At 62.0% G+C, this 57,671-nt stretch carries 45 protein-coding genes and 1 pseudogene (2 of these 46 cut by a window edge); 13 read left to right on the top strand and 33 right to left on the bottom strand.

Annotated features, from left to right (window positions below; genetic code table 11):
• A protein-coding gene (locus ACYVL5_RS09950) for a L,D-transpeptidase (RefSeq protein WP_460595412.1) crosses the window boundary here: on the top strand, positions 1 to 441 show its 3' end. The gene continues 558 nt to the left of window position 1, outside the view; the window shows 441 of its 999 coding nt (coding positions 559-999); its start codon lies beyond the left edge, outside the window; its stop codon occupies positions 439 to 441.
• A 331-nt stretch (positions 442 to 772) separates the two neighbouring features.
• Positions 773 to 1,273, top strand: a complete 501-nt coding sequence (locus ACYVL5_RS09945; RefSeq protein WP_460595411.1) for an SH3 domain-containing protein — start codon at positions 773 to 775, stop codon at positions 1,271 to 1,273.
• An 84-nt stretch (positions 1,274 to 1,357) separates the two neighbouring features.
• On the opposite strand, the gene ACYVL5_RS09940 is transcribed toward ACYVL5_RS09945, so the two are convergent.
• Complete coding sequence (locus ACYVL5_RS09940; RefSeq protein ID WP_460595410.1) at positions 1,358 to 1,549, bottom strand: hypothetical protein; 192 nt, start codon at positions 1,547 to 1,549, stop codon at positions 1,358 to 1,360.
• 24 nt (positions 1,550 to 1,573) lie between these two features.
• On the bottom strand, positions 1,574 to 1,765 hold the full coding sequence (locus tag ACYVL5_RS09935; protein WP_460595409.1) for a ferredoxin: 192 nt from the start codon (positions 1,763 to 1,765) through the stop codon (positions 1,574 to 1,576).
• 160 nt (positions 1,766 to 1,925) lie between these two features.
• On the opposite strand from ACYVL5_RS09935, the gene ACYVL5_RS09930 reads away from it, so the two are divergent.
• Positions 1,926 to 5,081 (top strand): methylmalonyl-CoA mutase family protein, encoded by a 3,156-nt coding sequence (locus ACYVL5_RS09930; RefSeq protein WP_460595408.1) that lies wholly within the window; start codon positions 1,926 to 1,928, stop codon positions 5,079 to 5,081.
• Positions 5,082 to 5,283: 202 nt separating this feature from the next.
• The gene (gene glgC / locus ACYVL5_RS09925) at positions 5,284 to 6,528 is read left to right on the top strand and encodes a glucose-1-phosphate adenylyltransferase (RefSeq protein WP_460595407.1); all 1,245 of its coding nucleotides are present in this window, start codon (positions 5,284 to 5,286) and stop codon (positions 6,526 to 6,528) included.
• Between the two features lie 119 nt (positions 6,529 to 6,647).
• Here the strand turns inward: glgC and ACYVL5_RS09920 are convergent, their stop codons facing one another.
• The 6 genes from ACYVL5_RS09920 to ACYVL5_RS09895 are packed head-to-tail and all read right to left on the bottom strand — an operon-like array spanning position 6,648 to position 11,799.
• A complete protein-coding gene (locus tag ACYVL5_RS09920; protein WP_460595406.1) occupies positions 6,648 to 7,463 on the bottom strand; it encodes a protoheme IX farnesyltransferase in 816 nt (271 codons plus the stop codon).
• A gap of 27 nt (positions 7,464 to 7,490) precedes the next feature.
• Positions 7,491 to 8,405, bottom strand: a complete 915-nt coding sequence (coxB, locus tag ACYVL5_RS09915; protein ID WP_460595405.1) for a cytochrome c oxidase subunit II — start codon at positions 8,403 to 8,405, stop codon at positions 7,491 to 7,493.
• Between the two features lie 8 nt (positions 8,406 to 8,413).
• Complete coding sequence (locus ACYVL5_RS09910) at positions 8,414 to 8,716, bottom strand: cytochrome C oxidase subunit IV family protein (protein WP_460595404.1); 303 nt, start codon at positions 8,714 to 8,716, stop codon at positions 8,414 to 8,416.
• Between the two features lie 10 nt (positions 8,717 to 8,726).
• Positions 8,727 to 9,329, bottom strand: coding sequence for a cytochrome c oxidase subunit 3 family protein (locus tag ACYVL5_RS09905; protein WP_460595403.1), 603 nt, complete (start codon positions 9,327 to 9,329; stop codon positions 8,727 to 8,729).
• Complete coding sequence (ctaD, locus tag ACYVL5_RS09900; protein ID WP_460595402.1) at positions 9,326 to 10,951, bottom strand: cytochrome c oxidase subunit I; 1,626 nt, start codon at positions 10,949 to 10,951, stop codon at positions 9,326 to 9,328. The genes ACYVL5_RS09905 and ctaD overlap by 4 nt, the downstream gene beginning before the upstream one ends.
• The gene (locus ACYVL5_RS09895) at positions 10,948 to 11,799 is read right to left on the bottom strand and encodes an SCO family protein (RefSeq protein WP_460595401.1); all 852 of its coding nucleotides are present in this window, start codon (positions 11,797 to 11,799) and stop codon (positions 10,948 to 10,950) included. The genes ctaD and ACYVL5_RS09895 overlap by 4 nt, the downstream gene beginning before the upstream one ends.
• A 1,147-nt stretch (positions 11,800 to 12,946) precedes the next feature.
• Here ACYVL5_RS09895 and ACYVL5_RS09890 point away from each other — a divergent pair.
• The 3 genes from ACYVL5_RS09890 to ACYVL5_RS09880 all read left to right on the top strand — a co-directional run bounded on the left by ACYVL5_RS09890 (position 12,947) and on the right by ACYVL5_RS09880 (position 20,562).
• Complete coding sequence (locus ACYVL5_RS09890; RefSeq protein WP_460595400.1) at positions 12,947 to 17,512, top strand: NACHT domain-containing protein; 4,566 nt, start codon at positions 12,947 to 12,949, stop codon at positions 17,510 to 17,512.
• A gap of 203 nt (positions 17,513 to 17,715) precedes the next feature.
• Positions 17,716 to 18,729 (top strand): hypothetical protein, encoded by a 1,014-nt coding sequence (locus tag ACYVL5_RS09885; RefSeq protein ID WP_460595399.1) that lies wholly within the window; start codon positions 17,716 to 17,718, stop codon positions 18,727 to 18,729.
• Positions 18,730 to 18,879: 150 nt separating this feature from the next.
• Positions 18,880 to 20,562, top strand: a complete 1,683-nt coding sequence (locus ACYVL5_RS09880) for a GTP pyrophosphokinase (protein ID WP_460595398.1) — start codon at positions 18,880 to 18,882, stop codon at positions 20,560 to 20,562.
• A gap of 239 nt (positions 20,563 to 20,801) precedes the next feature.
• Here ACYVL5_RS09880 and ACYVL5_RS09875 read toward each other — a convergent pair whose 3' ends face one another.
• Positions 20,802 to 21,056, bottom strand: coding sequence for a type II toxin-antitoxin system YoeB family toxin (locus ACYVL5_RS09875; RefSeq protein WP_460595397.1), 255 nt, complete (start codon positions 21,054 to 21,056; stop codon positions 20,802 to 20,804).
• Positions 21,053 to 21,304: a type II toxin-antitoxin system Phd/YefM family antitoxin gene (locus ACYVL5_RS09870; RefSeq protein WP_460595396.1), complete on the bottom strand. Its 252-nt coding sequence runs from the start codon at positions 21,302 to 21,304 to the stop codon at positions 21,053 to 21,055. Before ACYVL5_RS09870 ends, ACYVL5_RS09875 begins: the two co-directional genes overlap by 4 nt.
• Before the next feature lie 336 nt (positions 21,305 to 21,640).
• On the opposite strand from ACYVL5_RS09870, the gene ACYVL5_RS09865 reads away from it, so the two are divergent.
• The gene (locus tag ACYVL5_RS09865; RefSeq protein ID WP_460595395.1) at positions 21,641 to 22,339 is read left to right on the top strand and encodes an aspartate/glutamate racemase family protein; all 699 of its coding nucleotides are present in this window, start codon (positions 21,641 to 21,643) and stop codon (positions 22,337 to 22,339) included.
• A gap of 159 nt (positions 22,340 to 22,498) precedes the next feature.
• Positions 22,499 to 22,753 (top strand): AbrB/MazE/SpoVT family DNA-binding domain-containing protein, encoded by a 255-nt coding sequence (locus tag ACYVL5_RS09860; RefSeq protein WP_460595394.1) that lies wholly within the window; start codon positions 22,499 to 22,501, stop codon positions 22,751 to 22,753.
• Here the strand turns inward: ACYVL5_RS09860 and ACYVL5_RS09855 are convergent, their stop codons facing one another.
• The 4 genes from ACYVL5_RS09855 to ACYVL5_RS09840 are packed head-to-tail and all read right to left on the bottom strand — an operon-like array spanning position 22,754 to position 24,920.
• Positions 22,754 to 23,194 carry a MarR family winged helix-turn-helix transcriptional regulator gene (locus ACYVL5_RS09855; RefSeq protein WP_460595393.1) on the bottom strand — a complete coding sequence of 147 codons (441 nt, stop codon included), beginning with the start codon at positions 23,192 to 23,194 and terminating at the stop codon, positions 22,754 to 22,756. It abuts the gene before it with no gap.
• Positions 23,195 to 23,206: 12 nt separating this feature from the next.
• Positions 23,207 to 24,007 carry an SDR family oxidoreductase gene (locus ACYVL5_RS09850; RefSeq protein ID WP_460595392.1) on the bottom strand — a complete coding sequence of 267 codons (801 nt, stop codon included), beginning with the start codon at positions 24,005 to 24,007 and terminating at the stop codon, positions 23,207 to 23,209.
• Positions 24,008 to 24,055: 48 nt separating this feature from the next.
• A complete protein-coding gene (locus ACYVL5_RS09845; RefSeq protein WP_460595391.1) occupies positions 24,056 to 24,403 on the bottom strand; it encodes a DUF1904 family protein in 348 nt (115 codons plus the stop codon).
• Positions 24,404 to 24,455: 52 nt separating this feature from the next.
• Positions 24,456 to 24,920: a MarR family winged helix-turn-helix transcriptional regulator gene (locus ACYVL5_RS09840; protein ID WP_460595390.1), complete on the bottom strand. Its 465-nt coding sequence runs from the start codon at positions 24,918 to 24,920 to the stop codon at positions 24,456 to 24,458.
• Positions 24,921 to 25,224: 304 nt separating this feature from the next.
• Between ACYVL5_RS09840 and ACYVL5_RS09835 the strand changes: the two genes are divergently transcribed.
• The gene (locus ACYVL5_RS09835) at positions 25,225 to 25,569 is read left to right on the top strand and encodes a cupin domain-containing protein (RefSeq protein WP_460595389.1); all 345 of its coding nucleotides are present in this window, start codon (positions 25,225 to 25,227) and stop codon (positions 25,567 to 25,569) included.
• Between the two features lie 70 nt (positions 25,570 to 25,639).
• Here the strand turns inward: ACYVL5_RS09835 and ACYVL5_RS09830 are convergent, their stop codons facing one another.
• From ACYVL5_RS09830 to ACYVL5_RS09800, 7 genes are all read right to left on the bottom strand, one after another.
• Positions 25,640 to 26,542, bottom strand: a complete 903-nt coding sequence (locus ACYVL5_RS09830; protein ID WP_460595388.1) for a sensor domain-containing diguanylate cyclase — start codon at positions 26,540 to 26,542, stop codon at positions 25,640 to 25,642.
• Between the two features lie 58 nt (positions 26,543 to 26,600).
• Positions 26,601 to 27,566, bottom strand: a complete 966-nt coding sequence (locus ACYVL5_RS09825) for a hypothetical protein (RefSeq protein WP_460595387.1) — start codon at positions 27,564 to 27,566, stop codon at positions 26,601 to 26,603.
• Between the two features lie 633 nt (positions 27,567 to 28,199).
• On the bottom strand, positions 28,200 to 31,301 hold the full coding sequence (locus ACYVL5_RS09820) for an efflux RND transporter permease subunit (protein WP_460595386.1): 3,102 nt from the start codon (positions 31,299 to 31,301) through the stop codon (positions 28,200 to 28,202).
• A 2-nt stretch (positions 31,302 to 31,303) separates the two neighbouring features.
• Positions 31,304 to 32,479 (bottom strand): efflux RND transporter periplasmic adaptor subunit, encoded by a 1,176-nt coding sequence (locus tag ACYVL5_RS09815; RefSeq protein WP_460595385.1) that lies wholly within the window; start codon positions 32,477 to 32,479, stop codon positions 31,304 to 31,306.
• A gap of 187 nt (positions 32,480 to 32,666) precedes the next feature.
• Positions 32,667 to 34,127 (bottom strand): outer membrane factor lipoprotein domain-containing protein, encoded by a 1,461-nt coding sequence (locus ACYVL5_RS09810; protein ID WP_460595384.1) that lies wholly within the window; start codon positions 34,125 to 34,127, stop codon positions 32,667 to 32,669.
• 274 nt (positions 34,128 to 34,401) lie between these two features.
• On the bottom strand, positions 34,402 to 35,757 hold the full coding sequence (locus ACYVL5_RS09805) for an MATE family efflux transporter (protein ID WP_460595383.1): 1,356 nt from the start codon (positions 35,755 to 35,757) through the stop codon (positions 34,402 to 34,404).
• Between the two features lie 88 nt (positions 35,758 to 35,845).
• Positions 35,846 to 37,279: a hypothetical protein gene (locus ACYVL5_RS09800; protein WP_460595382.1), complete on the bottom strand. Its 1,434-nt coding sequence runs from the start codon at positions 37,277 to 37,279 to the stop codon at positions 35,846 to 35,848.
• A gap of 191 nt (positions 37,280 to 37,470) precedes the next feature.
• On the opposite strand from ACYVL5_RS09800, the gene ACYVL5_RS09795 reads away from it, so the two are divergent.
• Positions 37,471 to 38,235: a hypothetical protein gene (locus ACYVL5_RS09795; protein WP_460595381.1), complete on the top strand. Its 765-nt coding sequence runs from the start codon at positions 37,471 to 37,473 to the stop codon at positions 38,233 to 38,235.
• A gap of 43 nt (positions 38,236 to 38,278) precedes the next feature.
• Here the strand turns inward: ACYVL5_RS09795 and ACYVL5_RS09790 are convergent, their stop codons facing one another.
• The 10 genes from ACYVL5_RS09790 to ACYVL5_RS09745 form a co-directional block, all read right to left on the bottom strand.
• Positions 38,279 to 40,219 carry a hybrid sensor histidine kinase/response regulator gene (locus ACYVL5_RS09790; RefSeq protein ID WP_460595380.1) on the bottom strand — a complete coding sequence of 647 codons (1,941 nt, stop codon included), beginning with the start codon at positions 40,217 to 40,219 and terminating at the stop codon, positions 38,279 to 38,281.
• A gap of 115 nt (positions 40,220 to 40,334) precedes the next feature.
• The gene (locus ACYVL5_RS09785) at positions 40,335 to 43,403 is read right to left on the bottom strand and encodes a PAS domain S-box protein (RefSeq protein WP_460595379.1); all 3,069 of its coding nucleotides are present in this window, start codon (positions 43,401 to 43,403) and stop codon (positions 40,335 to 40,337) included.
• Between the two features lie 298 nt (positions 43,404 to 43,701).
• Positions 43,702 to 44,319 (bottom strand): response regulator transcription factor, encoded by a 618-nt coding sequence (locus ACYVL5_RS09780; RefSeq protein WP_460595378.1) that lies wholly within the window; start codon positions 44,317 to 44,319, stop codon positions 43,702 to 43,704.
• Positions 44,310 to 46,253, bottom strand: a complete 1,944-nt coding sequence (locus ACYVL5_RS09775) for a sensor histidine kinase (RefSeq protein ID WP_460595377.1) — start codon at positions 46,251 to 46,253, stop codon at positions 44,310 to 44,312. Before ACYVL5_RS09775 ends, ACYVL5_RS09780 begins: the two co-directional genes overlap by 10 nt.
• A gap of 313 nt (positions 46,254 to 46,566) precedes the next feature.
• Complete coding sequence (locus ACYVL5_RS09770; protein WP_460595376.1) at positions 46,567 to 46,974, bottom strand: bacteriohemerythrin; 408 nt, start codon at positions 46,972 to 46,974, stop codon at positions 46,567 to 46,569.
• 288 nt (positions 46,975 to 47,262) lie between these two features.
• Positions 47,263 to 51,627: a beta strand repeat-containing protein gene (locus ACYVL5_RS09765; RefSeq protein WP_460595375.1), complete on the bottom strand. Its 4,365-nt coding sequence runs from the start codon at positions 51,625 to 51,627 to the stop codon at positions 47,263 to 47,265.
• Positions 51,628 to 52,017: 390 nt separating this feature from the next.
• Entirely contained in the window at positions 52,018 to 53,637 is a 1,620-nt protein-coding gene (locus ACYVL5_RS09760) for a methyl-accepting chemotaxis protein (protein WP_460595374.1), read from the bottom strand.
• 238 nt (positions 53,638 to 53,875) lie between these two features.
• A complete protein-coding gene (locus ACYVL5_RS09755; protein WP_460595373.1) occupies positions 53,876 to 54,232 on the bottom strand; it encodes a hypothetical protein in 357 nt (118 codons plus the stop codon).
• An 11-nt stretch (positions 54,233 to 54,243) separates the two neighbouring features.
• Positions 54,244 to 54,450, bottom strand: coding sequence for a type IV pilin protein (locus ACYVL5_RS09750; RefSeq protein ID WP_460595372.1), 207 nt, complete (start codon positions 54,448 to 54,450; stop codon positions 54,244 to 54,246).
• Between the two features lie 307 nt (positions 54,451 to 54,757).
• On the bottom strand, positions 54,758 to 55,837 hold the full coding sequence (locus ACYVL5_RS09745; RefSeq protein ID WP_460595371.1) for an exosortase/archaeosortase family protein: 1,080 nt from the start codon (positions 55,835 to 55,837) through the stop codon (positions 54,758 to 54,760).
• A 300-nt stretch (positions 55,838 to 56,137) separates the two neighbouring features.
• Here ACYVL5_RS09745 and ACYVL5_RS09740 point away from each other — a divergent pair.
• A pseudogene (locus ACYVL5_RS09740) lies at positions 56,138 to 56,290 on the top strand (PAS domain-containing protein); the annotation flags it as partial.
• On the top strand, positions 56,288 to 57,073 hold the full coding sequence (locus tag ACYVL5_RS09735) for a sensor histidine kinase (RefSeq protein WP_460595443.1): 786 nt from the start codon (positions 56,288 to 56,290) through the stop codon (positions 57,071 to 57,073). The pseudogene ACYVL5_RS09740 and the gene ACYVL5_RS09735, both read left to right, overlap by 3 nt.
• Here ACYVL5_RS09735 and ACYVL5_RS09730 read toward each other — a convergent pair.
• Both ACYVL5_RS09730 and ACYVL5_RS09725 read right to left on the bottom strand, forming a co-directional pair.
• Positions 57,052 to 57,609: a hypothetical protein gene (locus ACYVL5_RS09730; RefSeq protein ID WP_460595370.1), complete on the bottom strand. Its 558-nt coding sequence runs from the start codon at positions 57,607 to 57,609 to the stop codon at positions 57,052 to 57,054. The genes ACYVL5_RS09735 and ACYVL5_RS09730 overlap by 22 nt on opposite strands.
• Before the next feature lie 2 nt (positions 57,610 to 57,611).
• On the bottom strand, positions 57,612 to 57,671 hold the end of the coding sequence (locus tag ACYVL5_RS09725) for a fibronectin type III domain-containing protein (RefSeq protein ID WP_460595369.1). 5,439 nt of this gene lie beyond the right edge of the window; only the last 60 of its 5,499 coding nucleotides appear in the window; its start codon lies off the right edge, out of view — the gene reads right to left on this strand; it ends in the stop codon at positions 57,612 to 57,614.

Here is a 57,671-nt window from a genome sequence, read left to right as displayed (position 1 = left end):
AGCTGGCCCTCCTACTGGATCCACGGGCGCGACCTCCCCGGCTACCCCGCCTCCCACGGCTGCCTCGGCCTCTACGACGAGGAGATGCAGCGGGAGTACTACAGCGCCTACGACAAGAAGGTGAACAAGCAGTACTACCATCCGCTGACCGAGCCGTTTTTGCAGGACGCCAAGGTGCTCTACACCTGGGCGGTCAACCCCGCCACCGACCCGGGGAAATTCCACAAGATCAAAAACGGCCCCAAGGTGCTCATCATCGGGACTCCCCCCGGCCTGCAGAGGAGCTCCCCCCCGGCGCCTCCCCCGGCGACCGAAAAGGCCCCCGCTCCGGCTCCGGGGACGGAGAAGAGACCGGCACCGGCGACGGAGAATGGACCGGCCAAGGAGAAGGCCTTCGTACCGCCGATCTTCCCCTCCCGGTCCTCAACCTCGCACTCCTGACTGGCTCATCCGTGCACCTGCTTGGGGGAACTCTCATCCGCACCCAGCTGACGGGAGCCCCCTCGACCTCCCGATTTTGTCCCGCGCTCCTCGTCCGCGCATCCTGACGGGCTCTCCCGGAGCGTCCCACAGCTATCCGCCGCCGCAAAGCCATCCGCGCATCCTCGATGGGCTCTCGCACTCCTTCCCCACCCGCGCATCCGGCCGGCCCCCATCACATTCCCGAAAGCGGCAGAAATATCGGCATCACCATATAAATTATTCTTAACATACGATGGCTAATGTGATATCTATACCCCTCCGTCGGCAACTTCTGATGAGGAGGAGACTCATGAACCGCACCATCCATCGCGTCCTGCTGACCGTCACCGCCTTCACCGCCCTGGCCACCCCGGCGCTTGCCGAAACGGTCTGCCGGGTCACCGCCGCCGAGATCAACCTCAGAAAGACCGCCAGCATGAGGGGGCGGGTTCTCCAGGTCCTGAAAAAGGGGACCGAGGTGACGGCCGACAGCTGCAGCGGCGGCTGGGTCAAGGTCACTGCCGCCAAGGGAGGGGTCTCCGGGTACGTGGGGGGATGGGCACTCTCCGACAGCCGGACGGAGGCAAGCCCGGCTGCCCCGGCGGCGCATGGGGCGGCGGCCCCCGCCCTTTCCGTGCGCCAGGTCGCTACCGCCGAATCGCCCTCCCCGATCGTCACCGAGGAGATCCCCACCAACGAACAGCTGGCCATACAGATCACCGAGCTCCGCCTGAGCATCCTCGGCCTCGCCCGCGATCTCAAGTCGATCAAGAGGGACATCAGGCGGATGAAGGCGGCCAAGAGTTCCTGATCCGGCCTCCCCTTACCGGCTCCCACGAAAAAAGGCCGCCCCCACTTCCGGGGACGGCCTTTCGTCTTTCTACACCACCTTCCGTCACGGCTTCCTCTTGAAGGGGAGCCCGGCGATATTCCCCTTCAGCGCGGCCACCGCCTTCTCGAGCTCCTCGACCTCGGTCTGGAGTTCCTGCAGCTCCAATTCGGAATTCAGCCGCTCGGCGGCCTGCCTCACCTGGGTGATGCTCAGGTCCAGCGTTTCCTTAACGCGCGCAGTCTCGATGCGAGTCATGGCACCCTCCGCCTCTCGGGCCGGTCATCTCCAGTGGATGCAGGAGACCGGGCAGACGTCGATGGCGTTGTTCTGGATATCCTCCTCGGAGGCTCCTGCCGGGTCGTAGCACTCCGCCTTGCCGTTGTCGGCAAAACGGAACGCCTCGGGAATGTTGTCCACACAAAGCCCGCAGCTGATGCAGACGTCCTGGTCCACCCAAGCTTCTTTTGCCATGGTAGTTCCTCCTGCGATTTTGGTTTAGGGATGTAATGCGAGATGTGATGGGCGGGCCCGAGGACCTTGGCCAAAACATTGCCAAACTCTAACACCACCGCCACCCCAGTCAACCGCCCAATTTTAGACAAATCCCGGGGCCGCCCGTATACTTTCCATCATGGATCGCCGACCGATACGAATACTCACCGCGGTGGCCGCTTTCGACGGCCACGACGCCTCCGTGCTGGCACTCAACCGGGCACTTCTCTCAGCCGGCGCCCCGCTGGAGGTGATCTACCTCGGCTTCAACATGACCGGCGAGAAGATCGCCCAGGCGGCGCTCCAGGAGGGGGCCGACGCGGTGGCGGTCAGCTCGTACAACGGCGGGCATCTCCAGTTTTTCCCCCACCTGGCCCGCCGGCTTCGCGACCTCGGCCTCGCCGACACCCTCCTCTTCGGCGGCGGCGGGGGAACCATCCTTCCCGACGACGCCGCCACCCTGGAAAACGAGGGAGTGGAGAAGATCTACGGTCCGGGGTGGCCCCTCTCCGAGATCGCCCGCGACCTGATCGGCCGGGTTGCCACACGCCGCGAGGTCGGCGAGAAAGGGTTTGCGGAAGAAGGATTGGATCGGCTAGCCGGAGATCCGGTACTGTTGACCACCCTGCTGACCCAAGCGGAGAGTATGCCGCCGAATCAAGGCCCCCCTCCCCTTCAAGGGGAGGGACGGGGTGAGGATGGGGGTGAAGTAACACCGGGGAGCGGCAAGGTCCTCGCCATCTGCGGCGACGGCGGCAGCGGCAAGAGCACCCTGATCGACGAGCTGACCCGCAGCTTCCTGGCCACCTTCCCCGAGCTGCGGGTGGCCATCCTGGCCAACGACCCCTCCCTCCAGGTCGGCTCCGCCACCACCGCCTTCCTGGCCGACCGGGTCCGGATGAACGCCATCTACCACGAGCGGGTATGGCTTCGCTCCGTCGCCACCGGGAGCGCCTATGCACCCATCTCCCCCCGGCTCCCCGAGCTCACCTCCCTCTTGCGGGCGGCCGGCTTCGACCTCGTCATCATCGAAACCCCGGGGACCGGCCAGACCGGCCTCGATCTCTCCGGCCTCGACGCCGATCTCGTTCTCTACGTGAAGACCCGCGAGTACGGCAGCGCCTTTCAGCTGCAAAAGGACCAGCTCTTGAGGGACGCGGGGGCGGTGGTGCTCAACAAGGTCGACCTGGAGGGGGCCGAGGCGGGGTACGAGGAGCTCGCGGCGGTGCTCTCCGAGCTCGGCAAAACGGATCGCCTCTTCCCGACCACCTCCAAGGCGGTCAACGATCCCGGCACCGCCCGCCTCTTCGCCTGGCTCTGCGGGCGCCTCGGCTGGACTCCCCCGGCCATCCCTCCTGCCGACGACATCTTCCGCTACGCGAAGAAGAGCACCCTGGTCCCCCACCGCCGCCGCGCCTACCTCGCCGAGATCGCCGAGAAGGTGCGCGCCTACGACCGGATGGTGGCGGGCGAGCTCCGGGAGATCCGGACCGACCCGTCGGGAGAGGGGCTCGCCCCGGAGACGAGACGGCTTTTGGAGGAGTGGCCGTCGAGGTGGAACGAGCTTTCGCTGGCGGCCGCGGCCCGGATGGGGAGCGAGCCGTCGGTGAAGACCCCCAACGGCTTCCAGCTCATGAGGGTCGCCCTCCCCGACCCGGAGGACCGCGCCGAGGCGCTTCGCTTCCTCCTCGAGGAGGGGCTTCCCGGCGAGTTCCCGTTCGTCACCGGCATCTACCCCTACCGCACGCTCTCGGCGGGAGAGACCACCCGGCAGTTCGCCGGGCTGCGGGGGCCGGAGGAGACCAACCGGCGACTGCATTTCCTGGCCCGCGGGGTGGCCAAGCCCCGGCTCTCCATCGCCTTCGACGGCATCACCCTCTACGGCGGCGACAGCGACGACGACCCCGGCTCGGTGGGAAAGATCGGCGAAGGGGGAGTCGCCATCGACAGCTGGGAGGACATGAAGCTCGTCCTGGCGGGGTTCCGCATCCCCGAGATCAGCACCTCGATGACCATCAACGGCCCGGCCGCCATCGTGCTCGCCATGTACTTCGTGGCCGCCTGCGAGATCGAGCGGGAACGGGCCGAAGCGGAACGGGGGGGGGCTCCCCTTTCGGCCGCCGAGGCGGAAGAGTTGCGGCGGCAGACGGTGAAAAACCTCCGCGGCACCGTTCAGGCCGACGTCCTCAAGGAGATCCAGGCGCAAAACGAGAACATCTTCCAGCCCGACTTCGCCATCCGGCTTCTGGGCGACGTGCAGCAGTGGTTCATCGAGAACGGGGTCGACAAGTTCTATTCGCTCTCCATCTCCGGCTACCATATCGGCGAGGCGGGGGCGCGGCCGGTGCAGGAGATCGCCTTCACCCTCTCCAACGGCTTCACCTACGTGGAGAATTTCCTCGCCCGCGGCCTCCCCGTCGACAGCTTCGCCCCCAACCTCTCCTTCTTCTTCCGGGTCTCCCACGAGGCGGAGTGGCTCGCCTACGGGGCGGTCTGCCGGAAGATCTGGGCCATCGCCATGCGCGACGTCTACGGGGGGAACACCCGCTCCCAGCGCTTCAAGTTCCACACCCAGACCTCCGGGCGCGCGCTGCAGTCCGAGGAGTGGGACACCCTCAACCCCGTCCGCCAGACCGTCCACGCCTATCTCGGGCTTTTGAACAACACCAACTCGCTGCACGTCGATTCCGCCGACGAGCCGATGACCACCCCGGCCGAGAAGTGGGTCCGCCAGGCGACCATGATCCCCAACTACCTCCGGGAGGAGGCGGAGGCCTTCGTGATCCAGAACCTCCTCTCCGGCTCCTACGCCTTCCGCACCCTGCTTAGGGAGGTCCAGGCCCAGGTGCTGGAGGAATTCGACCGCCTCGACCAGCTGGGAGGGGTCGGTCCCGCCACCGAGCTCGGCTACCAGCGCCGGGCCATCGCCGAGCAGAGCGCCCGCTACGAGCAGCAGCGGCGCCGCCCCCGCCCGGAACAGCCGCAGCCCCCCCTCCGCCGGATCATCGGCTACAACGTCTTCGAGCTCCCCGAGGGGGACCCCGCCAAGTACCCCGCCGCCTCCGAGGTGGTCCGTCCCGGCCCCGAGGACTGGGAGCGGCAGCTGGCCCGGGTGAGAGGCTTCAAGGAGCGCCACCGGGACGAGGCGCCGCTCTACCTGGAGAGGCTGAAACGGGTGGCCCGGGAAGGGGGGAACGTCTTCGGCGAGCTCCTGGAGACGGTGCGCCACGCAACACTCGGACAGATCACCGCCGCGCTGACCGAGGTCGGTGGGGAATACCGCAAAATGGTTTAGGATTTTGTCTTAGAGATTTCAAATTGTCTTTGACATTACCCCTTCTCTCTATTAATCTTCTCCATGGGTTCTGCTGAAGGAAACAATTCCTCCCCGTTACTGGAATAGACTTGAGCTCCCCCCTTTAAAAACGATCCTGCTAGAGCAGCATGCCTCGAACATCTGGCGGCGGTTGCCGCTGCAATGAAACAAAGGAGTGCCCATGTATTCGAATGTCGGCAGAAACACAATTGCGATGGTGCTTGCCGGAGGCAAAGGCGAACGCCTGAGCCCCCTCACCCTGAGAAGAGCCAAACCGAGCGTCGCCTTCGGAGGCAAATACAAGATCATCGACTTCGTTCTCAGTAACCTCTTCAACTCCGGTATCAAGAAAGTCTACATCCTCACCCAGTACCGGGCCTATTCCCTCACCAAGCACATCCGCGAGTCGTGGGGCAAATGGACCGGGCTGGGAGAATTCTTCGTGGCCATCTCTCCGGAAACGAGCAGCGAGAGCGAGTCGTGGTTCAAGGGGACAGGCGACGCCATCCTCCAGTACCTGCGCTTCGTGGAATCCTCCGACGCCGACTACGTGGCGGTCTTCGGCGGCGACCACATCTACAAGATGGACATCAACCAGATGATCTCCTTCCACCGGATGAACCGCGCCGACCTGACCATCGCGGCCCTCGAGGTGCCGGTGGCGGAGGCCTCCCGCTTCGGGGTCTTCACGGTGGACGAAGACTCCCAGGTGACCGCCTTCACCGAGAAGCCGAAGCATCCGGAGCCGGTCCCCGGGCGCGACGTCTGCTTCGCCTCCATGGGGAACTACATCTTCCCGACCAAGAAGCTGATCGAGGTGCTGCAGGAAGGGAAGAAGATCTACGAGGACCTCGACTTCGGCAAGCACATCATCCCGATGATGCTGGAGAAGGGGGACCGCGTCTTCGCCTACAACTTCAACGACAACGTGATCCCCGGCATGAAGGCTGAGGAGCGCGGCTACTGGAAGGACGTGGGGACGCTCGACTCCTACTACGAGGCCAACATGGACCTCATCAACGTCTCCCCGCAGCTGAACCTCTACAACTACAAGTGGCCGATCCTCACCAACCAGGGGAACCTCCCCCCGGCCAAGACGGTCTTCGACGAGGACGACCGCCGCGGGGTCAACATCGACTCCTACGTCTGCGCGGGGTGCATCACGAGCGGGAGCACGGTGCGCGGCACCATCATGGGACCGCGCTGCCGGGTGAACAGCTACAGCCTGGTGGAGGATTCCATCCTCTTCGAGAACGTGAACGTGGGGAGGCACGTGAAGATCAAGCGGGCCATCATCGACAAGAACGTGGTGATCCCGGACGGGACGGTGATCGGCTACGACCACGAGGAGGACAGGCGGCGGGGATACACGATTACCGAGTCGGGGATCGTGGTGGTCCCCCAGGGCGGCCAGGCGAAGCGGTAGCCCGGGGAACCGGCAGCAGGAAGCTGGCAGGAAGCTGGCCGGAAGCTGGCTTGAAGCTGGCGGTAACGCGTAAAGGCGGGAGACGCGGCGAAGATGCGGCGCCGGAAGCGGCGGGGAGGTTATCTCCCCGCGAAGACCACCGCGGTCACCAGCAGCGGGAAGAGGGTCACCCCGGCGAAGGCCACCCGCTCCCGGGAGTTCCCCAGGGCCACCGCCAGCGGGATGAAGAAGAGGACCGACCACGCTTCGGCACGGCCGGAGACGATATCGAAGGCGGGGAGCATCATGGCCGCCGCGATCATGGCCAGGATCCAGAGGAGGCAGAGCACCCTCCCCCCCTGGTGAGACAGCGAATGGAAGACGGGGAATCCGGCCCGGCGGTAGTCGTCGGCGTAGCGCCGCTGCAAAAGCCAGAAGTGGGGAACCTGCCACAGGAAGAGGATGAGCGCCAGGAGCAGGATGGGGAAATCGAACGGAGCCCCGCCCGCCGCGCACCAGCCGATCACCGGGGGGATCGCTCCGCAGAGGGACCCTAACAGCAGGGCGAAAGGGGTCCTCCTTTTGAGCGGTGTATAGACGCCCAGGTACCAGATGAGGGCGGCAGCCCCCAGGAGAGCGGCCTCGATCCCTCCCGAAAAGCCGAGGATGGCGAGGCCGTCCGCAGTCATGACCGCGCCGAGGATCAGCGCCTCCGAGGGAATCATGTCGCCGCAGGCCAGGGGACGGCCCCAGGTGCGGCTCATCACCGCGTCGCTCTTTCGCTCCATGACCTGGTTGAAGGCCGAGCCAGCCGCGGCCAGCATGGAGACCCCCATCACCAGCGACAGGGCCACCGTGGTGTCCACCGCTCCCGGCCAGAGCAGGTACCCCGCGAGCGCCGCCACCCCGTTGACCAATGCCAGCCGCCACCTGAAAAGTTTCCGCAGTCCCCTCACAAAACCTCCCCATAGGTCCGATAGGACCTATTTCAAGCCCTTGATGTACTCCACCACCGCCTTGACCTGGGCGTCGGTAATCCCTTCCGGGGCCGGCATGACCGGGGGGAAACCCTCCACGATGGCGGCGGCCGGCGTCTTGATCGACTCGGTCAGGTAGGCGTCATCGGCGGTCACCGTCTCCTTCTTTTCTCCCCGGGTCACCTTGACCTTGCTCCCGTAGAGTCCCTTGAAGGTCGGCCCCACCTTCTGGCTCCCGTCGGTGGAATGGCAGCCGAGGCAGCCGAACTTCTCGAAGACCTCGTGGGCCGCCCCCTCGTCACCCTCCTTCTCCTCCTTCGCCTCGTTCAGCCAGGCGGTGAACTGCGCCTCCGGTATCGCCTCCACCTTGCCGATCATGGCGGAGTGCCCGGTCCCGCAGTACTGGGAGCAGTAGATGTCGTAGCTCCCCGGCCGGCTCGCCACGAACCAGACATGGTTCTTCATCCCCGGAACCACGTCCCGCTTGATCCGGAAGGCCGGCACGAAGAAGCCGTGGATGACGTCCTTGGACTCGAGGTTCACCTGCACCGGCTTTCCCACCGGGACGTAGAGCTTGTCGGAGGTCTTGCCGTTTTCATACTGGAAGCTCCAGGCCCACATCCTCGCCACCGCCTTTGTCTGCAGCGCCCCCTTGGGGACCGTGCGCAGCGTAAGGTAGCCGGACCAGCCGTAGTAGAACATGGCCAAAACCAGCAGGGTCGGCAGGAGGGTCCAGACGATCTCCAGCCAGAGGCTCCCCTCGCGGTCGGAGGTCGGCTCGGGGGAGCGGGAGCGCCGGTAGCGGATCACGAAGAGGACCATGGCCGCGGTGATGCCGAGGAGCATCACCAGGCAGGCGCCGAAGATGAAGATGAAGACCGGGTCGACAGCCTGGGTCGTCGATATCAGTTGGTTGTCCACGTTCACCTCTAGCGGTAGAGCACGTCGAAGAAGGTAAAGCCGATGAAGCCCGCCAGCGTCACCAGGGCCACGAAGAAGATGATCCGGAACAGCCGGGCCTCGTACTTCATGTGCATGAAGAAGGCGATGACCAGCCCGGACTTCACGCAGGCGATGGCCAGGGCCGCCCAGACTTTTCCTGCCCCGAGATCCACCCGGGTCACCGCCACGGTGGTCACCGTCAACAGCAGCAGCGACACCCAGACGGTCACCAGTTGGCCGTAGCTTACGATATGGACCGAGCCCTCCTTGCGGGCGTCGTGATCGGACATGACCGAACTCCTACAGAATCAGGTAGTACAGCGGGAAGATGAAGATCCAGACCAGGTCCACCAGGTGCCAGTAGAGGGTGCCGTTCTCCAGCGTCACGTTGTTGTCGATGGTGAGGCTCCCCTTCTTCACCTTGGTGCCGATCCAGGTGAGGAGCGCTCCGCCGACGATGACGTGGATCCCGTGGAGGCCGGTGGTCAGGAAGTAGAGGCTGAAGAAGATCGATTCCCCCGGCGGGCCGTGCACGAGCCTCTGCGAGCCGGGATAGATCCCGTGGGCGAACTTGGCGCTCCACTCGAAATACTTCACGACCAGGAAGATCGCCGCGCAGCCGATGGTCCCGGCCAAAAGCGCCAGAGTGCTCTTTGGCCTGCCGCTCTTTATGGCGGTGACCGCCATGGCGGCCAAAAGGCTCGAGGTAATGAGCACCACCGTGTTGGCGGTCCCCATCACCACGTTGAGCTCGTGCCCCCCGGCCGCGAAGTCGTGCGGGTAGCGGGCAAGGTAGACCGCATAGAGGATGAAGAGCCCCCCGAAGAGGAGGAGCTCGGTGAACAGGAAGAGCCACATCCCAAGCCTGGCCCCGACGTCGTCCCGCGGCAGAAGATGGCTCATGGCTCACCCGCCTTCTTGAAGTCGTAGGGGCCGTGGGTGACCACCGGGTCCTCCTCGAAGTTTTCCGTCGGCGGCGGGGTGGCGGTGATCCACTCCAGCGAGGCGCCTCCCCACGGGTTCCCCTCGAACGGCTCCCCCTTCAAAAGCCCCCGCCAGAGATTGACCAGCATGATGATGAGGCCGGTGACCAGGATCCAGCTCCCGACGGTGGCCACGAAGTTGAGCCTCGCGAACTCGGGGAGGTAGTCGAAGTAGCGCCGCGGCATCCCCTTCATCCCGAGGACCTGCATGGTGAAGTACATGACGTTGAAGCCGACGAACATGAGCGCCCAGGCGACGATGGCCGGCTTCTCCTTGTAGCGGCGCCCGTAGAACTTGGGAAGCCAGTAGTGGGCGGCGGCGAAGAAGGCGAAGCCGGTGCCGCCGAACATGACGTAGTGGAAGTGCCCCACCACGAAGTGGGTGTCGTGCACGTGGATGTCGGTGGCCGCCGCGCCGAGGATCAGCCCGCTTAAGCCCCCGATGGAGAAGAGCAGGATGAAGGAGAGCGCGAAGAGCATCGGCGCCTCCAGCGAGATCGATCCCTTGTAGAGGGTGGAGACCCAGTTGAAGACCTTGATGGCGGAGGGGATGGCGACGATGAAGGTCAAAAAGGAGAAGACCATCACCGCCGTGTCGCTCATCCCGGAGGTGAACATGTGGTGCCCCCAGACCACCGAGCCGGCCGCCGCGATGGCCACCGAGGAGACGGCGATCATCTTGTAGCCGAAGATCGGCTTCCTCGAGAAGACCGGGATCACCTCGGAGATGACCCCCATGGCCGGGAGGATCATGATGTAGACCGCCGGGTGGGAGTAGATCCAGAAGAGGTGCTGGTACATGACGGGGTCGCCGCCGCGGGAGGGATCGAAGAGCCCCACCCCCAGGGTCCTTTCGGCGATGACCATGAGCAGCGTGATGGCAACGATGGGGGTGGCGAGGATCTGCACCCAGGCGGTGGCGTAGAGCGACCAGACGAAGAGCGGGAGCCTCCCCCAGTTCATCCCCTCGGCCCTGAGGCGGTGGATGGTGGTGACGAAGTTGACGCCGGTGAGGATGGAGGAGAAGCCGAGCACGAAGACGCCGAAGACCGCCAGCGACACGTTGGTGCCGGTGCGGGCGGAGAAGGGGACGTAAAAGGTCCAGCCGGTGTCGGGGGCGCCTCCGCCGGTGAAGAGCGAGGTGAGGACGATGACCGCACCGATGGCGTAGAGCCACCAGGAGAGGAGGTTCAGCCGCGGGAAGGCGACGTCCCGGGCTCCGATCTGGATCGGCATCACGAGGTTACCGAAGGAGGCCGGGATCCCCGGGATGATGAAGAGGAAAATCATCACCACCCCGTGCACGGTGAAGACCGCGTTGTAGGTCTTGGCGGTCATGATGGTCGGCCCGGGGGCCATCAGCTCCAGCCGGATCAGCACCCCGAGGAGCACCCCGACCAGGAAGAATCCCAAGACCGAGTAGAGGTAGAGAAGACCGATCCTCTTGTGGTCGGTGGAGAAGATCCAGGAGGCGATACCCCGTTTCCCGGTATCCTCCCAGAAACCGCCCGCAACGGGCGTTACCGTAGCATCCGAACTCATTTACCCCCCGCCTGATTTCGTTTGGCCTTCCGTCCCCCGAGGATCAGATAGGCCAGGAAAGACCCGCAGCAGACGATGATCACCGTGGCGGTCACCCTGAGCAGGTTGAACTGGTAGCTCCGTTTGGCCGGATCGAAGGTGAAGCAGTAGCCGACCATTTTCTTGATGCCGTAGCCGATCTTCCCCTCCCCCGCCTCCACCAGCGCCAGGGTGAGGTCCTTGGCAAGGAAGGTGGTCCCGTAGAGGTAGCGGACGATGGTCCCGTCGCCGGAGATGATGAAGCAGGCGACCGGGTGCATGAACTCCACCCCCTGCCGCCTGAAATGGAACCCCGCCGCGTCGGTCACCCCCTTGATGGAGGCGAGATCGCCGGTCAGGAAATGCCATCCCTCCTTGGGGAAGCGGTCCTGCATGGCGGCGAGGTACATCCTCTGGTTGCTGGCGGCCAGCTGCGGGGTTTCGGTCTCGTCGATGCTGAGGGAGAGAACCCGGTAATCGCTGCCGGCCTTGAGCTTGATGGTCGGGAGCACGCGGGTCAGATCGGATTGGAGAAAGCTGCAGACGTTCGAGCAGCGGTAGTAGACCGGGACGATGATGGTGGGCCCAGTGACGAGCTCCCGCAGCTTCCGCGGCGTCCCGTTCTCGTCCTTGAAAACGAGGTCAAGCGGGACCTTGGCCCCCAGCTTCTCATCGAGCCCGACCGTCGGATCGTTTTGCTGGCCAGCCCCCCCTCCCCCGCCACCCGTCGGGGCAGGATGCACGTGGGCCCGCGCCATCACCGGGGTAAGGAGAAATAGAGCGACCAGAAGTGGCAGGTAACGGAGGAAAACGTTTCGGGAGGGTGGCATGCGTTCTCCAATGAGGTTCAAAAAACTTCGTGGTTAATTATAAAGGAAACAATCCCGCTGTCTACCGCCTGGGAGCGAAAAAATGCTAAGGATTTCAGGTTGCTGAGATGAAGTGATCCGAAAATGTTTCGATTTTGATGGCACTTAGAAGAGCCAGTCTGGATTTAGATCGGCGAAGGGCAGTACAAACTTTAGGAAGAAGCAGTCGTTAGGTCGTTGCGGCTGGCTTAGTCAAGAAAACAATATCCTTCCAGAGAGCAGCAAAGCTGACAAAGGGGCAAGTATGAGCCCGAGAAAGGAGGGACTCGATGAAACCTGATACAAATAGCGGCTCTTACATCCCCAGCGAAAGCGATCCCTCCCCTTCAACGGGAGGGTCAGGGTGAGGATGGGGTTTCTCCAGTATGTTCCCTTTGACAACCAGATTGAACCTCTATATGATTCCCCTCATTTGAAATTGCTCCTTTGAGCTCAAATAGCCCCAACAATGTTTAGGAACAGGCGGTGCCGAAACAGAAATTGTGATTTTTAAATGTAACGGCGACGGTTCCGAAGCAGAAACCACGATTTCAAAACAGACGGCGACGGTTCCGGAGCAGAAATCGCGATCTCGAAATGGACACCGACGGCCCCGGAGCAGAAATCACGATCTCAAAAACCGCATCGACAGTCCCGGACTGGGAATCACGATCCCGAAACAGACAGCGACGGTCTCGGAGTAGATACCACGATCTCAAAACCGGCAGCGACGGTCACTGAGTAGAAAACCCGATCTCGAAACAGACAGCGACGGACAGGGAGCAGAAATCACCACCTCGAAACTGACACCGACAGTCCCGAAGTAGAAATCGCGATCTCCAAACAGACAGAGACGGTTCGTGAGTAGGAGCAACGATTCAGCAACAGACGGCGACGCAGAGCCTCCCGGGGATGCTCTGGAAAGGGCAGAAGGTACGGGAAAGGCTGAAGAGAGGAAGGTAACAATTACTTATTTTTGGACAGCGGCGCCCTCGTTCTTCAAAATTAAACTGTTGCATAAGTTACCGGTGGCCCTCTATCACACCTGCGAACACGTCATGCGCCGAACGGCAGGGAATAACTGCCTCTCTTATAGCTAATAATGTCAATTGTTGAGGTAGAGGGAATAATGAGCATTGCAGGCATACGTTCCAACCGTGGTGATATTTATCAAACTCTAGTTGCCTTTGACTGGGCATTGTCTGTCTTGTCTGATCCTGCATTCCAATGGCTTGAGATAGATTCAACCACCTTTTTGGTAGATGACGTCGTAATAGGCAAATCGAATGGCGAGGTAATTTGCTGTCAGTGTAAAAAGAATCAGGCAGATTTTGCTGCATGGTCGATATCTGACCTCGCTGGTGAGATCGACAAAGCATCTCTAGCACTGGCTAGAAATAAGCACGCGAAGGTCCGCTTCTATTCCCGTAGCGAGTTTGGCGCTCTCGCTAAATTACGCGAGTACGGGGCCACATATGGCAACGAGGCGGAGTATTATTCCAATCTGACCCAAGAGCATGAGAAAACGGATGCCGTTTTGGCTGCTCGCATCGCCACTCAGGCGCTCGGTCTTTCAACCTATCAATTCCTGCGCCGCACCAGTTTCGAGATCACTCATGATTTTAGCCGCATGGAGGAGTTACTGCGTGGACGCTTGCGCCAGTTGGCAACCAACTCAGAAGCGGCCTTCAACACCCTGTGGAAATGCCTCAATAACCTTGGTGGCCGTATCGAGGACGGCAACCTATCTGCTTCTGCTCAACATCGTCTGACCAAAGACGACCTCAATGAGATTCTCCACCGCACAGGAGCATTGCTCGTTCCCATCATGTCGATTGCACAAGTACGGACATCTTTTTCTAGCACGTCAGCTATCGGAAGGGCATGGGTCAGAGACATTGCGGGGCGGCGCATTTCGAGCGCAATCCTCAATGATGTCCTAGCTGCTATTGATGCCGGAAAACGCAGTATCCTGGTCACGGGGCTTCCTGGTTCCGGGAAAACCTGTGTAATGCTGAATGTACAAGAAGAGCTGGAGAAACGGGCCCAAAACAAAGCGGACGTAGTGCCACTTTTCATTCAGTCGCGCGAGTTCGCTGACTTGGCGACAGCACAGGAGCGCCAAGCTCAAGGGCTGCCAGAGAAGTGGGTGGAGCAGGCCGCCCGCCTAGCTGAAAAAACGCATGTTGTGGTGGTGATCGATTCGCTCGATGTTTTGTCGATAGCCCGAGAGCACAGCGTTCTGAAGTACTTTCTGGCTCAAATAGACCGACTGCTCTTCCTAACCAATATTACCATTATCACAGCTTGTCGAGACTTCGATCGGAGATATGACCATCGCATTGCCGCACGTCAGTGGGACTGCGAACTTAAATGTCGGCCGCTGGAGTGGGAGACCGAGATCAACCCATTACTTCAAGAACTCGGTATCGACACGTCTATTGTTGACGATGTCACCCGAGAGCTTATCCGGAATCCCCGCGAACTAGCTCTGTTTGTCGAACTGGCCGAACTGAATGGTAGCTTCAATGTGGTAACTAGGGAAGCGCTGGCACAACGTTATCTCGATACCGTCTTACAGGCGGACCCTCTGGGGGAGCCTGCAATGCAAGCAATTGAATCCATCGCTGATGTAATGCTTCAGTCACGCAGTCTCGCCGTTCCTCGGCAGCGTTTCACTGCATCACAGGATATCCTGCGTCGGCTGCACAGCCTAAATGTGCTGCAGGATACCCATGACGGTAAATTAACCTTTGGCCATCAAACGCTGCTGGATGTGCTGGTGATATGCGGCGCTCTACGCCGAGGGATATCTCTGAATGAGTTCATAAAAGAATTACCGCCTGTGCCTTTCGTCCGCCCGAGCATACGAAGCTTTGTTGCCCAGCTAGCAACCGGAGATCGTCGTGAATTCAGGAAGCAAGTGAGAGCAGTCTTGACCGGCCAAGCGGCCTTTCACATCCGCCGCCTCGTTGCAGAGTCGTTGGCACAGCAAATACCGCATGATGATGATTGGCCGCTGCTACGAGAGTTACGAGACAAGCATCCTGAGGTGTTTCAGGTAGTTTACGCGCAGGGCGTTCGGCTTGAGTGGCATCACTTCTGGTTGTCTCATCTCGTGCCTTCACTGAAGGAATCCCGCGATCGAGAGGGAATAACTGCCCATGTATATCAGGTTGTGCGATGGAAAAATCAAGATGCAGCCGGAGTCTTAGCATTTTGGATGTGGTCTTTGGGAGAAGATTGGCTTGACACTGAAAGAATTGCGGATCAATTGGTTTATTACGTATCCGATTTTGAAACAAAAAACCTGACACTACTTCTTCCTTTACTAAACTGGCTAATCACAAGGCGAAAACCAGGGCATAGGTTTTTAGGTGATGTCATTGCACGCTGTGTAGTCGCTGGCGCTGTCGATGACAAAATTCTTTGGAAGTATATAGCTGGCGACATCACAAAAGATGACGTATTATCATATGGCTTGGGGGAAAAACTGCATTGCCAGCCTCACGAGTTCGGAGACAAGAATGACAATTTTTTAAAACAGCGAATGGTACAATCCGTCGTATTGCTGGATTTGGCAATAGCAACAATCGAGGAGTGGTCAGAAATACAGACTACTCAATACGGAAATACCAGAATAGGATATCATCATGGTTACCTGGGGAGTACTTCATATGATGATGTCCACTCCAAGAGGGATCTTAGACACATAGATGGCAAGCGAGTTCTTTTCGACGCGATTGAGGCGGCAGTTCTCAGCCATGCCCAAAAGCATTCCGACTGGTGGGAGGAAAACCGTGATCTGATTTCATTTAACCACGAAGGTGCCTTGTGTTACTTCGCTATCCTTGCCTACACCAAATACCCGCATGCCAATTTAGACTTGATCGGAAATCTCCTGTGCGACAGAAACCTACTGGAATCCGATCTTTCTTATGAACTTGGCTCACTAATCGAGGCAACCTTCATTCTCCTCGACGGTGAAACTCAAGACGCCGTCATGACAACCGTTCTAGCCGTTTGGGAGGACTCAGTAACGGACGAGAGGACTCATTTCTGGGCATTGAAGAACCGTGCTGAATATGTATCTGCTATCCCGTGTTACCTTCGTTCACTGCAAGCTCAAGCGATTATAGATGGTTATGAAGAAGTATCCGGAAAGCTAATTAGGCAACCATACATCGGCAGCCGAGGCGGCATGGTCGCTCCTCCGTTTTCATTTAAAGTATTTTTGAGGGCAAGTGATGACGGTATACTTCGTTTACTCGCCCACTATACTGGGTACACAAGGGATTTCGATGACTTTTTGGTTGGAGGGGGGCGAGAAGTCGGATGCCAACTGCGTGAAGCGTCATCACGTCACCCTTCGCGATTCTTGACCTTGCTGGTGGCAAACTGGGTTCACCTGTCAGAAGATTTTCGCAACGAAATCATGTACGGGATTTCTACCTACCTGGCCCATCGCTATGGTAACTTGCGCACCAATGGCACCTGGGTACCTGTTGAAGAGCCTGATGCTCCCGTCTTGGCTAGTCAGATCCTTAACGAACTAGAGAGACACCCGTCCCATTGGGAACTCAACCCCGCTGCAGCAAAGGCTCTAGAAGCCTGCGCAAATGTTATCACAGATTCCGACAGTGCTGGAAAGCTGGTTTTTCTGGCAATTCGCTTTAGCTATTTTAGGGAAGAAAGCACCATTCAAGGCGATTCCGTGGATGCGATTATGACCGGTATCAATATGATGACTGGGAATGTTGCTGAAGCGTTGACAATTCTCGCCTACAATTTGCAAAAGACTAGCACTGTATTTCCCCCGTTATTGGAACCGACATTACGCCGATTTGCCAGCTACGACCATCCTGGAATCCGCGCGCTGATTCTGAGACGTTTGCCGTATCTCCAAAGCGAAAACTCCAACCTGTGGTGGGATCTGTTTTACCTAACTATGCAGGATTCTGTGGGGCTTTGGGAGTACGCCGAACGGGCCCTGTATTACGCCTATTACGATCATTTCGACAAAATTGCACCCTTGCTTGAACGTGTTAGGCAGGAGGGCAGCAAGAATGATATGGAAATTTGGGGGCGCATTTCAGCCTTATCTGCGTTAGCAGGGCATATAGAGATTCACAATTTACTTACTGAGTTGGAACATCTGGATATTACGGAAGCGTGGGAAGGTGCGGCTAAAGTCTGGACTCATCCCAGCAACATCAAAAAATATCGCGACTCGTGCTTTGCCTGTATTGAGGCTGGACTTAAAGCAAATACAAACCATGCAATGGCTGTCGCTAAAGTAACAGACAACATGTTCCAAGACGTCACGCCGCCCATCTCTGTTCCGATACAAATTGTTACCCTCTGTTTTGGCGTCTTCGAAAACAGTAACGAAGCTAAAGACCACCGTTTGTTCTGGTTCGCAAAATGGCTGAACGCTACCTCGCAGAGCGACCCAGACCTCGCTTTGGCTGCCGTTGAAATATACATGGCGTATAGTAGTGGCGCCGAGCGATACTTATATGACCATGAAAACAGCCTTGTGCAGTTAATGACCCGGCTTTTTGCCGAAGCTGAGGAAAGGGAAGAATCCGACAATGGCACTATGCTGGCACGCGTGGTCAATGTGCAGGATTTAATGTTAACTTTGGGGGTGCATTCTATCGACAATTGGCTGAAGGCGGCTGAGAGGCAATAGTCGGCTAATCACGAGCAATGGGCGAAAATGTGAATACTGGTGCAGTCCGAAGTCCCGTAGGTCGCGTTGAGGAACGAAACGCGACACCCGGCGCTGCGCCAACTGTGGCAATGTCGCGTTTCACGCTGAAGCCGTTCAACGCGACCTACGTGCTGAAGATGAATCACTTTGGGAGACTGACAGTCAAAACAGGGAGGGATGCCATGACGCGTTCAGAATGCTCTTTTCTCACCATGCTTCTCGTTCTGCTGTTTACCGTCCCCACCGTCTGCGCCGCATCCAAAAAAATGGGAAAGTCGGATGAACAGGCGAAGCGAGAAATGATTACGAAAGTCGGCGACTACTATTTGGGCCAGCGAGTAAGCACTGCGCGAGGTCTGGTCGAGTTAGCACCCGAAGAGTACGCAGTACTTCGATCATTTCCGGGCTGGATCGACATGCCAGGGGAAAAAGTATTCAAAGCCCCCAAGGTCACCCTCAACCGACATGCATGGTATCTGACGATTGGTTCTCTCGACGGAAAGATCTACACTCTTGGACTTCAAGGTGTCGGTAACGACCAAGCCGCAGCGGACACTCTGTTCCAAAAGACCCTTGATTTTGCAAGGTCGCAGATGGGGGCACCGACCGAGCAGACGAATACTCCCAAGCGGTGCATTTGGGACGCTTCGAACGGAAACGTGATCCTTGCAGAGCGCGGTGCCCAGGGTTTCTGGTCGGTGAACTTTTTGCTGACAGCCAAGAGAAGCAGTGTGGTGAGGCTGGGCTCTCTGACTGACCTAGATGCACAGAACGGCTATGGGAGCCTGCACTTCGGCGATACGGTTCCGGCCGGCATGGTGTATCAATCTACCGTGCCCGATCCGGCTGGAAAAGTTGAGCTGTACGCTTGGCCTGATGATGATGGTAAGTTCGACGACGTGATTGTTGGCACAGCATATTACTGTTTCCGAGATGGACACCTCGTGAGCGTTCATTTTTTCGCGCCAGCGGATCAGAGCAACGCAGAAGCGCTGATGAACGCCCTTCGAACCAAGTTTGGTCCGCCCGCTCCGCTTGCAACGCAACCCAATGCCTTCCAATGGGAAGCGCGCCGAGTGCTCTTGACGGTCGGCCTAGGTGAAACACCGATCTTCATCGAATTCCGGAGCACGTCTGATGTGGCCCGCATCATCAAGTCACTCGAACGGAGAAGGCCCCCCCAGAGGGTGAAATAGAGAGGCGGCAATGGGACCGGCTATTGAGATATTCAACGGGCTCCCAACATGCGGCGGCACACGGTCTCCGCTCCGCTCCGCCGGTGCGCCTTGTGGCGTTGGTCGCAAGAACGGTAATATGTAAAAGTAATAATGAACGGAGGAGTGTGGATGATAGTGATTGACGAGTTTATCGGCCGATACCGTAGGGAGTATGACTTTTACGATCAATCTGCGCGACTCGTTTCGCAGATCCTTGAAGGACGTTTACGAGCCTCAGGGGTGCGCGCTATGGTTACCTATCGCGCTAAGGCCGTGGGACGTTTAGAACCAAAGGTCCGAGACCGCTATCAACGAAAACAATATCAGACAGTCACTGAAATCTATAACGATATTCCGGATCTCGCTGGTGTTCGTGTCGCGCTTTACTTTCCTGGACAACGAGACCAAGTCGGGAATATGATCACCGACTTATTTGATGTGACTCATAGCAAAGTATTTACTGATGGCCCAAAGCATGGAAAAAAATTTCCCGGTTATTTAGCGACACATTATAGAGTACGATTAAGAGACGATTCACTGGCCGAGTCTCAAAAGCAATACGCTGAAGCACTCGTTGAAATTCAGGTTGCCTCAGTGCTAATGCATGCGTGGTCTGAAGTCGAGCATGATCTTGTATACAAACCTTTTCAAGGAATCCTTTCCGAAGATGAATACTCTATTCTCGATGAATTAAACGGAATGATGATGGTAGGAGAGATTGCTCTGGAACGACTCCAAAAAGCTGGAGACACTCGGGTTGCAGCGAAGGGAAGACGTTTTGCCAATCATTACGAGCTTGCTACACACTTACTCAGCACTCTAAGTGCTCTAGCAGAATCTAACGCCCTTCAGGCCGGCCTTGGGCGCGTAGACAACTTGTACGATTTTTTAGTGAGGCTAGAGCTTGCTACCCCAGATTCTGTTGGGCGCTATCTCACAGCATTGCATTCTGATCTCGAACGCAGGCCGATTGCTGAACAAATAATTGATCAAGTCATATCCGAGGACTCTGACCGTTATCGAGTTTATGACGCCATTCGCGCAGATCGTCCCACTACAGCCATTACCCATGAGGCAACTGAATTGCCTCATGGCGAACTGCATCGTGTTATGGGTGCTTTCCTCTCAGCTTGGGTAGACTTGGAAAATCTCATTATGGAGTTGGCGCCACCATCTATTAAGGAAGGGGGAGTGGGTATCCCTACCTCGCGAATCCTTTCAGATATGGCTCAGTTGGATAGTAATACCTTGTCACAATTTGAATATATTAAGCGTTTGCGAAATCAATTAGTCCACGGCTCAAAGTCTCCAGAACTGGCTGAGCTACAAGATGCAACTAGGCAAATCTCCACAATACGACAGCAGCTTTTAAATGCTCCTAGAACTTTATTTCAAAATGATGAATTAAACAACACCACATATTACATTTTAAACACAAACAAGGCTAACGATCCAGAAACTCATGTCAATATGCTGAATAATGGAATGGCCGCCGCCTTTTGTGACCCTTGGAAATTCAAAATTGAACGAATTAGAAAGGGCGATGTGGTTTTTCTATACGAAAGCGGAACAGGGATTGTAGCCACTGGAATTGCTTCAGGGAACGTTGAAAAAGTGGACTATGACGGTGAACCAGAAGAGGCATACCAACAAAAGCTGGATAATTATTATAAAGTAAAACCACTACATGCAAGTGAAATCAAGAAGGTTATAGGTGCCAATATCATTTTCTTCAACACTATGTTTAAAATCCCTTCTGAATATGGTGGTAAAATCCTCGAACACCTGGAACCTATAGCCAATATTTATTGACGAAATAGAGGAACCATGAGCTGGGGGCAACCCAAGTTCCGTAGGTCGCGTTGAGGAACAAACGCGACACCCGGCGCTGCGCCAACTAGGGCAATGTCGCGTTTCACGCCGAAGCCGTTCCACGCGACCTACGTGCTGAGGAAGTGTACGAAGGTGGATGAGAGCTGATCGAGTTGGAGGAAACTGGCAGAGAGTCGATGTTTTGGGCATGTCCAGGAAAAACGTGAGGGGGGGAGGATTTAATAGTGGTCCCGGCATTGGGCGATAAGCAAAGTATCACCTTCAACTGAGTAAACTAAGCGATGACAGCTGTCAATTCTGCGAGACCAAAATCCAGTCAACTGATGTTTAAGAGGTTCTGGTTTTCCAATGCCGACAAAAGGTTCACGTTGAATATCCCGAATCAGAGCATTGATGCGCTTAAGCATAGCTTTGTCGTTCAAATGCCAGTAGAGGTAGTCCTCCCACGCAGCGTTTGAAAATTTGATCTTCATTCCGCCAGTTCTCTGACTTCGCCGCCTCCCGAACGTAACTCCTCAACGGAGTCGAGAAGTCGTTTGGCGCTGTGCGGGTTCCGAAGCAGGTACGCGGTCTCTTCGTAGGCTTGGAAGTCTTCAAGAGAGAGGATAACAACCGGCTTCCCACGTTGGCTTGTGACTACGACGGGGGTATGGTCGTCATTGACGGAGCGCATTACCTCTGCCAAGTGCTGTCGAGCGTAGGTATACGTTAAGGCGTCCATATGATCACTCCTTGGAAAGTTTGTACATAAGATAGCACAGACCGGTTTGGCAATCAAGGAGCCGGCGGAGAAGTAGTGGGCGCTCCAACCACAAAGTTCCGTAGGTCGCGTTGAGGAACGAAACGCCCCCCCCCGGCGCTGCGCCGACTGTGGCAATGTCGCGTTTCACGCTGAAGCCGTTCCACGCGACCTACGTGCTGCGGGTGAGATCGACACCTTTGGACGATGCCCCACCCAACTAGGTCGAAGCAGCGGCCTTCGCCGCTGTTCTGCCCACGCCGTTAGCAGGGCCCGTCGGTCAACCACAGTTCGCCCAAGGGGAAAAGGAGTCATCGTATGAAAAGAATCGGTCTTGTCGGCGGCATCGGGCCGGAATCGACTTTGGACTACTATCGGCGCATCATCGACGCCGGGCGGGAACATACGGGCGGCCTATCCACTCCCGAGATCGTCATCTACAGCGCCGACGTCAACGAGGCTCTGGGACTGATGGAGGCTAACGATCTGGACGGCCTGGCGTCCTGGCTGCTGGTCAAGATCGAGGCCCTTGCCGCTGCGGGCGCCGACTTCGCCGCCATTACCGCCAATACCCCACATCTCGTTTTTGACATGGTGGCTGCTCGTTCTCCGCTGCCGCTCATCAGTATCGTAGAGGCCACCTCCGTGGCGGCGAAAGCCACGGGACTTCGCCGGGTGGGGCTTATGGGAACGCTTTTCACCATGCAGGCGGATTTCTACAAGAAACCCTTCCGCGACCATGGGACGGAAGTGATCGTGCCTCTCCCCGAGGAGCAGGAACTCATCCATGAAAGGCTCTTCACCGAGATCGAACTTGGCATCATCAGAGACGAGACGCGGGATGAGTTGATGGCCATTTGCGGGAAGATGAAGGAGCGAGATGGCATCGACTCCCTCATCCTCGGCTGCACCGAACTCCCCCTCATCCTTCCCGACCAGGGTCACGGCATTCCTTTTCTCAATACCACCGCCATACATGTGGAGCGAATCGTGAGAGAATGCGTAGGTGAATCCTGAGGTTGAATAGGCTCCTGGCTCAGAGACAGCACAGGGTAGAGTGATGAATATGCGTTTTTTGCGCCCCCCTCGGAAAACCGGCTTTCATTACTTGACGCCCTCCTGCTTGGTAATTACAACGTACCCACCGCTCGCCACTGCGCACAAGGAGAACGACCGATGAGGGCGAACATCATTCGCATAGGAAATTCGCAGGGAATAAGGATTCCAAAGGTCCTCCTGGAACAGACTCGCCTGGGAACGGAGGTCGAGCTGGAGGTTGAAGAAGACCGCCTGGTTATCCGTGCCGTCACGCGTCCAAGAATGGAATGGGAGCAGAAATTTCAGGCGACGGCACAATGCGGCGATGGCAAGATGCTCGACGAGGATCTGGGCGAACAGACTGAGTGGGACAAGGACGAATGGGAGTGGTAGTCATGCGCTTTGATGTCCAGACACCCCTACCACAAGCTTGTTGAGTAACTGCTTCAACTGTTTGTACTCACCGGGGGTCAGCTTCTCGGTGAGTCTTCGACGGACGCGGTAGGCTGCATCGGAGAGATCCTCTTCGAAGAGGGCCCTCCCCTTCCCGCTGAGCCTCACCCGATTGGCACGCGGGTCCTCCGCTGACGGCTCACGCTCGACGAAACCTATCTTTTCCATCCGGTCGATGATCCCTCCCAGGGTGCTCCTGTCGATCCTGCTTCGCTTGGCAAGTTCGGCTTGGGAGATGTTGTCTGCCTTCCAAAGGATGGCGATCAGGATGTACTGCGGCGGAGTAAGAGCGTAGTCACGGAACTCCTCACGGAACACCGCCCATATCCGCTGGGTGGCCTTGGAGAGCACAAAGACAACGCTTTGCTCGATGTCGAACATGGCGCTTTTCCCTCACGCACCCTGAGCGGCAATGGCGGGCGGATTCCCCACCTCATCACCTTCCGCGGCCGCACCGCTGGCGGCCTGAACCGACGCCGCGAACGCCTTTTCAACCCCCTTGCCATCACTGAGAAGTTGGCCGCGGACCTCCTGCGACATGAAGTCCGGAAAGATATCCTCGTCGCCGTTAACGATCCCCGTCACGATTGCCGCCGCCACCTGCTCCGGCATTGACTTTGGCATCTCCTGGCCCGCGGTCATCCTGGTATCTACCGGACCGGGATACACACCGACCACGCGTACCCCACGAGGCGCAAGTTCGGCCCTCACCCCCTGCACAAGGGAATGTACCGCCGCCTTGGAGGCGGAGTAGGTCCCGTTGACGGGGAGATTCACCAGCCCAAGGATCGAACAGACGTTCACCAGTACACCTGTGCGGGAGGCGAGTATCGGCGCAAAGGCGCGGCACATGGCCAGGGTGCCGAAGAAGTTCACCTTCATCTCCTCCACGGCGCCTGTCATGCCGGCCGGCTCGAGGAGGCTGGTGCACCGATTGACCCCGGCATTGTTGATCAGCAGATCCACATCCCTGCAGAACTCTTGCGCCGATGCCACGCTGGCCGGATGGGTGATATCAAGCCGTATGGGGACGACCCGGTCGCTCTTGCGATTGGACAGCTGCGTTACCCCTGCGATGGTTCGCGCGGCGGCGTAAACCTTGGCGGCCCCTTTGTCGAGAACGGCGTTGACCAAAGCATCGCCGATACCTCCGTTGGCACCGGTGATCAGTACTGTTTTACCTTTGAGATCCATGACGATTCCTTTCTTGTTTGTTAGCTGGCAGATGAGTCCGAAGAAGAGTTACTTTGATCCATACCCAGGCAACCAGCTGATCTCTTTCAGCGGCTCCCCTTCCTTGTAGTACAGCGATGGAGACAGCGGAACGAAGAAGATATGGACGTCCTCGTAGCCGAAATGGACGAGGAGGTCGTTGAGAGTTTCCGCGATCCCATCATGCATCTGCTGTGGCCGCGGAAACATGAATACCTCCAGCGAGCGCGGACTGGCCGTGAGCCGGATGACGGGCAGAAGCTCGATCTTGACGATCTCCTCCGGCACGGCGGCGACCCGGGCAAACTCCATGATCAGCACGGGGATTTGCTGACGCAATAACCCCTCGTCGAATCCCTTGAATCTCAGATAGGGCATTGCAGTTGCCTCCCCTCCCAGCGGATCATGCGCCGGCGAAATCGGTGAGGCATCATTGCCTACCCCGCTGGCGTACCGTGCTGACGGTGGTTTCCAGCCGTTCGACCAACCCGGCCACCTGCGAGAATTCCGTCTCATCGAAGGGGCTCAGCAATTCGCTTTCAAGATCCATGGTGGTGCCGTGGATGCTGGCCACCACGGCGCGCCCCGAGGCGGTGAGGCAGAGGAGTTTGGCCCGGCGATCGGTGGCGTCTTCCGACCGCTCGACCAACCCCTTCGCGATCAGGGTATCGAGCAGACGGACCAGAGAGGGGCCCTCGATACCGATGGATGCCGCGAGGTCCTTCTGGCGAATCCCCTGGCCAAGGAGATGAAGATGCAGGAGAGGACGCCAGGTAGCAGCGGTCAGTCCGGCAACCTGGAACTCGTTGTCCAGGATCTTGCACCACCGGCGCGTCAGAACTGCGAGACGGAAAAGCAGGTTGCTGCGGTCAATCTTGGGTACGTACGCTGTCATAGCATTTTAGTTAGCACGCTATTTATTTCTTTGCAATCCTTTTTTCAGTGATGCCACCGCACCGGGATTACCGGCGGTCGTGTGGCGGGTGGAGCGACCGGGTGAGTTTTGCCAGAGAGAGGGATAGTCCGGCTGAAGTGACGGGCGCCAATTCCACTACATCGGGTGCACAAGAAGCATATGGTGAAATTTGCATCTAGAATTAAGTAAGGGAAGACGGTGTAGAGGGAAATAGCACCATCCGCGACGGCTGACGCCGCAGGTCAAGGCCGCCCGTCAGTGGCCGAGAGGAAGGAGATCGATCATGAGCGAGGAAGAGGTGGCACCTGAAACGAAAGGCGTATCGGTCAAGCTGCTGGCAACGGTTGACCTTGGTCCCGAGATCGACGGGATGGCGGGACGCCAGCTGCGCATGCGCATGGTGACTATCGAGCCTGGTGGGGTCTTCGGTCCGGTTCACAACCACGTGGATCGCCCCGGGCTGGTCTACATCCTCCAGGGAACCATCACCGACCATCGAAATGGAGTGGCTACTGACTATGGACCAGGAGTGGGCTGGCCGGAGGACAGGAACACCACCCACTGGCTTGAGAACAAAGGGACTGTTCCAGCAGTAGAGATCTCGGTCGATATAATCAGGCAAGGATAAACCGGCCCGGCGTCTCACCGCCGGGTGCCAGCGTAGTATTTCCGGCGGATCTGGCTGCCCCTCCCCGGACTCACCCCATGGTCAGGCGGTTCTTTCCGCCGGCCTTGCTCTTGTACATGAGGGAATCGGCCCGGTGCATCAGCGAGACGATGGTGTCTTTGGTAGTGGCCAGGGTGGCGCCGATGGAAACGGTCACCCTGAGCCGCTCCTCGTTCATCGGGATGAACGATTCGCTTACCAGGTTCAGCAGCCGGGTCCCCATCTGCATCAGGTCGCTGCCGTTGACGTTCCGGACGATGCCGACAAACTCCTCCCCTCCCCAGCGACCGTACACGTCGAAGGGGCGCGAGTTGGCGGTCAGCGTGTCGGCGACGAAGCGGAGCACGCTGTCGCCTGCATCATGCCCGAAACGGTCGTTGACCACCTTGAAGTCGTCGAGGTCCATGAAGAGGATCCCGAAGGTGTGGCCGTAGCGGTCCCTCTCCTCGAGGAAGGCCTCCAGTTCCTTTTCCACGTAATAGCGGTTGGCCAACCGGGTCAGCCTGTCCACCATGGCCATCTTTTCCAGTTCCTTGACCCGCTGCTCGCTGGCGAGCTTGTTGCTCAAGTCGGAGAAGATCTCCACCGCGCCGATGATCTCGCCGAAGTCGTCGGTCAGGGGGGAGACCCGGACCGAGACCGGCACCCGGTGGCCGTTCTTGTGGCGCACGAAAATGTCGGCCTTGTGGCTGCAGCCGTCTCCGAGGGCGGCGGCGACCGGGCAGCCGTGGAGGCAGAGATTTCTTCCGTCCTCGTCGACGTGGCACAAAAGGTTTTCCGAGCAGCGGTGACAGACGACGTCCTCGGCGCGGTAGCCGGAGATCTCCTCCGCTGCCTGGTTCCAGTAGACGATGCTTCTGTTCTTGTCCAGGATGTAGAGGCCATCGCTTAAGCTGTGAATGATCTGACGGTAGGAAGTTTTGCTGAGATCCATGGCTGATACCTCGAAAGTGCTGCGACGCTGGTCGAAGCGTTAATGAGCGTCCGGCCGATCAGAACCGGTAGGTGACCGCGCCCTTGATACGGTAATCGGGAACGAGTTGCAAGGCGGTGTTGTCGTTGACGAGCGGGAACTCGGCACCCAGTTCCACGCTCAGTTTCTCCTTCCAGGTATAGGAGATCTCCGGGCCGGCAAAGAGGGAGGTCATCCCGGTGTCCTCGGCTACCACACCGTTCAAATCATCCTTCCCCTTGTCCTCGCCGCTTACGGCCAACTGCAGGGAGAAGGCGGCCTTGTCGGTCAGCCAGAGGTAGCCACCGGGCTTCACGTGCCAACCGAGGTCGTTGGCGTAGCGGTAGTTGAAATCCCCCCTGCTCCGTATGCTGTACTGCACCGCGCCGTTGACGAAGAGCCGCTGCCAGCTGGCAAACATCGCGGCCCCCACCACGCCGTCCCAGGAGCCGCTTCCCAGCGCCAGGTCGTGCCCGTGGATCCCCGACTCCGGGACGCCGGGAGCGGGAGTGGTTTCGTTGAGTTCCTCGCCGATCCGGCCGGAGTCCCCGGTCGGGAATTTCACCCCTCCCATCAGATCCAGCACCAGGATGGCATCCTCCCCGGTAAGCTGCCAGCCCCGGTAGTGACCGATGAGGGAGATGTCCCCCACCCCGGAGACCGTGCCGGTATCGATGCTGCCGTCCGGGTTGGGACGGCGGAAGGAGCGGTTGATGTAGGGGATGTTCATCTGGACGCCAAAGTTGTCGTCGAAACGGTAGCCAACGATGAACTGGGTGATGCTGCTGTCGAGCCGCTGCCCGGCGGGGTTATCGACCTTATGCCCGTCCTGCTGCATGGTGCCGAAGTGGGTGAACTGTTCGAAGACGCCGAGGTTGGGGCCAGGGTTCCCGGTCCTGGCCTCCAGCGAGCGGTAGATGGCGCAGAGATCGCAAGCGCTGGCGGGGGCAGCCGCCATGGCCAGCACCACTAATCCAGCGAAAACCCGGCACCGGTATTGTTTCATTTTTCCCTCCAAAGACGACAGCTGTCTCGTTTTTCGCAGGGGGAGCTGAGAGGCACCCATGGCATTTAGTATAAAATACCGGCTAGTTAGGGCTCGTCCGGATATTTTATAGGTAAATGTATTACAAAATCGGTGCCGGTCTTGGCGGTCCCGCCAAATGACGCATTAAAACCTCCCTCCCCCCTACCCCTCCCCTAAAGGGGCGAGGGGTTACCTTTCAAGCCCCTCTCCCCTTTAGGGGCGAGGGGTTCCAGTTCAAGGCCCTCTCCTCTGATAGGGCGAGGGTTCCATTGCCTCGCCCCTTGGAGGGGTTAGATAATTTATACCCTCGCCCCTTTAGGGGAGAGGGTGGCCGGAGGCCGGGTGAGGGTCGCTTTTAAGGGGGTGTGGGTGCCGACTGGTGAGGGTCGCTTTTCAGGGGGGTGGATGTCGCCGGGTGAGGGTCGCTTTTCAGGGGGAGAGAAGGGTCCGGCGGAAAGGGAAAAAAAATGCCGCGACAAGGGAGGGTACCTGTCGCGGCAAAGGATATCGGCGAAGGGGGGAAAGCGGGACCTCCCTGCACCGATGTATCCGGCAGTGGGAAGACCATAGGCCCCAATTGCGGAGGAAATGTGGAAAAAATGTGAATATTTGTCAGTCGTGGGCGGCGGCGGTGACTTCTTCGGCGCGCCGACGGTCCTTCGCGTGGTCCTTGGCGATCAGCATGTAGATGGACGGCACGACGAAGAGGGTGAACAGGGTACCGATGAACATCCCCCCCACCAGCACGAGACCGATGGAGTTTCGCGCCGCTGCGCCCGGGCCGGTCACCAGGGTGAGCGGGAAGTGGCCGGCGATGGTGGCGGCGGCAACCATCAGGATCGGCCGCAGACGGGTCATGGCGGCCTGGTGGACGGCGTCCAGCTTGCTCAGCCCCTGGATCTGCAGCTGGTTGGCGAACTCCACGATCAGGATGCCGTTCTTGGAGACGAGCCCGACCAGGGTCACCAGACCCACCTCGGAGTAGATGTTGAGGGTGGTGGTCCATCCCCTGGTCCAGAAATGGACGTTGGGGTCCGGGATCTTCAGGAAGGTGAAGATGAGCGCGCCGAACATGGCCAGCGGGACCGAGCCCGCCAGGATGACGAAGGGGTCGCGGAAGCTGTTGAACTGCGCCGCCAGCACCAGGAAGATCAGCACGATGGCGAGACCGAAGGCGGGGAGGAACTTGTTCCCCTCGGTCCTTAGCTGGCGCGATTCACCCGTGTAGTCGAACAGGTACCCCTGGGGAAGGATCTTGGCCGCCTCGGTCTCCATGAACTTAAGCGCCTCGTCCAAGGGGCGGATGGCGACCCCGCTGATCTTGACCGCGTTCTTTTGCTGGAAACGGTTGAGCGAACGCGGGACCACCGTGTCGCGCCGGGTGGCGATGGTGGAGAGCTTGATGACCGAGTTGTTGGGGCCGCTCACGTAGGCATTTTCGAGCTGGCCGGGGTTCAGCCGGTCGCTCCGCTGGACCTGCGGGATGACCTTGTAGCTGCGGCCGGAGATGTCGAAGCGGTTGACGTAGTCGCCCCCCACCAGCGAGCCCAAATCTCCCGAGATCTGGGAGAGGCTCAGCCCCAAAGACGCCACCTTGTCGCGGTCGATGATGAACTCGGTCTGCGGCTGATCGATCTTCACGTCGATGAGCGGCGGGAAGGCGAACATGCCGCTCGCCGCCGCCTTGGCCTGCAGCTGCTGGGCGAACTGGAGGATCTGCGGAGCCTCGGCGGTCGAGGTGATCAGGAATTCGACGGGGAAGTCGCCGCCGCCGGGAAGTGCCGGCGGGAGAACCGGGAAGATCCGCACCCCCGGGAGCTCCTGCATCTTCTTTTGCACCTCGGGCATGATCTGGTAGATGTTCCGCTTCCGCTCCTGCCACGGCTTTACCACCAGGCCGCTGAAGCCGGAGTTGGGGGAGGTGAGCTGGAAGGTGAACTGCGCCTCCGGGACCCCCATCATGATCTTGTTGACCTCGTTCGCGAAGATGCGGTTCTGGTCAACGGTGGAGTTGGCCGCCGAATCCATGATCCCGAAGATGACCCCCTGGTCCTCGGTGGGGGCGAGCTCCTTGGCGCTCATGGTGAACATCGGGATGCTCAGTACCGAGATGGCCAGCCAGACCGTGTAGACCGCGGGGCGCGCCGCGAGGGTGGTGGAGAGCATGCGGCCGTAGAGCTTTTTAAGCCGTTCGAAATCGCGGGAGATCCGCCCCGCCAGGCCGTGCTCGCCGGCGCCTGGTTTGAGGAGAGTGGCGGACATGACCGGCGACAGGGTGAGCGCCACGATCCCCGAGATGGTGACCGCGCCCGCCAGGGTGAAGGCGAATTCGCGGAAGAGCGAGCCGGTGAGGCCGCCCTGGAGGCCGATCGGGAGGTAGACGGCGGCCAGTGTGATGGTCATGGCGATGATGGGACCGACCAGTTCGCGGGCGCCGACCAGCGCCGCCTCCAGCGGGCTCTTCCCTTCCCGCATGTGACGCTCGACGTTCTCCACCACGACGATGGCGTCGTCGACCACGAGACCGACGGAGAGGACGATGGCCAAAAGGGTGAGGAGGTTGACCGTGAAGCCGAAGGCCTGCATGAGGAATACGCCCCCGATCAGGGAGACCGGAATGGCGACGATCGGGATCAGCACGGAGCGGAAGGATCCAAGGAAGAGGAAGATCACCACCATGACGATCAACAGCGTATCGGAGAGGGTCTTCAGCACCTCGTGGATGGCGTTTTGGATGTAGCTCGTGCCGTCGTAGGCGATGTTCGCCTTGAGCCCGCTGGGGAGGTCGCGCTGGATGTTCTGCATTTCGGCGCGGACCGCCTTGATGACGTCGAGCGAGTTGGCGTTGGGGAGCGCCCAGATCCCCATGAAGACCGCGGTCTGCCCGGAGAAGTGGACCTCGGAGTCGTAGTCCTCGGCCCCCAGCACGACGTCGGCCACGTCGCCGAGGCGAACGATGGTGGCGCCGTTTTGCTTGAGGGCGAGTTTCTTGAATTCATCGACCGTGGTGAGGTTGGTGTCCGCGATCAGGTTGACCTGGATGTAGGTCCCCTTGGAGTGCCCGAGCGCCGAGAGGACGTTGTTGGCGGCCAGGGCTTGGCGGACTTGCGCCGGGGTGACCGAGAGGGCGGCCATCCGGTCGGGCTTCAGCCAGATCCGCATCGCGAAGGTGCGCCCCCCCAGGATGTCGGCCCGCTGCACGCCGGCCACGGCGGAGAGGCGCGGCTGCACCACCCGGACGAGGTAGTCGGTGATCTCGTTTTGCTTGAGGACATCCGAGGTGAAGCTCAGATACGCCGAGGCGAACTGGCTGTCGGCCGACTCGATGTTGATGGTGGGGACTTCCGCCTCCGGAGGGAGGTCGCGGCGCACCTGGTCCACCTTGGAGGAGATCTCCGCGAGCGCCTTGGTGGAGTCGTAGTTGAGCTTCAAGCGGACCGAAATGGTGGAGAGCCCCATGGTGCTCTGGCTGGAGATGTACTCGATGCCGTCGGCGGCGGCGATGACCCGCTCCAGCGGGGTGGTGATGAAGCCGCGCACGAGCTCGGCGCTCGCGCCCACGTAGACGGTGGTGACCGTGATGGTGGCGTTCTCCGAGTGCGGGTACTGGCGCACCTGGAGCGTCTTGATCGCCTGGAGCCCGGCGATGATGATGACCAGGCTCACCACCGCGGCGAGCACCGGCCTGCGTATGAAAAGGTCGGTGATCTTCACGGTCAGTTGTTCTCCGGTTTGGGCGCCTGCTGGAAGGGGGGAGCGAGCCGGTTGTCGATGATGGCGGACTGGCCGTTACGGAGCTTGAAGACCCCGGTGCTGACGATGGTGTCCCCTTCCTTGATCCCGCTGGTGACCGCCACCAGGTCGCCGCGCTTTTCGCCGAGACGCACGAATTGCTGGCTTAACACGAGGCCGGTATCGGCCTGCTTGGGCGGGGCGGCCCCCTTCTGCCCCTTCACGGGAGGGGCCTCCTTCTGCGGCGGGGCCTTGACGATCAGGAAGACCGAGTCCCCGTAGGGGTTGTAGAGGACGGCGGTGGCGGGGATGACCAGCACCTGCTGGCGGGCGGGAAGCCCTACCGCGACGTTCACGAACATTCCCGGGCGCAGCCGCTCGGCGCTGTTCTCCAGGGTGGCCTCCACCTTGACGTTGCGGGTGTCGGCATCGACCAGCGGGTTGATGGCGGTGACCCGGCCGGGGGTGGTGACTCCCGGCAGCGCGTCGCAGGTGACCCGCACCTGCTGGCCCGTGCGGAGGGTACCGACCTGCTGCTGCGGGAGGGCGAAATCGGCGAAGATCGGGTTCATGCTCTGCAGGGTGACGATCGGGTCCCCCTCCCTGAGCATCTGCCCGAGGTTGACCTGGCGGATGCCGAGCCGGCCGGAGAAGGGGGCGCGGACGGTCTTCTTGGCGATGGTGGCGCGGATACTCTCCGCCTGTGCTACGGCCTGGTCGCGGGCGGCCTTGGCCTGGTCGAAGTCGGCCTGGGACATGATGTGCTCGGCCAAAAGCTTCTTGTCGCGCTCAAGGGCGGTGCGGGTCAAGTCCACTTGGGCCAGGGCGCTCTGCAGCTGCGCCTGCTCGGTGGCGGTGTCCTGTCGGATCAGGAGATCGCCCTTGCTGACGTAGGCGCCGGGGTGGAAGGAGATGTCGGTCACCTTCCCGGCGATCTCGCAGGCGACGGTGACACCCTGGACCGCGTTGAGGGTCCCGACGGCGGGGAGGCTCGAGTCCCAGGTCTCCGAACGCACGACCGTGGAGGTAACCGTCTCCGCCGGCATGACGAACTTCTTGCCGTTATCGATCATCGCCTTGATCTGCAAGGCCTTGATCCCCGCCAGCACCGCCACCACCACGATCACCAGGATGACGGCGTATAAAATCCGCTTCTTCATGAGTTACGGCTCCATAGCGTGAAATGCATTACAGTATCGGGGGATGCCCCCCATCCTCACCCTGTCCCTCCCCTTGAAGGGGAGGGAACCAAAATCCCGGCGGCAGCGCCAACGCCCGCGACCTCCAGATTCGGGACGGCGCCCCCAAGCTATCGACCGGCCCTCTCGCCCAAGCTCTCCCTCCCCTTCAAGGGGAGGGTGGGGGTGAGGATGGGGTAGATCTGTTCCACCACCCTCCGCCTAAGGCCTGGAAAAGGGCGGCGGTGTCGGCTAATCGCGCGGCCTGCGCCTGGGCCAGGTTGATCCTCGCCTGCAGGTACTGCCGCTCGGCGTCCAAGAGCAGGATATAGCTGGCGGCCCCGAGATCGTACTGCTTCCGGGTCAGATCGAAGCTCGCCTTGGCCGCCTGCTCGGCGTCGGACTGGGCCCTGAGCGCCTTGGCGTCGAGCTCCAGAGCCCGCAGCACGTCGGCGACGTTCTGGAACGCCTGCAAGACGGTGGCACGGTACTGGGCCGCCGCCTGCTCGTAGGCCGCCTCGGCCGCCCGCTTCCTGGCCCTCAGCTCTCCCCCGTGAAAAAGCGGCTGCACGATCCCGGCACCGATCGACCAGACCGAGCCGCTCGTGAAGAGGTCGGCGAAGGTGGTGCTCTGGGGACCGAAGCTCCCGTTCAGGGTGATCTTGGGGAAAAGGTTCGCTTGCGCCACCCCGACCTGGGCGGAGGCCTGGTGGAGGATCTCCTCGGCGGCCAGGACGTCCGGGCGCTGACGCACCAACTCGGAGGGAAGCGAGAGCGGCAACTCCCGGGGAAGCTGGAGATCGGCCAGATCGAACTCCGGGAGCGCACCCGCCTCGGAGGGAAATTTCCCGGCCAGGACTGCCATCTGGTGACGCGACTGGGCCAGCTCTTTCTCGAGCGGCGGGAGCGAGGTCCTGGTCTGTGCCAGCTGGGCCTGCTGGGCCAAAAGCTCCGGCCTGGTCCCGGCCCCCAGCTCCAGGCGCCGCTCCATGAGACTCACCTCCTCATCCTGGGCGGCGATCATCGCTCCCACCTCCCGGATGCGGGCCTTGAGGGATGCCTGCTGCACCGCGGTGGTGACCAGGTTGGAGCTCAGGGTGAGGTGGGATCCTTCCAGGAGATAGCGCTGGTAGTCGAGCTGGGCCTGGGAGGCCTCCACGGCGCGGCGGGCGCCGCCGGCCAGGTCGAGGTTGTAGGAAACCTGCACCGAGGCGTTGTAAAGGGTGAAGGTGGAGCTTGGAGCGTTGGGCTGCCCGAAGGCGGCGCTGGAAAACTTCTGCCGCTCGACGGAAAAGCTGGCGTCGGCGGTAGGCAACAGCGTCGCGAACTGGGCGCGCCGGTTCTCCTCGGCTTCCCGCAGGGCGGCCTGCGCCGCCGCCAGGTTGGGGCTGTTCTTCACGGCCAGCGTGATCAGGTCGTTAAGGGGCTGGTTACGAAAGAGCATCCACCACTCGGCGGGGATCTCCCGGCCGCTCACGATCTTCTGCTCTTCCCCCAATTGCACAGGGGCGCTGGCGGTCGTGGCGGGAAGCGGTTGTTCGGTAAAGGTGGAAACGGCGGGAGCGGGCGGACGATGGAAATCGGGGCCTACCGTACAGCCGGAAAGAACCAGGACGAGGGCGGCCAGCAAGGTCGCCGCGCCCTTTCTTCCGACCCAGGAAGTCGGTTCTGTCTCTATGAGAGTGAGAGTACTGTCTGAAAGGTATCGTGTGAGGAAGGTTTCTGTCATCGGGCTACCGGTCGGGTTCCTTTCATTCAGTGTCGGCTTCCGCTGACAGCACTTCGGGGAATAAGGGCAAATGATAGCAAAATCTCGGCCAAAGGCAATCTCATTCAGACATCCCTCACCCGGCCTTCGGCCACCCTCTCCCGAAGGGCGAGGGTTTATGTAGTAGCGGGGGGGATCAGGCGGGGCGTTCCTGGCCGGTGCCGTCCAGTAGCACCTGTATTCCGCGCCAGGCGCCGGTGCGGAAGCGGAGCGACCAGATGACCGCGGTGACCAGCACGTAGAAGGTGGCGAGCCCCCACTCGGCTTCCAGGCTCGGGACGAGCCGGCCGATCAACCAGAGGGCGGCGAGGAAGAAGGTGGAGCTGACCAGGAAACTGCGGGCGGTCCAGTGGGTGTCCCCCGCGGAAGCGAGGATGCACCCCAGGATGACGTTGGCGGCGTCGAACAGACAGTAGAAGGCGACGAACTTCATGATCACGGTTCCCGTCTCCACGATGGCTGCACCTTCCGCCCCGCTCCCGGCAAAGAAGGAGAAGAGCGGCGCCGAGAGGGTGGCGAAAACCACTGCCATGCTCGCCATCCACCCCTCGCAGACCACCAGCGACTGCAGGGCGATCTCCGGGACCTCCTCGTCGCGTCCCGCCCCGCGCGCGTGACCCACCAGGATGCCGGCGGCCTGGCCGAGCCCGAGCGCCGGGAAGAAGGCGGCCCCGTTGATCCGGAAGGCGATGCTGGAGGCGGCGAGCTCGGCGGTTCCCAGCCTGCCGACCACGACCAGAAAGAGGGTCCAGGCGACGAGCTCGCCGCTGATGCGAAGCCCCATGGGTGCGGCCAGCGAAAGGAAGTGACGGTACTCCAACCAGTTGAAGGCGCGCGTCTTCACGTCGGAAAAGCCCCCGGCGCGGACGAAGATGAGGGTGTAGAGAAGGGCGGAGACCGACTGGGCGGCGACGGTGGCGATGGCGGCGCCGGTGATCCCCAGGCGCGGACAGACCCATTCCCCAAGCACGAGTCCCCAGGCGAGGAGCGCGTTCACGGCAAAGGAGATGAAGGTGACGGCGGTGACCACCACCGGGCGGCCGATGCCGGAGAGCCATCCCGCCAGCGCGGCACAAAGGACCGGGAAGAAGGAGCCCACCATGCAGATCCAGAAGTAGGCGATCTCGTCCCGGGCCACCTCCGGCTGGTGGCCGGCCAAAAGGAAGAGCTGGGCGACGGGCCAGGCGAGAACCAGGGCGACGACGCCGGAGAGGAGCGCGGTGTGGATGCCGAGCCAGGCCGAGGCGCGGACCCCGTCGGCGTCGGCGCTTCCGTGGTTGTGGGCCACGAAGGTCCCCGCGTAACCGGCGGTACCGAACAAAAAGCCCTGGAAGAGGATGACCGCCATCCCCGCCGGCCCGATGGCCGCCACCGCCTGGCTGGAGTGCCGGGAAAGGACGATGGCGTCGATGATCTGCATGAGGGTAATGGTCGAGGTGGAAAGTATCATCGGGCCTGCCAACTTGAGCAGGCGCGGGACGTGCTTGAACATGGAAACCTTTACGGGGGGTAGCAGAAAGTCGGAACCGTGGCAGAGTACCACTCCAAGAGAAGAGAATCGAGAGAATCTTTTGCGGGGACTACCCCTCGATCTGCAGACGTTCGAAGCGGCGGCGCTGGACGACGGCCAGACGGACGATGATGCGGTCGGACTCGTAGTTGGGGCCGATGCAGACCATGTCGTAGATCCCGCCGAAACGGACGTCCCCCCCTGCCAGCGCCCGCAGCTTCCCGTCGCTTCCCAGCATGTAGCCGTCGAAGTGGGTCCAGATCTCCTGGCTCCCCCACCCGCGGCCTCGGCCGATCCTGGTGTGGAGGTCGGAAGGGATGCAGACCAGCCGGAAGCGGGCGGGATCGAGGCCGAGGAGATCCTTCACGCACTTCCCTCCCCGCTCGGCGAGTACCGCCTCGACCTGCTGGCGGGTCAGCGAGTCGCGCCGTTTCAGGCCGAGCGCCTCCAGAAGCGGCGTCAAGGGCTGGGTGCTTCCCGCCGCCGGTTCCTCGAAGTCCTCGACCAGACCTTCCTCCTCGGCCATGCAGGGGAGGTAGCGGATCCCGCAGGAGTTGACCAGCGGGTGCAGCACGAAGAGCTCCACCCGGCTCCTGAGCGCCTGGGGGACGTCGGCGGGCAGCGGGAGCGAGGAGAGCCGAAGCGCCCTCCCCTGCTCGCTCTCCTCGCCGGTGAAGGTCGGGCTCCAGATGTGCGGAAGGAGCTTTATGTACTGCTGGGTGTGGGATTCGACGTGGAAACGGGCGAGCCCGAGCTCCTTGGCCCGCCTGAGCACCCGGTCGGGGAAGTCGTAGAGGTAGGCCTGGCTGCGGACCGAGCCGGCTTCGCTTATGCCGGCGGCGGCGCCGGTGCTGTTCCCGGCCCCGGAGAGCGAGCCGGCCAGCTCGGTAAGCTTGTCGAAATTCCCCTTCTCGAGGGCCTCGTGAGCCTCCTGGCGAAGAAGCTCCGGCGAGGCGGCGGCCCTGAAGACCGCAGCCGGCCTTATCACCGCCGTCGAGCTCTCCTCGGCGAAGGCAAGCCGCCTCTCGAAGTAAAAATCCTTGCGCTCGGGATCGCTCCTCGCCAGCGTTTCGAGCTCCGCCATTCCCCGCTCACGCAGGGCAGGGAGCTCCTTCAGGGCCCTCCCCGCCAGGGCCGCCATCCCCTGCGAAAAGGGGTCGAGGGGAAACCAGTTTTCCCGGTAGACGCTCTTCGCCAGGTTCAAAAGCGGGGCGTCCATCTCCACCGCCTGCTTCATGGTCTGCAGGTCCCGGCTCATCTCCTGCACCGCACCCCAGTTCCCCTGCATCATGGCGTTCTCGATCCGGTTGGGGAGGAGGTTTAGCTCGCTCTCCATCCGCAGCAGTCCACGATACCTTTCCGGGGTCATCTCCCGGGAAAGGAGCTCACGGGCCCGGTCCAGGTAGAGATCGCGGAAAAGGGTGTCGACCTCTCCCAACGACAAAAGGGTTGCGATCACGCTCCCCGGGTCACTTCCATTGGCCGCCACCTCGTTCATCTCCATGCCCCCCTCCCCTGCCGGATACGAGGAAAACTATACCACCTCTTTCGGCGTCCACCCGGCCTCGCCCTTTTGCCCGCCTCTCCTATTGAACGGGCGATTTAGTACTGGACAGCATCCGATGGTAATGGGCATTTTACTTAAGCCCGGAAAGGTTTTTGCCGAAACGTATATCCAAAAAGGAGACAGACTCAGTGAGATCATCCCTTAAAGATAACAGTCCGGTTCAGCAGCTTCCGCTGGAAATGAAGGTGGCGCTCGACCGTTGTGAACGGATCGAAACTACCTGTGCCGAAATCTACCGCGTCTTTGCCCACATGCACGCAGAATATCCAAAGCTGCAGGCGCTTTGGTTCAGTACCGCCGAGGACGAGGTACAGCACGCCTCCCAGTTCAATCTCCTCTCCCGGATGAAGGCCGACAGCATCACCGGGATCACCGTCGAGGTAGGTGATGCCGAATCCGTGCTGGGCGACCTGGAACTCCTCCTCGCCAGGATCAGGAAGGAGTTCGTCCCGCCGGACCTCGCCCTCCAGATGGCGGTCAGGGTCGAGAAGCACCTGACGAAGTTTCACTCCACCTCGGTGGTTTTGTGCAGGGACGAAGCGCTCCAGCGGCTTTTGAAGGCGATGATGTCAGAGAACGACCATCACGTCGAAAGGCTGGAGCGGGCGCTCAAGGAGATGCAGGCGAGCAAGGATGCGTTCAACACCGTGCTCAGAAAGGTGACAGCGCTCTTCGAGGAGATCGGCGAGGCGAGGCTCTCGGGGGTCCAGACCCTCAAGGTGGCCATCAAGTTCGAGTCGCTGCTGGCGCGTTACCGCCGGGGGATCCTCCAGGCAGGCGGCAATCAGGAACTGGTGCCGGTACTGAAGAGGCTGATCGAGAACAACGAGGGCGAGGTGGGTATGATCGAAGAGGCGCTGGAGGAGCTGCTGGCCTCCCATCCCCAGCCGTAGGAGGACGAGAGGCCTCGGGGCCCCCGCTAGCGCCTCGCCGGACTCAGACGATCTCCTGGATGACCTTCTTCAGGTCCGAGAGCTTGTACGGTTTCTGGATGAAACCGGCGAGCCCCTTGCCGACGAATTTCTGGGTGACGTCCTGCTCGTTGTAGCCGCTGGACATGATCACCTTCACCCGCGGGTCGAGCGCCTTCAGTTCGCGGAAGCAGCGCTCGCCGTCCATGTGCGGCATGGTCAGGTCGAGGACCACGAGCGAGACGTCGCCGGCCAGGCGGAAGCGGTCCAGCGCCTCGCGGCCGTCGCAGGCGACCACCACCTCGAAGCCGAGCTCCCGCAGCATCTTCCCGCCGGTCGCCCGCACGGTCTCCTCGTCGTCCACGAGGAGCACCGTCCCGCTCCCCCGCCACCCGTCCTCTTCCGGGCTCTCGGTAGAGAGCGCCGCCGGCTGGTCGCTGGCCGGGAAGAGGAGCTTGAAGGTAGTCCCCTTCCCCAGCTCGCTGTAGACCCTGATGGAGCCCTTGTGCCCGCGCACGATCCCCTGCACGGCGGCCATGCCGAGCCCGCGGCCGGTGAACTTGGTGGTGAAGAAGGGGTCGAAGACCTTGGCCTTGGTCGCCTCGTCCATCCCGCAGCCGGTGTCGCAGACCTCCAAAAAGACGTAGCTCCCCTCGGCGATCCCCTCGTCCACCCAGTTGTGCTTCAGGTAGTCCCGGTCGCACTCCATGAAGCCGGTGTTGATGGCGACCACCCCGCTCCGCTCACCGATGGCCTCGGAGGCGTTGATGATCAGGTTCATGATGACCTGGCGAATCTGGGTGGCGTCGGCCTCCATGGTGGGGAGGTTGGCGCCGGGGTTGAAGCGGAGCACCGCCATCTTGGAGATGGAGACCTTCAGCATGTGGAGCATCTCGTCGACCAGCCGGTTGAGATCGATGCTCTCCACCACGAACTTCCCCTTCCCCGAGTAGGCGAGCATCTGCCGGGCGAGGTCGGCGGCCCGGCCGGCGGAGCGGTTGATCTCCTCCAGGTTGTCGCAGACCGGCGACTCCTTGGGGACCTTCCTGAGCGCCAGGTCCGCGTTGCCGATGATGGCCATCAGGATGTTGTTGAAGTCGTGGGCGATCCCCCCCGCCAGCACCCCCAGGCTCTCCAGCTTCTGGGCCTGCATGAGCTGCTTCTCCAGCTGGATGTTGGCCAACTGCTCGGCCTCGGCGCGCTTTCTGTCGGTGATGTCCCGCACGATGGAGCAGTAGTACTCCTGCCCCTCGTAGCAGATGTAGTTGCCGGAGATCTCCACGTCGACGAGCCTCCCGTCGCCGGTGAGGTGCTGGGCCTCGCGCCGCAGGGAACCCTCGGCCTTGAGCTCATCCCAGAAACCAGGCCAGCTCTCCAGGGGGAGGTCGGGGTTGAGATCGGCCACCGTCATCTGCAGCACCTTCTCGATGGGGTATCCCAGGAACTCCGAGGCCGCCTGGTTGGCGTGCAGTATCCGGCCGTCGGAGGCGAACCAGTAGACCGGGGTGAAGACCCGCTCCAGCGAGAAGGTCGCCATCTGGAGCTTGGCGTTGGTGGCCGAGAGCTCCTCGTTGAGGGCCTTGACCTCCTCCATGGTGGCTAGGATGCTCGGGAAGGAGATCGCCTGGGGGATGCGGGGGATGAAGGCGATGGCGGTGGCCGCCGAGATGCCGGCGGTGAGCGCCTTGAAGCCCCCCTCGATCCAGTAGTCGGGGCGGTAGATGGTGTAGGCACCCATCAGGTGGGTGGTCCCGCAGGAAAGGATGAAGGCGGCGAACATCAGGAAGATGCCGTAGAAGGGAAGGTCCCGGCGCCGGTAGGCGAAGTAGAACATGGCGAGCGGGATCGAGTAGTAGGCGATACCGGTGACGATGTCGGAACCGACGTGCAGGGCGAGGAGCCCCGGCTCCCAGTTCAGGCAGTAGCCGTGCTCCATGTAGTTACCGGTCATATGGCCGGAATGCATCCAAAACCTCCTTGAGGGGCGACCTTTTCTCTGGCGCTGCCGGAGCGACTGCTGCCCGGAAAAGGCGGCCTCACGGAGCGTGAATTTAGCAGTTTAATGCCGCCAACGCAATGGGTTATCGGCCGTCCAGCACTTCCCGCACCTTTTTGGTGAGGACGGTGGCGGTGAACGGTTTGGAGAGGAAGTCGGCCCCCTCGCGGATCACCCCGCGGTCGGCGACGATGTCGGCGGTGTAGCCGGACATGAAGAGGGTGCGGATGGCCGGCCTGATCTCCTCGACGCGCGCCTGGAGCTCGCGGCCGTTCATGGTCGGCATCACCACGTCGGCCAAAAGGAGATGGATCTCCTCCGGGTGGCGGCGGCAGCACTCCATGGCCTCCTCGGCGGAGAGGGCGGTCAGCACCGTATAGCCGTGGCTCTCCAGGATGGTGCCGATGAGGGAGACGACCTGCTCCTCGTCCTCCACGATCAGCACCGTCTCGGTCCCCCTGATCGGGACCCCGGCCATCACCCCTTCCAGCGGGATCGCCTCCTCCAGGGAGCGGGGGAAGTGGATGATGAAGGTGGTCCCCCGGCCGGGCACGCTCTCCACCGTGATCCCCCCCTCGTTCTGCTTGACGATCCCGTACACGGTGGAGAGCCCCAGGCCGGTCCCCTTCCCCTCCCCCTTGGTGGTGAAAAACGGCTCGAAGATCCGCTCGAGGACCCCCTTCTCGATGCCGCTGCCGGTGTCGGAGATGGCGAGCCTCACGTAGTCGCCGTCGGCAAGCCCGAGGATCCTGGCCGCCTCCCCGTCGATGGTCGCGTTGCCGGTGGCGAGCGTGATGGAGCCTACCCCGCCGATGGCGTCGCGGGCGTTGACCGCCAGGTTGGTGAGGATCTGGTCCATCTGGGAGGGGTCGATCTTGATGTTCCAGAGGGAGGGGGCCGGCTGGAAGACGATGCGGATCTCCTCCCCGATCAGGCGGGAGAGCATGCTCCGCTGGTTGTCGATCACCCGGTTGAGGTCGACCACCTCGGGCTGGCGCCCCTGCTTGCGGGAGAAGGCCAAGAGCTGGCGGGTGAGGTCGGCGGAACGCTGGCCGGCCCGCTCGATCTGCAAAAGCTCGCGGTAGAGGGGATCCTGCGGGGTGAGCCGCTCCAGGGCCAGGTTGCTCACCCCGAGGATCACGCTCAGCATGTTGTTGAAGTCGTGGGCGATGCCGCCGGCCAGCTGCCCGATGGCGTCCATCTTCTGCGCCTGGCGAAGCTCCGCCTCGAAGCGGTCCCGCTCGGCCTGCACGGTCTGCATGGCCTGCGCCTGGTCGAAGGTGTAAAGGGCGAAGGCGACGTCGCTCGCCAGCTCGCCAAAGAGCGCCACCTCCTCCTGGTCGCCCCCCTGCCCGTCATCCAGCACCACCGCCATGAAGCCGAAGAGGGTGGCGTCGTGGGTGAGCCGGACGCACATGGTCTCGCACGGGTTTTGCGGGGAGGCGATCGGGCAGCCGTCGCAGACCCCGGCGACCCGGGGGACCAGCAAGGGACCCGCCTCCTCCTTGGCCTTGCGGCAGCAGGCGGGGAGCACCCCGTCCTCGATCAGCCGGGAAAGCGGGGTGAAGTCCTCCCGGAACCCGGCCTGGGCGTGACCGGTCGGCCGCCCGCCCCGGTCGGTCATGATGATCATCGCCCCCCGGAAGCCGCGGTGCTCGACCAAGAGCTCGCAGGTCTCGCTGATGAAGCAGCCGGCGTCCCGCTCCCTGACGATCAGCTGGTCCACCGTGCGCACCGCGCGCAGCACCCGGTTCAGGTGCTCGATCCGCTCCTCGCTCCGCTTTCTCTGGGTGATGTCGTGGATGAAGCAGAGGAAGATTCCCTGGTTGGGGAGATGGACGGTGCTCACCTCGACCTCGATCTCGCTTCCGTCCCGGCAGCGGTGCCGGCTCTCGAAGCGGTCGCACCCATCCGCCACCACGCTCGCCACGTGCCTTTGCACCTCGTCGGGGGACTCGCTGCAGTCGAGGTCGACGATCGACATGGCGAGGAGCTCGTCGCGGGGGTAGCCGACCATGGCGCAGTAGGCGTCGTTCACCTCCAAAATCCGCCCCTCCCGGTTCACCGAGCAAAACCCCTCGATGGCGGTGTCGATGAGGGCATGGTAGCGTTCCTCGTTCTCCCAGAGGCGCTCCTCGGCCCTCTTCAGGTCGGTGATGTCGCTTCCCACCGCCAGGATCTCGAGCAGCTCCCCTTGCGGGCCGAAGATCGGCGTGTTGGTCCAGGTCATCCAGACCCGGCGCCCGTCCCGGCAGACGTTCTCGTTGACGTTGTTGGCGTAGCGGTGCGGATTGGCGAGGATGTCACCGATCAGCCCGGAGAGATCCCCCTTCCCGGAGGGCGCGCCGGCCTCCCCCGCGGGGACCAGCATGGCGACCGGCTGCCCCACCGCCTCCTCGGCCCGGTAGCCGAAGAACCTCTGCGCGAACTCGTTGAAGAAGGTGATGGTCCCGTCGCGGCTCCACCTGACGATGGCGCTGTTGGCGTTTTGCACGAGGTCGCGGTAGATCTCCTCCCGGGCCCGGAGCTCCTCCTCCGCCCGCTTCCTTTCCGTGACGTCGGAGATCATCGCCAGGAGGCAGACATCCTTGCCGATCACGATCATCTCGGTGGAATAGAGGGTGTCGATCACCTCTCCCGACTTTCTCCTGAGCTTCACCTCCCGGTATCGGACCCGGCCGGTCCTCCGCAGTTCCCGGACCGCCCCCTCCCGATCGCGCGGGTTGACGTAGATGGCAAGCTCGGAGGAGCTGCGGCCGATCACCTCCTCCCGTGAGAAGCCGAGCATCTCCAGCCAGGTCGGGTTGACGTCCAGGATGCGGCCGTCCCCGGCCGTCGTGATGCCGATGGCGATCGGGCTTCCCCGGAAGATGGTGGAGAAGCGGTCCTCGCTTAAGGAAGATTCCCGGCGGCTCTCATCGCGGTCCCGGAGGTGGCTTATGATGAGGTGGTAGAGGAGAAAGGAGGTGAAGGCGACGAACAGCCACCCCTTGAGGACCGAGAGCCGGACGATGGCCTGCTGGTTGTCGGCGATCAGGGCGACCAGGTTGTCCGAGGAAAGGATCCAGCCGGCGGAGAGGAGCGCGTACGCCAGCACGATGTGGCGTGCGGCCTTTTTGGGTGAGGCGTGTGAGCGCTTATGATCGCCGGGCATGGAAAAGAATTCCTGTGCTGTCTGGAAACGGGAAGTACTGTCTCAGCGGTTTGCGTAGCTGGACGAGCCTATCTAACTTGTACAAAAATCGTGCGGGGTATTCTGTCAGGAAAGTTTGATTTTTCGGTACTGATTCGGCCTAGGGGCCATTAGATCGCAGGGTGGGCACCCCGTGCCCACGCGGAACGACATCGCCCGGACGCCGGTTCCTTTGAAACGGCGGGCGGAGGGCTCCCCACCCTACGGCTGGGTAGCGATGGGAATGGGGTTTGACTAATGGCGGCGCAGAGGTGGTGCGTCATTCGGCCGAGGTCACTCCGTGCTGCAGGGCGAACTTGATCAGCGAGGCCATGTTGGTCACCCGGAGCTTCTCCATGAGCCTGCTGCGGTAGGTCTCCACGGTCTTGGCGGAAAGCGAGAGGGTATTGGCGATGGTGGCGCTCGATTTCCCCTCGGCGACCAGCTGCAGCACCTCGCGCTCGCGCTGGCTGAGGCTCTCCAGCGGGCTGGCCTCCCGGGCGACCGGCACCTCGGAGCCGTAGTAGCGGCGCCCCCTCCCGACCGCCCTCACCGCGGTGAGGAGTTCTTCGCCGGCGGACTCCTTGAGGAGGTAGCCGCGGGCGCCGGCCTGGAGCGCGCGGTGGACGTGCTCGGAGCTGTGGTGCATGGTGAGGATGAGGACGTAGCTGGAGGGGAGCTGGCGGGAGATGATCGAGGCGGCCTCGATCCCGTTGAGCCCCGGCATGGCGATGTCCATGATGACCACGTCGGGGTTCAGTGCCATGGTCTCCCGGACCGCGGAGCGGCCGTCGGCGGCGGTCCCCACCACCTTGAGGTCCTCCTGGGCGTCCAGGATCATCCGGAGGCCGTCGCGCACCACGGCGTGGTCGTCGGCCAAAAGCACCGTTATCGGCATGCATCCTCCTTGAGCTCCACGGTCACCGAGCACCCCTTCCCGGGAGACGACTCCATGCAAAAGCGCCCGCCGATGGTCATGGCCCGTTCCCTCATGATGGCGGTCCCCCACCCCCCCCCTTCCTTTCTGGGGGGAGCCGCCAGGCCGAATCCCCTGCCGTCATCGGCGACCGACAGCGTGAGCATCCCTTTTTCGCGTCGAAGGGTGACGGTGACCTTCCCCGCCTCCGCGTGCTTGGCGGCGTTGGTGAGCGCCTCCTGGGCGATGCGGAAGAGCGCGGTCTCGCACTCCTGGGTCAGGCGCGGGAAGGGGTCCGCACAGACCACCGAGATGGGGAGCCCGCTCTTCTCGGAGAAGAACTCGGCGTACCAGGTGAGGGCGACCGTGAGGCCGTAGTCGTCGAGGACCGGCGGTCTCAGGTTCACCATCATGGTGCGCAGGTTGCGGGTGAGGCTCTTCAAGAGCGCGGTGGCGTCGTCCAGCCGGCTCCCCAGGATGCGCCGGGAATCGTCCGAGAGCATCTCCTTCATGAGCGCCCAGTGGAGCCCCAGCGTGGTGAGATCCCGCCCCATCTCGTCGTGGATCTCGGCGGCGAGCTTCTTCCTGGTCTCCTCGTCGATCTCCACCAGCCGCCGCGAGAGGTTCCGAAGCGAGGTCTCCATCCGCTTGAGGTCGGTGATGTCCTGGGTGGTGCCGTACAGGGAGCGGGGGCGCCCCTGCCCGTCCAGCCGCGCCCGGCCGTGGTCAACCATCCAGCGGATCTCTCCGTCGCAGCGGATGACCCGGTACTCCTCCCGGTAGTCGCCGCGCTCATCGAGGGCGCGGCCGGCGCCGGCCATCACCCGCGGGAGGTCGTCGGGGTGGATGGTCCTCGTGAACCAGTCGAGGCTCCGGTCCGAGGCGCCCCCCCCGAAAAGCTCGGCGCACTCCCGCGAGCGGTGGACCTGGCCGGTCACCCGGTCCCACTCCCAGACCCCCATCCCCGAGGCGGCCAGCGCCAGGCCGAGGCGCTCCTCGCTCACCTTGAGCGCCTCCTCGGCGAGCTTTCGTTCGGTGACGTCGCGCCCCACCCCCTGGGTCTCCACCAGCCTCCCCTTTTCGTCGAAGATCCCCCGGTTGACGAACTGCATCCAGCGGACCTCGCCGCTGCCGGTGTGGACACGGTTCTCGACGGTGACCACCGGGTTGTCGCAGGAGAGCGTGCTCAGGCGCTCCAGCACCAGGGGAAGGTCCTCCGGATGGGCGTCCGGCATCCAGGGGCGCCCCTCCAGCTCCTCGCGGGGCTTGCCGAAGAAGCGGCAGAAGGTTTCGTTGACGAAGGTGTAGGTTCCATCCGGACGGTAACGGCTGATGACCTCGGTCTGGTCCTCGACCACCTTCCGGTAACGCTCCTCGCTCGCCTTGAGGGCGTCGGCGATCGCCCTGCGACGGCCGACCTCCTCCACCAGGAGCTCGTTCAGCTTCTCGAGCTCGCGGGTGCGCGCCGCCACGTGCCACTCGAGATCCTTCTCGCGCCGGCGGTACACCTGCTCCTTCTCCACGTCGCCGGTGATGTCCTTGAGCAGGTGGAGCGAGGCGACCATCCTCCTTTGCGGGTCGAGGATCGGGCTGTTGACGATGAGAAAGGTCCCCCCCAGCCGCTCCAGCATCCTCTCGCACCGGTGTTCCCGCCCGTCGGCGAGGGACAGTTGGTGCGGGCAATCGTTAGGGGAGTACTGCGAGCCGTGGAGAAGCTCGCTGCAGAGAGCTCCCCGGAAACGCTCGGGATCTCCGCCGAGGCGCCGGGCCAGGACTCGGTTCACCATGATGACGCGGGATTGGTTGTCGATGATGGCCACGGGATCGGGGAGGGTATCGACCACCCCTTCCCACCCGACACCGGGAAGCGGGTCGCTCCCGCTTCTCCCGTTGCGGCCGACAGGCTGGACGCCCATCCTTTCCCCCTGCAAACTACATCGAATCAAATTGACGCGGCGCGATAGTCTCAGACTTACTCTGAGTAACTAGGATTCTCTCTGTAATGAAATGGGCTTATGCCTTACAATAAATCTTCCGGCAGAGCAACAATATTGTCAAATCGGATTTACGAATTAATGACAAAAAGGGAGGGTGACACAGTTCGAGCCGGGGAGATCAGACAGAAGTATTGGGTGAGAAAGCGTAATGAAAACGACGGGAAAGAAGGGAAACGGGGCGGCGTGAATCCAGATAGAGACCGCCCCGTCCGTCATACAGGAAGTTCGGTAATCAGCAGAGCCCGTGAGAGTTGAAAAGCCGGGAATAGTTGGAATCGGTGCCGAGGATGTGGGTTTGCAGCCACTCCTTGAGGAAGGAGAGTACCTCCAGGGTCAGGATGAAACCGTCCTGGTCCGCGCGGCTCTTGAGTTCGAGAGCCTTGGAGGTGAAGTCGTCGTGCTCGAGCTTGTGGGTGGGATAGTCGGGGTAATTGAAGCGGCGCATGTAACGCTCCTCGGTCGAGAAGTGGACGGTCGCGTAGTCGACCATCTCGTAGATGATCTTCTTCTGCACCTCGCGCCCCTTGTTGGCCAGCATGGCGTCATGGAGGGTATTGACCATGCCGAGAAGCACCTTGTGCTGGTCGTCGAGTTCCTTCACCTTCACCGAAAACGAGTCCTGCCACTGCATGTACGCCATGGTATCTCCTTCACACAATCGATAACAGGGTGCGCCGAGGGCACCGCAAGACAAACCTTAACGTGAGGGGCAACGCCGGCGATATTACCGTCCTTGCAGATCAATTTCAACGGTTTTATCGATATCCCCTTAAAAATCGGACCACTTCCGCCCAGCCCCCCCGCTCCCCCTCGCCCCTTCAGGGTGGCCGAAGCCGTCCATTATACCCTCGCCCCTTCAGGGGAGAGGGTGGCCGAAGGCCGGGTGAGGGAGGTTTTGACTCTACCCCCGTCCCTCCCTCTCCCTCCGTCACGGCGTCCTGATCTCCACGATGCTCAGGTTGTAGCGGTCCCCGGTCGGCGCGGTGTCGTTGATGGTCACCGCGGTCCCGGCCAGCGGCGTTACCGCCGACTGGCTCTGCACCCAGTAGGTATCCCCGGTCCCGTTGGCCAGGAACTGGTGCACCATCCCCTGGTTGGGGCCCACCGTGCGGGCGATGGCCGCGCTCCAGTCGTTGCCGGTCCCGAACACCCACGAATTCGCACGGGTGGTGACCAGCGAAGCCGTCGGCGCCCCCGAAAGGGCGTTCCCGCTCCCGGTCGCCCCGATCGCCGCCGCACCGCCGGCGGTCCCGGTGAAGGAAAGCACGGTGAGCGACCCGGAGGAGACATTCCTGCTCAGGGAGGCGGTCACCGTCCCGCTCAGCGTGGAGCTCGCGTAGGCCCACCAGATCTCCGCCGTCCCCCGCTGCCCGTTGGTGATCACCGCCCGGCTCCAGGTGAGCGGCGTCCCGCTGTTAGTGATCCCGGTGACCGAGGTATTGGTCCCGGTGGCGGGGGCGCTCGCCGTGACGAAGGCGACCAGGAGCTCGTTGGCCGCGTGGGTGGTCAGGGTCGGGGTCACCAGGTTTCTCACCGTGCCGGGGGCATCGATGGAAACCGAGGCATCGATCGCCAGCGCCGACACCGGCGATACCGTCAAGTTGAGGGTCGCACCCGCCGAGTTTTGGGCGCTGTCGGTGACCTGGATGGCGACCGCGAAGGTCCCGGCGGCGGTCGGCGTCCCGCTGACCGAGCCGCCGCTGGTCATGGAAAGCCCGGGTGGAAGAGCGGTCGCCGACCAGCTGTAGGGCGGCGAGCCACCGCTGGCGGCCATCGTCTGCCCCGGATAGGGGACCCCCACCGTTCCGGGGGTGAGCGAGGCGGTGGTGACGGCGAGCGGCACCGGCCCGGCGGGTACCCGGATCTCCACCAGGCTCAGGTTGTACATGTCGGTGGAAGGGGCGGTGTCGTTGACGGTCACCGCGGTCCCCGCGTTGGGGGTGGCCCCCGCCTGGCTCTGCACCCAGTAGGTGTCGCCGGTGGCGGTGGAGAGGTACTGGTGGACGAGCGACTGCCCCGGCCCGACGGTCCGGGCGACCGCCGCGCTCCAGTCGTTGCCGGTCCCGAAGACCCAGGAGTTGGCCCGGGTGGTGGTGAGCGAGGCGGTGGGAGCCCCCGAGGAAGCGCTGCCGCTGCCCACCGCCCCGATGGCGTCGGCGCCGGCCGCCGCCCCGGTGAAAGTCATCACCGTGAGCGAGCGCGAGGAGACGCTCTGGTTGAGGGTGGCGGTAACCGTCCCGCTCAGGGCGCCGGTTGCGTAGGCCCACCAGATCTCGGCGGTTCCCCGCTGGGCGTTGGTGACCACCGCCCGGCTCCAGGTCAGCGCCCCTCCGGTGTTGGAGACGCCGGTCACCGTGGCGTTGGTGCCGGTGGTGGGGCCGGAGGCGGAGACGAAGGCGACCAGGAGCTCGTTGCCCGCCCTGGTGGTCACCGTCGGCGAGGTAATGGTGCTCCCCGCGGTGGCGGTATCGGTGAAGACGCTGACATCCACCGCGAGCCCCGAGTTGGAGGCGATGGTGATGCTGTAGTTCTGGGTGACCGACGCCTGGCTGGCATCCACCACCCGCACCGTGAAATTACTGGTCCCCGCCCCGGTCGGCGTCCCCGATACGGTCCCGTTGCCGGCGCCGATGGCGAGTCCGGGCGGGAGGGTGCCGGCGCTGATCGACCAGCTGTAGGGGGGAGTCCCCCCGACGACGTTCACCGGTTGGCTGTAGGGGGTTCCCGCGGTGCCGCTCGGAAGGGTCGCCGTGGTGATGGCCAGAGCCGGGGCCGCGGTGGAGAGGGGGCGGATCTCCACCAGGCTCAGGTTGAACATGTCGCCGGTAGGGGCGGTGTCGTTGATGGTCACGGCGGTCCCGGCGGCCGGGGTGAGGCCGGTCTGGTCCTGCACCCAGTAGGTGTCCGCGGTGGTGGAGGAGACGAACTGGTGCACGAGCGCCTGACCGCTTCCCGCCGTACGGGCGGTGGCCGAGGTCCAGTCGTTGCCGGTCCCGAACACCCAGGAGTTGTTCCGGGTGGTGGTCAGGGTGGCGGTGGGGGCTCCCGCCGCCAGGCTGTTGCCGGTGATAGCCCCGGGCAGGTCGGCGCCGGTGAAGGTGAGCACGGTGAGCGAGCGGGACGAGACGCTCTGGCTCAAGGTGGCGGTGACGGTGCCGGTCAGCGGGGCGGAGGCGTAGGCCCACCAGATCTCGGCGGTCCCCTGCTGGGCGTTGGTGGCTACCGCCCGGTTCCAGGTCAGGGCGCCGCCGGTGTTGGCCACCCCCTGCACGAAGGTGTTGGCGCCCGTCCCCGGAGAACTCCCCCCGATGAAGGCGACCAAAAGCTCGTTACCCGAGGAGGTGGCAACGTTGGGCGAGGTGACGGTGGCGCCGGCGGCGGCCGAATCGGTGGAGACGTTGACGTCGATGGCGAGGGTCGGGGGTAAGGCGTAGATGGCGATGCTGAGGTTCCTGGAGGAGCTCGCCTGGACGGCATCCTGCACCGTGACGGTGAAGTTGGAGGTCCCGGCGGCGGTCGGCGTACCGGCGATCACCCCGGTGGCGGGGTTGAGGGTCAGTCCGGCGGGGAGGCTTCCCGCGCTCACCGACCAGCTGTAGGGAGTCTCCCCTCCCCCCGCGGCCACCGCCTGGCTGTACCCCTGCCCCACCACCCCCGCCACCAGAAAGCCCGAGTTGATGGTGAGCCCCAAAAGCCCGTAGGCGTGCAGCTGGTTGGAGAAGGTCGCCAGGTACACCTTGCCGTTGGCGACGGTGGGGGGAGAGAACTTGGCGTAGCTCCCGACGTCGTCGCGGGCGGCGTTCTGCTTGCTGTTCCAGAGCTCGGTCGAGAGGTTCCCCGCGTCGAAGGCGCGCAGGATGCCCGGGACGGTCTGCTGGTTGGGGTCCTGCTGGTAGGCCGCCGAGGCCCAGACGATCCCGCTCCCCGCCTGGCTGCCGTTGGCCGACAGCGACAGCGGCACCGAGTTGGAGTTCCCCCCGAACTCGGTCATGGTGCTCTGGGAGACCGGGGTGGTCTGCAGCGAGCTCCCGGTAAACCGGTACTGCTTGAGGTAGTCGTTGGGCCCCCAGACGTAGAGCGATGGCCCGCTGATCGGGCTGTTCCAGTAGATCGTCCCCCCCATGAAGATCGATCCCGAAGGTATCGCCTGGAATTCCTGGACGTCGTTGTTGGCGGTCGAGCTGTACTTCCCGAGGTTGAGGGTGTCGATGAGCCGCATCACGCCGTCTTTCCCCATGCAGGTCATGAGGCTGGTCCCCGGGATCAGCATCGGCCCTCCCGAGCCCAGGTCGGCGTCGTTGGCGCTGAGGGTCGCCTGGTTGAAGGGGGTGAAGTAGTCGGCCACCGAGAGCCCGGAGGCGGTGGAGAGCTTGAGGACGCTGTCCCCGTAGCCGCTCCCCCCGCTGCTGGCGTCGAAGGTCCCGTTGCCGGTCATGAGGTAGATGTTGCCGCTCGCGTCGGCGGCGAGCCCCTTCCCCGCCTGCCAGATGGCCCCCTGGCTCCCGTTGGGGGTGGTGTTGAAGACGCCCGTCTGCTGCAGCGTCCCGGCGTTGTAGGCGAGCACCCAGCCGTGGTAGGGGGAGATGTCCCCCACCGAGCCGAAACCGAGGTAAAGGGTGCCGTTCAAGAGGAGCAGTCCCGGGCGGTTCAGGTGATGCAGCGGGTCGAGGGTGACCACGCCGCCCGAGCTCCCGTCCCCGCTCCCCCTCACTTGGGCGGTGATCTCCACCGGGCCGCCGAACTTCTCCCCCCCCGAGGCGACGTCGAGCGCGTGGAGCCGGAAATGGTAGCTGCCGGTCTCCTTGCTCTTGGCCACCACGTAGATGGTCCCGCTTCCCGGGTCGATGACCGGCGTGGCGAGGACCCCGATCTCGGGGGTGATGTCGAGGTAGGAGGAGCTGATGTCGGTGGCGGGGACCGAGGTGCCGAGGTTCACCTGCCATAGCGGCGCCGAGGCGGCGGGGTCGTCGGCGTCGAAGGCGTAGACGCTGTTGTGCATGGTGGCCGCGAAGACCACGTTGTGGGAGCTGCCCTGGATGGGGACGTTGGGGAGGTAGAGCGGCTGGGCGTAGATCTGCCCGTCAACCGAGCGCGAGAACAGCTTGCCGAAGGTGTTCACACTCACATTGGCAGTGGTGAGTACCGTTTCGCTCACATTCTGCCCGCTCCTGGCGGCATCGTTGTGTTGGGTGGGGACAGTGACCGCGGTCGATGAAACAGGAAAACAGAGAAAGCAGAGCAGGGTCACGGCGTGGATGGTGACGGCAAGAGTTGCTGCGCATGATTTCCTCATGGGATCCCCCCGATCTCACAAACGCTCCAGGTGTGAACGGGGTGAAAGAATTATCACAATGGGCATTACAGGATTAGACCGACACCATCAACCCCCGCTACTCAATTGGGCGATTAACGATGCAATTGGCATTCCGCTGGGAAGTTATTGAATTCGCTAGGTGGAAGATTGGCGACTGCTTTGAAAGTGTAAAGCGCACCGACTGTGTCAACCTGGAAGGCCAACACCCCCATCCTCACCCCGCCCCGCCCCTTGAAGGGGAGGGCGAGTGCGTTGAACTGTTAACAATGGTGCGTGTGACGAAAGGCGGGCACCCCGTCCCCACGCGGTCCTGACCGAGGCGGAGAGGCTTGTCCGGGTGGGGAGTGGTAACCGGTGGCGGGGCGGGAGCTACAGCCGGAAGGAGGCCACCAGTTCCTGCAGCTCGCCTGACTGCCGGGCCAGCATTCCGGCCGCGGTCGAGGTCTCCTGGGCGCCGCTCGCCGTCCCCTGCACCACCTCCGAGACCTGCTGGACGTTGTTGGTGATCTCCCCGGTGGTGGCGGTCTGCTCCTCGGCGGCGGTGGCGATCTGGTTGATCTGCATGGTGAGGTCGTGGACCTGTTCGAGGATCCGCTCCAGCGCCTCCCCGGACCGTTTCGAGGACTGCGCCCCGCGCTCGGCCTCCTCGACCCCCTCCTCCATGGAACGGACCGCCTCCCTGGTCTCGCGCTGGATGGCCTGGATCATCTCCCCGATCTCCCGGGTCGCCCTGGTGGTCCTCTCCGCCAGCGCCCGCACCTCGTCGGCGACCACGGCGAACCCCCTCCCCTGCTCTCCCGCCCGGGCCGCCTCGATGGCGGCATTGAGCGCCAGGAGGTTCGTCTGGTCCGCGATCTCCTCGATGGTGCCGATGATCTCCCCGATCTGGTCCGAGCGCTCTCCCAGGGTTCCCACCACGTCCGCGGAATGCTTCACCCGCTCGGCAATCCTGGTCATCCCGCTGACCGTCTCCTGCACGACCTGCGCCCCTTCGGTGGCCATCTCGGTGGTGGTGCGGGAGGACTCGGCGGCCATGCTGCAGTTGCGGGCGATGTCCTCGCTGGTGGCGGCCATCTCCTCGCTGGCGGTGGCAACCGAACCGGTCTGGGCGGCCACCTCCTGGGCAGCGGTGGCGATATGGTCGGCGGTGGCGTTCAGCTGGGTGGAGGCCGATGCGATGCTCGCCGAGATGGTTACCGTGCTCTGGACCAGGCTCCTGAGGTTCTCGATCATGTTCTTCATCGCCCCCATGAGCATCCCGGTCTCGTCCCCGGAGGTCACCGTGATCTCCTCGGTGAGGTCGCCGGTGGCGAGGCGGTCGGCGATCTCCACGCAGCGCCCGAGCGGCCGGGTGACCGAGCGGGAGATGACCAGGCTGAGCAGGATCGAGGCACCCAGTATCACCAGCCCCACCAGGCAAAGGACGATCTCGGACAGCCGCAGCGCCTTCGCCGCGTCCCCCTCGGACTTCTTGCAGAAATCGTCACTGAGCTTCACCAGCCGGTCGACCTGCTGGCGGTGCTGGCTGTAGCTCTCCTTGAGGGTGGTCCTCAATAGCCGCTCGCTGGTGGCGGTGTCGCCCGCCAGCAGGGCCGGAAAGAACTTGTTGAGAGCCACCTCGTAGAAGGAGCCCGCCGGGTGGTAGACGTCCTCCATCATCACCTTCTTGATCTCCCCTTCGGGAAGGTCCTTCTTCCAGTGGTCGTGGCTTTCTTCGAACTCCTTCTTGAGCCGCTTGAAATCCTCGAACCGCTGCTGCCTCTCGGTGGCGTCACCGGCCTGGGCGAGTTGGAGATCCAGGTACGACTCCAGGATGTACGAAGGGGGCGGAAGGATGTCGGCGGCCAGATCCTTCCCCATGGCGATCTGCCGGTAAATCGGTCCGTTCACCTTGACCTTTCCGATGGTGCCCATGGCCAGGGCGAAAACGACCAGCAGCCCCCCTACCGTCACCCCGAGGTTGATCATCATTCGGGTCGTAATTTTCATATTCTCCTCCGGAGGCTTCCGCTGAAGCGGTCAGGGGAAGTACTTGCACTTATGCTCTGTTCGGAGGGGGAGGCGAAAACTTGAGTCAGGAAAATCGAGCCGAAGCTCGGCATGCCCGCGGAATTTTACCGAGGGTGGTGGTGCGGGGCCGGGTGTGATGTGGCCTGGAAAAGAGGGAGGAAGCGGGGGAAGGGATCGGGAGCGCTCCCCACGGTGGAGGGGAGAGCGCGGTGGCTGGCTACCTTTTGTAGTAAAGCTTGCCGTTTGCGGTGACCGTATTTCCCAGCGAAGGATCGATGACGTCGATGGCGGGGGCATCTCCGCTTTGCGGCAGGACGCCGCTACCCATCTGCTGCTGGTAGACGACATCCATCCCGCTGGTGGTGACGAAATACTTTTCGCCTTCCCGGTGCTTGGTTCCGATACTGTAGTAGTCGTGGCCGGCCGTCCCGCTGTAGTTCAGGGTGACCCCGCTGGACGGATTGAATCCGACCCCGGGGGGAACTCCCTGCATCTGGAGGCCCACGCCGGCAAATGCGCAGACCGCGGTGGCTGCCAGGAGAAATCCGAGCGCTATCGCTCCCTTCTTACCCATCTCAATCCCTCCTACGGGTACTGCAGGTGATCCGAGTGGTACACCGACAATGCCATCTTGAAATTGGTCAGATCGGCCAGGGCCGCACTGTCGTAAACGGTCCTCTTGTACGAGGCGTACTTGGGAATGGCAATGGAAACCAGGATGGCTATGATTGCGACTACTATCATCAGTTCGACCAAGGTGAACCCCTGCCGTCCCGATAGCGGTGAGGACATTTCCCCCTCCTTCAAACCAGCCTCCGGATTCCTTACCCTCACAGGCAATCCAGTGAGAGATACAATATCACTCAGATGGGCACCGTCCAGCGAAATTATGCCACACAGAGATCATATATGTCGCGTATAGCATCGATTTATCACCAAGTAAATAGAAGTTATTCTCACGGGCCGACGGGAAGAAGGGAACCGGCAGGGGATTCACTCAGGGGAATGAGCCTGGGCAGGCATGGGAAGCGGGCCGGAATGAGAGAGGGACCGGGTCGTAAGGGGGGGATGGCGTCGACCGAGCATGGGGTGAGCGGGATCAACGGGAACCCTGGCGGCCGGAGGCCTTCATTTTCCGGCGCAGGCTCTCCCCTGCTGCAACCGGCAGGGGAGCGGAGTCGTCACTGACCCGGGTGACGATCCAGTACACCGCCATGGGGAGGGAAAGATGGACGATGCTTCCGATGGAAAGAAAGCCGACCGCCGCGCTTTTCCCGGCAGTGACGGCGAAACCGCAATCGATGGCTATGAAGGTGGCTCCCATCACCATCATGCTGACCAGCCCCATCAGGGTCAGCACGACGACGTTCCAGTCGCCCCTCCTCTGCAGCGGCGCCATCAGCCCCAGGTAGGCTGCGACGTTGACCTCTTCCGTCATGGTGTGGAGCCGGAACCGCCTGCCGGCGTGGACATACTCCATGGCATCCCCGCTGCGGAGGATCCGTCCCCCGTGGTCGTCGTACAGGAAGTCGTAGATGAAGGAGCCTGCGGCCGCCATGAGGTCGCCGTAGGCGTCATGAACGACGAGAAAGAGGCCGTAGACCCCGGCCGACACCGCGACCGCCAGGGCGATGCCCCTCACCGCCTTGGGCGAAGGGAGGAGACGGCCGTTCAGCCAAAGCGTCCAAAGGCCGAAGACGAAGAGGGCGAAGGCGACCACCCAGAGGTAGTCATGGGCGAAATCGAAGGCCCTCCGGGAATAGGTACCGATCAGGCCCGAGATTACCAGCCGAAAGGCATTGGCCAGTACGATTGAGGGGACCGCCACCGCGACCCCCAGCAGCCGGTAGGAGAGGCGGTGGCGGCGGTAGAGAAGGATGGCGATGGAGAGAAAGGCCAGGTAGTCGATGGCGGTGCACTGGCGGATGATCCTCATGGAGAATCCGTTGACGGTGAGGATGTCCCCGTCGCTCAGCATGGCCAGGCCGCAGAGGGCACCGACCCCCTTGGCGGCGACGATGGTGATTTCCCGCAGACCCGTCCAGATCGCATCCGGCAGGTACAGCATGAGAGCGGCAACCACGATCGCGCAGGCCATGAAGGAAAGCGCGAACACCAGTCCCGGCTCCCCCGGCTCCCCCCCCTGCCCCTTCTGATTGACGGCCGCCTGCAACTTCATGACCTCCCCCTCCCCTGGTGGTCGGCACAAAAAACAAGCCGGTCCCGCTTCGGATGGAACTCGACCCCATTCGGCTTGTTCTGATTAAATCAAGGAAATCGCTCTATCAGTAATTGTGCCAAGCCTTACTGTCAGCTTACCTCAGCAATTTACACCCGTTACACATAACGTTATTTTATGACACAGCAGCTGTCACGCGAAAAGGCTTAGCCCCGCCGTCATATAGCGTCGTAGACACTGAAATACTGCCGTATTATTTTTAAAATAGCGTTAGAAACTTCCTGATACCATCCCGAGGACCTCGACCTTTTGAGATCCTCCATCGGGTCCGCCTTGAAGCAGTGCCGCAACTGGGAGCACGAGTTCCGCATCCTTTTGCCGGGGGGCGAGATCCGGTGGCTGATGGGGTCCGGCCACGTCCTGATGAACACCGAGGGGAAGGCGGTCAAGATGGTCGGGGTCAACTACGACATCACCGAGCGCAAGCTGATCGAGCAGGAGCTGAGGCTCGCCCACGACACCCTCGAGCACCGGGTCCTGGAGCGAACCGTCGAGCTGCGCGCCCTCAACCGGGAGCTGGAATCCTTCTGCTACTCGGTCACCCATGAGCTGGGTGCGCCTTTGCGCGGCATGAACTGTTTCGCCAACATCCTTTTGGAGGAGTACCGGGACAAGCTCGACCTGGAGGGGGTGGAGCACCTGGCGAGGATCAGCTCGGCGGCGGGGAGGATGGGCTCGCTCATCGAGGACCTCTTGAAGCTTTCCCGGGTGACCCGCCGAAAGCTCGCCCGGGAAAAGGTCTCCTTGAGCGACCTCGCCTGCCGGGTGGTCGGCGAACTGAGCGGCCAGCCCCCCGAACGGGAGGTGGAGGTCGCCGTCCCCGCCGGGATCGAGGGGGAGTGGGACCCGGCCCTAGCCGAGCTTGCCCTCCAGAATCTCTTGGGCAACGCCTGGAAGTACACCAGCAACACCGCCAATCCCAAAATCGAGTTCGGCTGCCTCCCGGACCGCTTCCCGGTGGTCTACTACGTGCGGGACAACGGGATCGGGTTCGACATGACCTACGCAGACAAGATATTCCTCCCCTTCGAGAGGCTGCACCGCACGGGGGAGTACGAGGGAACCGGTATCGGCCTGGCCACCGTGCAGCGGGTGATCACCATGCACGGCGGAAAGATCTGGGCCGAGGCCGAACCGGGCCAGGGTGCCACCTTCTACTTCACCGGGGGGGGCTGATCCTGTTTCCCCTCCTTTGGCTGCACGACGACGAGCACCACCTCTGCCGGTGACGAAGGCTTGGGAGCCGGCATCGTAAAATTCCCCTTTTGAAGGTCGATCTCCTTGCCGTCCGCCGCCCTGACGGTCACCGCCGTTCCTTTCGGGATCCTGGTGCGTTCCTGCTGAATCTCCAGGGTCAGCGGCGTCCCGGCGGGGAGGCTGGAGGTGATCTTCAGCCGCCATTCCTGGCGGGGAGCCGGCGCCCTGATATCACCCCGCATCTCGCGCATGGACGGTTTCCAGTCAGGATGGAGCACCACCGCGCTGATGTACGGCTCCCCCATATCCTGGTTGAGGTTCCCCGGCGAGACCGTATCGTAGGCGTTGTCGTAGCCGTCGGTCGCCCTCGGATGCTCCCCGATCACCACGTAATCGTAAAGCGCCCCGCTGGAAACCCGCACGGTGGCGGTCACGGGCTCGTAGCCCATGGCCGCCACCCGGGTCAGGAAGATCACCGTGAGGGCGGTGACGATGTGTCTCGGGATCGCCCCCATGCCTAGCGGATCGTGAGCGTGTGTGCCACGCCGTCGAGGTTCAGGATCCAGTACCCCTTCCA

The organism is Geomonas sp. Red276 (assembly GCF_054784495.1).
Note: the sequence above shows the minus strand (reverse complement) of the source record. Positions and strands in the feature narration are given on the sequence as shown.

What these genes read in the sequence shown, in the direction of transcription:
- ACYVL5_RS09905 (WP_460595403.1), bottom strand. Translation starts at nt 9,329, where the DNA reads ATGAGCCATCTTCTGCCGCGGGACGACGTCGGGGCCAGGCTTGGGATG.
- ACYVL5_RS09840 (WP_460595390.1), bottom strand. Translation starts at nt 24,920, where the DNA reads ATGACAGCGTACGTACCCAAGATTGACCGCAGCAACCTGCTTTTCCGT.
- ACYVL5_RS09765 (WP_460595375.1), bottom strand. Translation starts at nt 51,627, where the DNA reads ATGAGGAAATCATGCGCAGCAACTCTTGCCGTCACCATCCACGCCGTG.
- ACYVL5_RS09875 (WP_460595397.1), bottom strand. Translation starts at nt 21,056, where the DNA reads ATGAAGATCAAATTTTCAAACGCTGCGTGGGAGGACTACCTCTACTGG.
- ACYVL5_RS09885 (WP_460595399.1), top strand. Translation starts at nt 17,716, where the DNA reads ATGACGCGTTCAGAATGCTCTTTTCTCACCATGCTTCTCGTTCTGCTG.
- ACYVL5_RS09930 (WP_460595408.1), top strand. Translation starts at nt 1,926, where the DNA reads ATGGATCGCCGACCGATACGAATACTCACCGCGGTGGCCGCTTTCGAC.
- ACYVL5_RS09870 (WP_460595396.1), bottom strand. Translation starts at nt 21,304, where the DNA reads ATGGACGCCTTAACGTATACCTACGCTCGACAGCACTTGGCAGAGGTA.
- ACYVL5_RS09745 (WP_460595371.1), bottom strand. Translation starts at nt 55,837, where the DNA reads ATGAAGTTGCAGGCGGCCGTCAATCAGAAGGGGCAGGGGGGGGAGCCG.
- ACYVL5_RS09730 (WP_460595370.1), bottom strand. Translation starts at nt 57,609, where the DNA reads ATGGGGGCGATCCCGAGACACATCGTCACCGCCCTCACGGTGATCTTC.
- ACYVL5_RS09785 (WP_460595379.1), bottom strand. Translation starts at nt 43,403, where the DNA reads ATGCCCGGCGATCATAAGCGCTCACACGCCTCACCCAAAAAGGCCGCA.
- ACYVL5_RS09860 (WP_460595394.1), top strand. Translation starts at nt 22,499, where the DNA reads ATGAGGGCGAACATCATTCGCATAGGAAATTCGCAGGGAATAAGGATT.
- ACYVL5_RS09735 (WP_460595443.1), top strand. Translation starts at nt 56,288, where the DNA reads ATGGTCGGGGTCAACTACGACATCACCGAGCGCAAGCTGATCGAGCAG.
- ACYVL5_RS09815 (WP_460595385.1), bottom strand. Translation starts at nt 32,479, where the DNA reads ATGAAGAAGCGGATTTTATACGCCGTCATCCTGGTGATCGTGGTGGTG.
- ACYVL5_RS09880 (WP_460595398.1), top strand. Translation starts at nt 18,880, where the DNA reads ATGATAGTGATTGACGAGTTTATCGGCCGATACCGTAGGGAGTATGAC.
- ACYVL5_RS09845 (WP_460595391.1), bottom strand. Translation starts at nt 24,403, where the DNA reads ATGCCCTATCTGAGATTCAAGGGATTCGACGAGGGGTTATTGCGTCAG.
- ACYVL5_RS09855 (WP_460595393.1), bottom strand. Translation starts at nt 23,194, where the DNA reads ATGTTCGACATCGAGCAAAGCGTTGTCTTTGTGCTCTCCAAGGCCACC.
- ACYVL5_RS09775 (WP_460595377.1), bottom strand. Translation starts at nt 46,253, where the DNA reads ATGGGCGTCCAGCCTGTCGGCCGCAACGGGAGAAGCGGGAGCGACCCG.
- ACYVL5_RS09770 (WP_460595376.1), bottom strand. Translation starts at nt 46,974, where the DNA reads ATGGCGTACATGCAGTGGCAGGACTCGTTTTCGGTGAAGGTGAAGGAA.
- ACYVL5_RS09935 (WP_460595409.1), bottom strand. Translation starts at nt 1,765, where the DNA reads ATGGCAAAAGAAGCTTGGGTGGACCAGGACGTCTGCATCAGCTGCGGG.
- ACYVL5_RS09790 (WP_460595380.1), bottom strand. Translation starts at nt 40,219, where the DNA reads ATGCATTCCGGCCATATGACCGGTAACTACATGGAGCACGGCTACTGC.
- ACYVL5_RS09865 (WP_460595395.1), top strand. Translation starts at nt 21,641, where the DNA reads ATGAAAAGAATCGGTCTTGTCGGCGGCATCGGGCCGGAATCGACTTTG.
- ACYVL5_RS09755 (WP_460595373.1), bottom strand. Translation starts at nt 54,232, where the DNA reads ATGGGTAAGAAGGGAGCGATAGCGCTCGGATTTCTCCTGGCAGCCACC.
- ACYVL5_RS09910 (WP_460595404.1), bottom strand. Translation starts at nt 8,716, where the DNA reads ATGTCCGATCACGACGCCCGCAAGGAGGGCTCGGTCCATATCGTAAGC.
- ACYVL5_RS09895 (WP_460595401.1), bottom strand. Translation starts at nt 11,799, where the DNA reads ATGCCACCCTCCCGAAACGTTTTCCTCCGTTACCTGCCACTTCTGGTC.
- ACYVL5_RS09760 (WP_460595374.1), bottom strand. Translation starts at nt 53,637, where the DNA reads ATGAAAATTACGACCCGAATGATGATCAACCTCGGGGTGACGGTAGGG.
- ACYVL5_RS09850 (WP_460595392.1), bottom strand. Translation starts at nt 24,007, where the DNA reads ATGGATCTCAAAGGTAAAACAGTACTGATCACCGGTGCCAACGGAGGT.
- ACYVL5_RS09945 (WP_460595411.1), top strand. Translation starts at nt 773, where the DNA reads ATGAACCGCACCATCCATCGCGTCCTGCTGACCGTCACCGCCTTCACC.
- ACYVL5_RS09890 (WP_460595400.1), top strand. Translation starts at nt 12,947, where the DNA reads ATGAGCATTGCAGGCATACGTTCCAACCGTGGTGATATTTATCAAACT.
- ACYVL5_RS09805 (WP_460595383.1), bottom strand. Translation starts at nt 35,757, where the DNA reads ATGTTCAAGCACGTCCCGCGCCTGCTCAAGTTGGCAGGCCCGATGATA.
- ACYVL5_RS09750 (WP_460595372.1), bottom strand. Translation starts at nt 54,450, where the DNA reads ATGTCCTCACCGCTATCGGGACGGCAGGGGTTCACCTTGGTCGAACTG.
- ACYVL5_RS09940 (WP_460595410.1), bottom strand. Translation starts at nt 1,549, where the DNA reads ATGACTCGCATCGAGACTGCGCGCGTTAAGGAAACGCTGGACCTGAGC.
- ctaD (WP_460595402.1), bottom strand. Translation starts at nt 10,951, where the DNA reads ATGAGTTCGGATGCTACGGTAACGCCCGTTGCGGGCGGTTTCTGGGAG.
- ACYVL5_RS09825 (WP_460595387.1), bottom strand. Translation starts at nt 27,566, where the DNA reads ATGAAACAATACCGGTGCCGGGTTTTCGCTGGATTAGTGGTGCTGGCC.
- ACYVL5_RS09800 (WP_460595382.1), bottom strand. Translation starts at nt 37,279, where the DNA reads ATGGAGATGAACGAGGTGGCGGCCAATGGAAGTGACCCGGGGAGCGTG.
- ACYVL5_RS09780 (WP_460595378.1), bottom strand. Translation starts at nt 44,319, where the DNA reads ATGCCGATAACGGTGCTTTTGGCCGACGACCACGCCGTGGTGCGCGAC.
- ACYVL5_RS09830 (WP_460595388.1), bottom strand. Translation starts at nt 26,542, where the DNA reads ATGGATCTCAGCAAAACTTCCTACCGTCAGATCATTCACAGCTTAAGC.
- ACYVL5_RS09835 (WP_460595389.1), top strand. Translation starts at nt 25,225, where the DNA reads ATGAGCGAGGAAGAGGTGGCACCTGAAACGAAAGGCGTATCGGTCAAG.
- glgC (WP_460595407.1), top strand. Translation starts at nt 5,284, where the DNA reads ATGTATTCGAATGTCGGCAGAAACACAATTGCGATGGTGCTTGCCGGA.